The organism is Clostridium sp. (assembly GCF_050717545.1).
Taxonomy (GTDB): Bacteria; Bacillota; Clostridia; order Clostridiales; family Clostridiaceae; genus Clostridium_AD.
On record NZ_JBOITN010000037.1, the window covers coordinates 1 to 57671 of the forward strand.

The 57671-nt window shown below is 30.7% G+C and carries 56 protein-coding genes, 1 pseudogene and 4 riboswitches (1 of these 61 running past the window's edge); of the genes and pseudogenes, 12 read left to right on the forward strand and 45 right to left on the reverse strand.

Features of this window, described 5'->3' with window-relative positions; translation table 11 throughout:
- Positions 1 to 84 (forward strand): IS3 family transposase (locus tag ACREVX_RS12740; RefSeq protein WP_431544674.1); only part of this gene is annotated, 84 nt, incomplete at its 5' end.
- Between the two features lie 108 nt (positions 85 to 192).
- Here the strand turns inward: ACREVX_RS12740 and ACREVX_RS12745 are convergent.
- From ACREVX_RS12745 to ACREVX_RS12830, 18 genes and pseudogenes are all read right to left on the reverse strand, one after another.
- Complete coding sequence (locus tag ACREVX_RS12745) at positions 193 to 1101, reverse strand: metal ABC transporter solute-binding protein, Zn/Mn family (protein ID WP_431544570.1); 909 nt, start codon at positions 1099 to 1101, stop codon at positions 193 to 195.
- Positions 1102 to 1349: 248 nt separating this feature from the next.
- Positions 1350 to 3032, reverse strand: coding sequence for a ribonuclease J (locus ACREVX_RS12750; RefSeq protein WP_431544571.1), 1683 nt, complete (start codon positions 3030 to 3032; stop codon positions 1350 to 1352).
- A 1054-nt stretch (positions 3033 to 4086) separates the two neighbouring features.
- The gene (locus ACREVX_RS12755) at positions 4087 to 4515 is read right to left on the reverse strand and encodes an arsenate reductase/protein-tyrosine-phosphatase family protein (protein WP_431544572.1); all 429 of its coding nucleotides are present in this window, start codon (positions 4513 to 4515) and stop codon (positions 4087 to 4089) included.
- A 94-nt stretch (positions 4516 to 4609) separates the two neighbouring features.
- Positions 4610 to 5266 (reverse strand): phosphate signaling complex protein PhoU, encoded by a 657-nt coding sequence (phoU, locus tag ACREVX_RS12760; RefSeq protein WP_431544573.1) that lies wholly within the window; start codon positions 5264 to 5266, stop codon positions 4610 to 4612.
- Positions 5267 to 5372: 106 nt separating this feature from the next.
- Entirely contained in the window at positions 5373 to 6122 is a 750-nt protein-coding gene (gene pstB, locus ACREVX_RS12765) for a phosphate ABC transporter ATP-binding protein PstB (RefSeq protein WP_431544574.1), read from the reverse strand.
- A gap of 52 nt (positions 6123 to 6174) precedes the next feature.
- On the reverse strand, positions 6175 to 7995 hold the full coding sequence (locus tag ACREVX_RS12770) for a methyl-accepting chemotaxis protein (RefSeq protein ID WP_431544575.1): 1821 nt from the start codon (positions 7993 to 7995) through the stop codon (positions 6175 to 6177).
- Positions 7996 to 8036: 41 nt separating this feature from the next.
- Positions 8037 to 8879 (reverse strand): phosphate ABC transporter permease PstA, encoded by an 843-nt coding sequence (gene pstA, locus ACREVX_RS12775; protein ID WP_431544576.1) that lies wholly within the window; start codon positions 8877 to 8879, stop codon positions 8037 to 8039.
- A 16-nt stretch (positions 8880 to 8895) separates the two neighbouring features.
- Entirely contained in the window at positions 8896 to 9849 is a 954-nt protein-coding gene (pstC, locus tag ACREVX_RS12780; RefSeq protein ID WP_431544577.1) for a phosphate ABC transporter permease subunit PstC, read from the reverse strand.
- A gap of 124 nt (positions 9850 to 9973) precedes the next feature.
- Complete coding sequence (gene pstS, locus ACREVX_RS12785) at positions 9974 to 11059, reverse strand: phosphate ABC transporter substrate-binding protein PstS (RefSeq protein WP_431544578.1); 1086 nt, start codon at positions 11057 to 11059, stop codon at positions 9974 to 9976.
- A 323-nt stretch (positions 11060 to 11382) separates the two neighbouring features.
- Positions 11383 to 11625 carry a hypothetical protein gene (locus ACREVX_RS12790; RefSeq protein ID WP_431544579.1) on the reverse strand — a complete coding sequence of 81 codons (243 nt, stop codon included), beginning with the start codon at positions 11623 to 11625 and terminating at the stop codon, positions 11383 to 11385.
- Positions 11626 to 11875: 250 nt separating this feature from the next.
- Positions 11876 to 13057 carry a cation:proton antiporter gene (locus ACREVX_RS12795; protein WP_431544580.1) on the reverse strand — a complete coding sequence of 394 codons (1182 nt, stop codon included), beginning with the start codon at positions 13055 to 13057 and terminating at the stop codon, positions 11876 to 11878.
- Positions 13058 to 13120: 63 nt separating this feature from the next.
- Positions 13121 to 13186, reverse strand: a riboswitch (Fluoride riboswitch).
- A gap of 59 nt (positions 13187 to 13245) precedes the next feature.
- Complete coding sequence (locus ACREVX_RS12800) at positions 13246 to 14928, reverse strand: ribonuclease J (protein WP_431544581.1); 1683 nt, start codon at positions 14926 to 14928, stop codon at positions 13246 to 13248.
- A 320-nt stretch (positions 14929 to 15248) separates the two neighbouring features.
- The gene (locus ACREVX_RS12805) at positions 15249 to 16745 is read right to left on the reverse strand and encodes a SulP family inorganic anion transporter (protein WP_431544582.1); all 1497 of its coding nucleotides are present in this window, start codon (positions 16743 to 16745) and stop codon (positions 15249 to 15251) included.
- Positions 16746 to 17102: 357 nt separating this feature from the next.
- Positions 17103 to 17450, reverse strand: a pseudogene (locus ACREVX_RS12810) (arsenic resistance protein); the annotation flags it as partial.
- Positions 17447 to 17764, reverse strand: coding sequence for an ArsR/SmtB family transcription factor (locus ACREVX_RS12815; RefSeq protein ID WP_431544583.1), 318 nt, complete (start codon positions 17762 to 17764; stop codon positions 17447 to 17449). The gene ACREVX_RS12815 and the pseudogene ACREVX_RS12810, both read right to left, overlap by 4 nt.
- 291 nt (positions 17765 to 18055) lie before the next feature.
- Positions 18056 to 18685 carry a histidine phosphatase family protein gene (locus tag ACREVX_RS12820; RefSeq protein WP_431544584.1) on the reverse strand — a complete coding sequence of 210 codons (630 nt, stop codon included), beginning with the start codon at positions 18683 to 18685 and terminating at the stop codon, positions 18056 to 18058.
- Between the two features lie 109 nt (positions 18686 to 18794).
- Entirely contained in the window at positions 18795 to 19394 is a 600-nt protein-coding gene (locus tag ACREVX_RS12825) for a TlpA family protein disulfide reductase (protein WP_431544585.1), read from the reverse strand.
- 20 nt (positions 19395 to 19414) lie between these two features.
- Entirely contained in the window at positions 19415 to 20119 is a 705-nt protein-coding gene (locus tag ACREVX_RS12830; protein WP_431544586.1) for a cytochrome c biogenesis CcdA family protein, read from the reverse strand.
- 258 nt (positions 20120 to 20377) lie between these two features.
- On the opposite strand from ACREVX_RS12830, the gene ACREVX_RS12835 reads away from it, so the two are divergent.
- A complete protein-coding gene (locus ACREVX_RS12835) occupies positions 20378 to 20734 on the forward strand; it encodes a NifB/NifX family molybdenum-iron cluster-binding protein (RefSeq protein ID WP_431544587.1) in 357 nt (118 codons plus the stop codon).
- 370 nt (positions 20735 to 21104) lie between these two features.
- Here ACREVX_RS12835 and ACREVX_RS12840 read toward each other — a convergent pair whose 3' ends face one another.
- The 7 genes from ACREVX_RS12840 to ACREVX_RS12870 all read right to left on the reverse strand — a co-directional run bounded on the left by ACREVX_RS12840 (position 21105) and on the right by ACREVX_RS12870 (position 25642).
- The gene (locus ACREVX_RS12840) at positions 21105 to 21638 is read right to left on the reverse strand and encodes a permease (RefSeq protein ID WP_431544588.1); all 534 of its coding nucleotides are present in this window, start codon (positions 21636 to 21638) and stop codon (positions 21105 to 21107) included.
- 4 nt (positions 21639 to 21642) lie between these two features.
- Positions 21643 to 22119, reverse strand: a complete 477-nt coding sequence (locus ACREVX_RS12845) for a permease (RefSeq protein WP_431544589.1) — start codon at positions 22117 to 22119, stop codon at positions 21643 to 21645.
- 39 nt (positions 22120 to 22158) lie between these two features.
- On the reverse strand, positions 22159 to 22386 hold the full coding sequence (locus tag ACREVX_RS12850; RefSeq protein WP_431544590.1) for a thioredoxin family protein: 228 nt from the start codon (positions 22384 to 22386) through the stop codon (positions 22159 to 22161).
- Positions 22387 to 22424: 38 nt separating this feature from the next.
- Entirely contained in the window at positions 22425 to 23441 is a 1017-nt protein-coding gene (locus ACREVX_RS12855; protein ID WP_431544591.1) for a permease, read from the reverse strand.
- A gap of 57 nt (positions 23442 to 23498) precedes the next feature.
- Positions 23499 to 23858 (reverse strand): ArsR/SmtB family transcription factor, encoded by a 360-nt coding sequence (locus tag ACREVX_RS12860; RefSeq protein ID WP_431544592.1) that lies wholly within the window; start codon positions 23856 to 23858, stop codon positions 23499 to 23501.
- 256 nt (positions 23859 to 24114) lie between these two features.
- Positions 24115 to 24843: an energy-coupling factor ABC transporter ATP-binding protein gene (locus tag ACREVX_RS12865; RefSeq protein ID WP_431544593.1), complete on the reverse strand. Its 729-nt coding sequence runs from the start codon at positions 24841 to 24843 to the stop codon at positions 24115 to 24117.
- Between the two features lie 4 nt (positions 24844 to 24847).
- Positions 24848 to 25642 carry an energy-coupling factor transporter transmembrane component T family protein gene (locus ACREVX_RS12870; protein ID WP_431544594.1) on the reverse strand — a complete coding sequence of 265 codons (795 nt, stop codon included), beginning with the start codon at positions 25640 to 25642 and terminating at the stop codon, positions 24848 to 24850.
- Between the two features lie 206 nt (positions 25643 to 25848).
- Here ACREVX_RS12870 and ACREVX_RS12875 point away from each other — a divergent pair, with 206 nt between their 5' ends.
- Positions 25849 to 26568 carry an EcsC family protein gene (locus tag ACREVX_RS12875; RefSeq protein WP_431544595.1) on the forward strand — a complete coding sequence of 240 codons (720 nt, stop codon included), beginning with the start codon at positions 25849 to 25851 and terminating at the stop codon, positions 26566 to 26568.
- A gap of 53 nt (positions 26569 to 26621) precedes the next feature.
- On the opposite strand, the gene rbr is transcribed toward ACREVX_RS12875, so the two are convergent.
- The 5 genes from rbr to ACREVX_RS12900 all read right to left on the reverse strand — a co-directional run bounded on the left by rbr (position 26622) and on the right by ACREVX_RS12900 (position 30677).
- Positions 26622 to 27209, reverse strand: a complete 588-nt coding sequence (gene rbr / locus ACREVX_RS12880; protein ID WP_431544596.1) for a rubrerythrin — start codon at positions 27207 to 27209, stop codon at positions 26622 to 26624.
- Positions 27210 to 27334: 125 nt separating this feature from the next.
- Positions 27335 to 28135 (reverse strand): MetQ/NlpA family ABC transporter substrate-binding protein, encoded by an 801-nt coding sequence (locus ACREVX_RS12885; RefSeq protein ID WP_431544597.1) that lies wholly within the window; start codon positions 28133 to 28135, stop codon positions 27335 to 27337.
- Positions 28136 to 28273: 138 nt separating this feature from the next.
- Positions 28274 to 28942, reverse strand: coding sequence for a methionine ABC transporter permease (locus ACREVX_RS12890; RefSeq protein WP_431544675.1), 669 nt, complete (start codon positions 28940 to 28942; stop codon positions 28274 to 28276).
- Entirely contained in the window at positions 28929 to 29939 is a 1011-nt protein-coding gene (locus tag ACREVX_RS12895) for a methionine ABC transporter ATP-binding protein (protein ID WP_431544598.1), read from the reverse strand. Before ACREVX_RS12895 ends, ACREVX_RS12890 begins: the two co-directional genes overlap by 14 nt.
- Before the next feature lie 119 nt (positions 29940 to 30058).
- A riboswitch (SAM riboswitch) is annotated at positions 30059 to 30163 on the reverse strand.
- 86 nt (positions 30164 to 30249) lie between these two features.
- Positions 30250 to 30370: riboswitch (SAM riboswitch) on the reverse strand.
- Between the two features lie 34 nt (positions 30371 to 30404).
- The gene (locus ACREVX_RS12900; protein WP_431544599.1) at positions 30405 to 30677 is read right to left on the reverse strand and encodes a diguanylate cyclase domain-containing protein; all 273 of its coding nucleotides are present in this window, start codon (positions 30675 to 30677) and stop codon (positions 30405 to 30407) included.
- 450 nt (positions 30678 to 31127) lie between these two features.
- Between ACREVX_RS12900 and ACREVX_RS12905 the strand changes: the two genes are divergently transcribed.
- Positions 31128 to 33566 carry a transglycosylase domain-containing protein gene (locus ACREVX_RS12905; protein WP_431544600.1) on the forward strand — a complete coding sequence of 813 codons (2439 nt, stop codon included), beginning with the start codon at positions 31128 to 31130 and terminating at the stop codon, positions 33564 to 33566.
- 249 nt (positions 33567 to 33815) lie between these two features.
- The gene (locus ACREVX_RS12910; protein ID WP_431544601.1) at positions 33816 to 34607 is read left to right on the forward strand and encodes a sugar phosphate isomerase/epimerase family protein; all 792 of its coding nucleotides are present in this window, start codon (positions 33816 to 33818) and stop codon (positions 34605 to 34607) included.
- A gap of 572 nt (positions 34608 to 35179) precedes the next feature.
- Here the strand turns inward: ACREVX_RS12910 and ACREVX_RS12915 are convergent.
- The gene (locus ACREVX_RS12915) at positions 35180 to 35785 is read right to left on the reverse strand and encodes a cupin domain-containing protein (protein WP_431544602.1); all 606 of its coding nucleotides are present in this window, start codon (positions 35783 to 35785) and stop codon (positions 35180 to 35182) included.
- 232 nt (positions 35786 to 36017) lie between these two features.
- On the opposite strand from ACREVX_RS12915, the gene ACREVX_RS12920 reads away from it, so the two are divergent.
- Positions 36018 to 36686 carry a DUF421 domain-containing protein gene (locus ACREVX_RS12920; RefSeq protein ID WP_431544603.1) on the forward strand — a complete coding sequence of 223 codons (669 nt, stop codon included), beginning with the start codon at positions 36018 to 36020 and terminating at the stop codon, positions 36684 to 36686.
- A 207-nt stretch (positions 36687 to 36893) separates the two neighbouring features.
- Here the strand turns inward: ACREVX_RS12920 and ACREVX_RS12925 are convergent, their stop codons facing one another.
- From ACREVX_RS12925 to ACREVX_RS12935, 3 genes are all read right to left on the reverse strand, one after another.
- Positions 36894 to 37082: a ferredoxin gene (locus ACREVX_RS12925; protein WP_431544604.1), complete on the reverse strand. Its 189-nt coding sequence runs from the start codon at positions 37080 to 37082 to the stop codon at positions 36894 to 36896.
- A 69-nt stretch (positions 37083 to 37151) separates the two neighbouring features.
- Positions 37152 to 37313, reverse strand: coding sequence for a rubredoxin (gene rd / locus ACREVX_RS12930; protein ID WP_431544605.1), 162 nt, complete (start codon positions 37311 to 37313; stop codon positions 37152 to 37154).
- 359 nt (positions 37314 to 37672) lie between these two features.
- On the reverse strand, positions 37673 to 38905 hold the full coding sequence (locus ACREVX_RS12935; RefSeq protein ID WP_431544606.1) for an FprA family A-type flavoprotein: 1233 nt from the start codon (positions 38903 to 38905) through the stop codon (positions 37673 to 37675).
- A 221-nt stretch (positions 38906 to 39126) separates the two neighbouring features.
- Here ACREVX_RS12935 and ACREVX_RS12940 point away from each other — a divergent pair, with 221 nt between their 5' ends.
- From ACREVX_RS12940 to ACREVX_RS12950, 3 genes are all read left to right on the forward strand, one after another.
- Positions 39127 to 39837, forward strand: coding sequence for a Crp/Fnr family transcriptional regulator (locus tag ACREVX_RS12940; RefSeq protein WP_431544607.1), 711 nt, complete (start codon positions 39127 to 39129; stop codon positions 39835 to 39837).
- Between the two features lie 230 nt (positions 39838 to 40067).
- The gene (locus ACREVX_RS12945; RefSeq protein ID WP_431544608.1) at positions 40068 to 40652 is read left to right on the forward strand and encodes a hemerythrin domain-containing protein; all 585 of its coding nucleotides are present in this window, start codon (positions 40068 to 40070) and stop codon (positions 40650 to 40652) included.
- Positions 40653 to 40877: 225 nt separating this feature from the next.
- A complete protein-coding gene (locus ACREVX_RS12950) occupies positions 40878 to 41837 on the forward strand; it encodes a methyl-accepting chemotaxis protein (protein WP_431544609.1) in 960 nt (319 codons plus the stop codon).
- A 224-nt stretch (positions 41838 to 42061) separates the two neighbouring features.
- Here the strand turns inward: ACREVX_RS12950 and glmS are convergent, their stop codons facing one another.
- The 5 genes from glmS to cdaA all read right to left on the reverse strand — a co-directional run bounded on the left by glmS (position 42062) and on the right by cdaA (position 49778).
- Positions 42062 to 43888: a glutamine--fructose-6-phosphate transaminase (isomerizing) gene (glmS, locus tag ACREVX_RS12955; RefSeq protein WP_431544610.1), complete on the reverse strand. Its 1827-nt coding sequence runs from the start codon at positions 43886 to 43888 to the stop codon at positions 42062 to 42064.
- 543 nt (positions 43889 to 44431) lie between these two features.
- Positions 44432 to 45781: a phosphoglucosamine mutase gene (gene glmM / locus ACREVX_RS12960; protein ID WP_431544611.1), complete on the reverse strand. Its 1350-nt coding sequence runs from the start codon at positions 45779 to 45781 to the stop codon at positions 44432 to 44434.
- A gap of 289 nt (positions 45782 to 46070) precedes the next feature.
- Complete coding sequence (locus ACREVX_RS12965) at positions 46071 to 47687, reverse strand: NAD(P)/FAD-dependent oxidoreductase (RefSeq protein ID WP_431544612.1); 1617 nt, start codon at positions 47685 to 47687, stop codon at positions 46071 to 46073.
- Positions 47668 to 48960, reverse strand: coding sequence for a CdaR family protein (locus ACREVX_RS12970; protein WP_431544613.1), 1293 nt, complete (start codon positions 48958 to 48960; stop codon positions 47668 to 47670). The genes ACREVX_RS12965 and ACREVX_RS12970 overlap by 20 nt, the downstream gene beginning before the upstream one ends.
- Positions 48930 to 49778 (reverse strand): diadenylate cyclase CdaA, encoded by an 849-nt coding sequence (gene cdaA, locus ACREVX_RS12975; RefSeq protein WP_431544614.1) that lies wholly within the window; start codon positions 49776 to 49778, stop codon positions 48930 to 48932. Before cdaA ends, ACREVX_RS12970 begins: the two co-directional genes overlap by 31 nt.
- Positions 49779 to 50013: 235 nt before the next feature.
- On the opposite strand from cdaA, the gene ACREVX_RS12980 reads away from it, so the two are divergent.
- Both ACREVX_RS12980 and ACREVX_RS12985 read left to right on the forward strand, forming a co-directional pair.
- The gene (locus ACREVX_RS12980) at positions 50014 to 51039 is read left to right on the forward strand and encodes a hypothetical protein (RefSeq protein ID WP_431544615.1); all 1026 of its coding nucleotides are present in this window, start codon (positions 50014 to 50016) and stop codon (positions 51037 to 51039) included.
- 77 nt (positions 51040 to 51116) lie between these two features.
- A riboswitch (cyclic di-AMP (ydaO/yuaA leader) is annotated at positions 51117 to 51240 on the forward strand.
- On the forward strand, positions 51239 to 51793 hold the full coding sequence (locus ACREVX_RS12985; RefSeq protein WP_431544616.1) for a cell wall hydrolase: 555 nt from the start codon (positions 51239 to 51241) through the stop codon (positions 51791 to 51793). (Overlaps the previous riboswitch by 2 nt.)
- A gap of 76 nt (positions 51794 to 51869) precedes the next feature.
- Here ACREVX_RS12985 and ACREVX_RS12990 read toward each other — a convergent pair whose 3' ends face one another.
- The 4 genes from ACREVX_RS12990 to cwlD form a co-directional block, all read right to left on the reverse strand.
- Positions 51870 to 52739 carry an NAD(P)/FAD-dependent oxidoreductase gene (locus ACREVX_RS12990; RefSeq protein WP_431544617.1) on the reverse strand — a complete coding sequence of 290 codons (870 nt, stop codon included), beginning with the start codon at positions 52737 to 52739 and terminating at the stop codon, positions 51870 to 51872.
- Between the two features lie 217 nt (positions 52740 to 52956).
- Entirely contained in the window at positions 52957 to 53274 is a 318-nt protein-coding gene (gene trxA, locus ACREVX_RS12995; protein ID WP_431544618.1) for a thioredoxin, read from the reverse strand.
- Positions 53275 to 53515: 241 nt separating this feature from the next.
- Positions 53516 to 54775, reverse strand: coding sequence for a tetratricopeptide repeat protein (locus ACREVX_RS13000; RefSeq protein WP_431544619.1), 1260 nt, complete (start codon positions 54773 to 54775; stop codon positions 53516 to 53518).
- Between the two features lie 531 nt (positions 54776 to 55306).
- Positions 55307 to 56020: an N-acetylmuramoyl-L-alanine amidase CwlD gene (gene cwlD, locus ACREVX_RS13005; RefSeq protein ID WP_431544620.1), complete on the reverse strand. Its 714-nt coding sequence runs from the start codon at positions 56018 to 56020 to the stop codon at positions 55307 to 55309.
- A 138-nt stretch (positions 56021 to 56158) separates the two neighbouring features.
- Here cwlD and ACREVX_RS13010 point away from each other — a divergent pair, with 138 nt between their 5' ends.
- Positions 56159 to 56803, forward strand: coding sequence for a superoxide dismutase (locus tag ACREVX_RS13010; RefSeq protein ID WP_431544621.1), 645 nt, complete (start codon positions 56159 to 56161; stop codon positions 56801 to 56803).
- A gap of 115 nt (positions 56804 to 56918) precedes the next feature.
- Here ACREVX_RS13010 and rpsI read toward each other — a convergent pair whose 3' ends face one another.
- Both rpsI and rplM read right to left on the reverse strand, forming a co-directional pair.
- Positions 56919 to 57311 (reverse strand): 30S ribosomal protein S9, encoded by a 393-nt coding sequence (gene rpsI / locus ACREVX_RS13015; RefSeq protein WP_216306393.1) that lies wholly within the window; start codon positions 57309 to 57311, stop codon positions 56919 to 56921.
- 24 nt (positions 57312 to 57335) lie between these two features.
- A protein-coding gene (gene rplM, locus ACREVX_RS13020) for a 50S ribosomal protein L13 (RefSeq protein ID WP_431544622.1) crosses the window boundary here: on the reverse strand, positions 57336 to 57671 show its 3' portion. It continues 99 nt past the right edge of the window; 336 of the gene's 435 nt are visible here — the last part of the coding sequence; its start codon lies off the right edge, out of view — the gene reads right to left on this strand; it ends in the stop codon at positions 57336 to 57338.

The following is a 57671-nucleotide window of genomic DNA, read 5'->3' on the forward strand; positions in this document are numbered from 1 at the left end:
ACATATTATAATAATTATAGGTATCAATGGAACTTAAAAAAAATGACTCCTGTGAAATACAGAAATCATCTTTTAGCTTCCTAACACTCTTTTTTATATTGTCCTTGACATAGGTACCAGTTTATTTATGCTACTTTTTTTTATTACTATTAACTTATACCTGTTATTTCAACTTTTACAATCTTATTAATATCATTTTAAGCTATTATAAATACTAGCTAGATTTTCTGACATACTTTCTATATACGTCTTATTATCTTCATTAATTTCTATTGTATATAACTTTTGCACTTTAGCACCTGCATTAGTTGCAAGACTCTTTGATACTCTTGGGCTTGCAAGTTCCTCCATAAAAATAACTTTTATTTTATTTTTTTTACATAACTCTACCATCTTAGCAAAATCTTGCGGAGCAGGCTCTCCCCCTGAAAATACACCCTCTACACTCTTTTGGTTTAATCCAAAATCTCTGCACAAATACCCAAAGGCAGCATGGCCTGTAACAAAATTCTTATTTGTTACACCCGCAAATTTTCCTTTGTATTCATCATAAAGCTTATCCAGCTTACCCGAGAATTCCTGAAAGTTTTTCTCATAAAACGCTTGGTTTGGCTTATCAACCTTTATTAATCCATCTTTTATATTTTTAGTTTGAATTTTTGCTTCTTTTAAACTAAGCCATATATGTGGATCATATTGACCATGCTTGCCTAATGCTTCCCCTTCATTTTTTATGGGAGTTATGCCAGTTGATGAATCTACTACAACTAAATTCTTATCGTCTATAGCCGTTAACGTTTTATCTACCCAGGATTCCATTCCGAATCCACTATAGACAAACAAATTAGCTTTAGTTATATTTCCCATATCTTTAATCTTAGGTTCAAAATCATGTGGTTCAACGCCCCCTGGTACTACTGTTGTTACTTCAATTTTATCTTTGCCAACAGCCTGGGCAAATTCCTTTAATGGATTAAATGAAACTATAACTTGTAATTTTTCGTTTTCATCCTTTTGTTTTGCGTCAGTTGTAGAGTTTGAGCACCCAACTAATGTACCTATAACACATGTTAATAAAATAATACTAATAATTTTTTTCAATATTTTACACTCCTTTAGACTATTAACTGAATATCTAACTTATATTTTTAATATGATTACCGTTGTTGCAAATCACTTGCATTTACGTTTATACTATACCATATATTTGAAGTTTGTCAAGACTTAAGTACCTCAAACTATTTTAATCATTGTCATCACAAAACTCTAATCGCACAAAAAAAGTATGTATTATAATAATACATACTTTTTCACCCATAAAAGATTATGAAAATATAAAAATTAAGTTTCTAGATTTCCATTATTATTGGTATAATTATAGGTCTTCTCTTAGTTTTTATATATAAAAACTGACCTAAAGCATTTCTAATGCTAGATTTTATTACTGCCCATTCTTTGATCTTATTATCTAAGCACTGTTCAAGCTCTTTTCTAACAATGTCCCTTGCCTCATTAATAAGTTCATTGGATTCCTTCATATATACAAAACCTCTAGTGATTATATCTGGTCCTGCAACTATAGTATAAGTTTCTCTTTGAATAGTAACTACCACAGTAAGAATACCCTCTTCAGCCAAATGTTTTCTATCTCTAAGTACGATATTTCCAACATCTCCTACTCCAAGACCATCTACCATTATAGCTCCTGTTTGTACTTTTCCAGCAAACTTACATTCACTTGGAGATACTTCTAATATTTGACCAGTTTCTCCAATAAAAATTCTTTCAGGATCCATCCCTAATTTCTCTGCAAGTAATGCATGTTGTTTAAGGTGTCTATATTCACCATGTACTGGCATAAAGTATTTAGGCTTAACTAATGTATGCATTAATTTTAACTCTTCTTGGCATGCATGCCCAGAAACGTGAATTTCTTCTGTAGTATTATATATTACATTAGCTCCCTTTTTAAACAGTTCATTTATTACATTATATATAAATTTTTCATTTCCTGGAATAGGAGATGCAGATAATATAATTAAATCACCTTTTTGTATTTGAATACTTCTATGTGTTGATGATGCCATTCTTGTTAATGCAGCTAGTGGTTCACCTTGGCTACCAGTAGTTACTATTGTTACCTTATCATCTGGGTAATTACGAAGTTCTGCAACTGTAATTAGATGCTCTGGTTCTATATGCAAATAACCTAGTTTTATTGCCACATCAGATATTCTTTCCATACTTCTTCCACTGAATGCTATCTTTCTTCCATTAGCAATAGCAGAATTTGCAATTTGTTGTATTCTATGAATATTTGATGCAAATGAAGCTACTATTATTCTACCTTTAGCCTTAAAAAATATTTTATTTAAGGTTTCTCCGATTACTTTCTCAGATATAGTAAATCCAGGACGTTCTACATTAGTACTATCCGCCATTAGAAGTAATACTCCTTGACCACCTAATTTTGCAAATCGCTCTAAATCTATAACTTCACCATCAATTGGGGTATAATCTACTTTAAAATCTCCTGTGTGTATGATTCTTCCAATAGGAGTATGAACACAAAGTGAGCATGCATCCGCAATACTATGACTAACTCTTATAAATTCTACGCTAATTTTGTCTAATTTTACAATGTCACCAGCTGAAACTACATTTAAAGTGCAATCTGCTAGTATTCCATGTTCTTCAAGCTTGTTTTCTACAAGTCCAAGTGTTAAACGAGTTCCGTATACAGGAATATTAATTTCCTTTAAAACATAAGGTAATGCTCCTATATGATCTTCATGACCATGTGTTAGAAAAATTCCTTTTATTCTATCTTTGTTTTCTAAAAGATAAGTTATATCTGGAATTACTAAATCCACTCCATACATATCTACATCCGGGAATGAAATTCCACAATCTATAATAATAGTTTCATCTTTATATTCTATTGCAGTAATATTCTTTCCAATTTCTCCAAGTCCACCTATTGGTATAACTCTAATTTTATTTTTTCCTTTATTTCTATAATTATTATTCAATTTCTACCTGATTCCTAAATAATAGGCAATTTTTATATCCTATATTTTCGTTGTGTCGACTAAACATAATGGCAACTTAACAAAATTTAAGCATTTAGTTTAGTATTATTATATTAAATCATCTCCTACTGAGCTGAAACAGCTTTGAAAAAGATGCGAACAACTCCGTAGGAGATGCGAACAGCTCCAAAGGAGATGCGAACAGCTCCAAAGGAGATGAATTGACGACTTCATAAAGAGACTTACTCCTTTGTAGTTCTCTAGAGTAGATAACAATTTTCAATTGTTATCTACTCACTTATAGAAGTGGGAGACTTTCCTTCTAAAATGTCGTTAAATGTAATATAACTTACTTATGCCAAATATTTTCTTTCTGCTTGTTAACCATAAATCAGGTTTTTCACCTACCTTTTCTTTTATATTTTTGTAACATTAATCTACATAATTAGCTTAAGATATCTTTTTAGAGACAATAGTTTGTCTTTCCTATATCTAAATATAGCTAACTTACCTATATCAATCATCTACTTTGTAGCTTATCATCTACTTTGTAACTGATCATAATTCATGTTTTTTATCTTCTCAAGATTGTGAATGTCTTTATTTTTTTAGTAATTCTTTCTCCCTTCTTCAAGTATTTTCTAATTACTTATATTTAAAGTGCTGCTATTTAAATAAACATCACTTTGTTTTTTACTATATATATTATATGTTATATATTTTTATGTTTTAAGAAAATTTAAATTAATAAAATGTTTGTAGTTTCCTAATAAATACAATAAGTAAGATTGCTTTTTCTCTAATCAAATATAATTATACCATATATATTTGAATATAATCAAACATTATGTAAAAAGGTTCAAAAGTAATCGCTTAACCTCGCAATATAACCCATTATAGTTATGTGACCTTATTTAATAATACTAAACTTATTATTATCATGTCTATTATGGTATATTTTATTCATTCTATATTAAATCATCCAAGAATGAATTCGTTATCACTTATAGTTTATCATTAATGGTGTAAAAAAAGAAGGGCCAGAATGGTATTACTACCACCCCAGTTCCCCGCTCAAATCAATCTCATTGTTTTCTATTCTTTTCTTTAAATCCTTAATCTTTTCTTCTATAATCTTTGCAACTTTTATAAATTCCGCGTCAGATTTTCCAGTAGGGTCGTCAAGTCCCCAATCTTCTTCATGCCTATGTGCCACAATGGGGCAAACTACATTACATCCCATTTTCACAACAATATCAGTTTCTGGTATATCATCTATTAACTTTGATGATTGAGTTTCATTCATATCTAAGTTGTATAAATCTTTTATTATTCTCACAGCATCTTGGTTAATTTGAGGTTTAGTCTGCGTCCCTGCTGAATAAGAATCGAACTGGGCTGCTCCTATCATCTTTCCTAACGCTTCTGCCATCTGTGACCTGCAAGAATTGTGAACACATATAAATGCCACCTTTGGTTTCATATCACCATTCTCCTCTACACTTTATATTATTATTAATCATCTCCTTCGGAGCTGTCATCTCCTTCGGAGCTGTCATCTCATGGCGAGCTGATAACTAATCATTTAAATCTATTTGTTCTCCAGTAACTTTATAAACAGTGGATTCACAAATATTTGTTGTATGATCAGCAATCCTTTCCAGGAATTTACATACAAACAAAAGCTGACTAGCTTGCAGTGCTGTTTTAGCATCAAGCTTAATTACGGCAAGCAGCTCATCAAAGACTTCCTTATATATAACATCAATTTCATCATCCATTTTACAGGTACTATATGCTTTTTCAACACTTCCCTCAACATAGGCATCAATAGATAGCATAATCATTTTCTTTGCAATGTCTGCCATTATAGGGATATGTGTTAGCTGAGTAATATATGTTTCATTTTTAAGTCTTAAAGCTATTTTAGCTATATCAACTGCATGGTCCGCTATTCTCTCTATATCTGTTACTATCTTAGTTGTAGTAAATATTGTTCTTAAATCATTCGCTAGTGGCTGCTGAGTTGCAATTAATTTAATACACTGGTCTTCTATATCTCTTTGAAGATCATCCACCAAATCATCATTCTTAATTACTTTTTCTGCCATTTCGCAATCTTGATTAATTAATGCCTCTATACACTCGAATATTTGCTTTTCTGCAATACTTCCCATAGTTAATAGATCATGATGAACTTGTTGTAGCCCTATATCGAAAGACGCTCTTGTCATATTCCACTCTCCTTTAGAAATCTAGTCTAGCATACGTTAAACTAGATATATCTCTAATATTATATTTATTAAATTATCTCATTGGTCAATGAATGTCCTAAATATTTTAACCGAATCTTCCTGTTATATAATCCTCTGTTCTTTTGTCCCTAGGTTTGTAGAATATCTCTTCGGTCTTGCCACACTCAACAACTTCACCATTAAGGAAAAATGCAGTTTGATCGGATATTCTGCCTGCCTGCTGCATATTATGAGTAACTATTATAACAGTATACTTAGTTTTTAATACATCCAGTAATTCTTCAATGCTAGCTGTTGATATTGGATCTAATGCTGAAGTAGGTTCATCCATAAGAATAACTTCTGGTTCTACAGCGAGCACTCTAGCTATACATATTCTTTGTTGTTGCCCACCAGATAGACCCATTGCACTTGTTTTAAGTCTATCCTTAACTTCGCTCCATACTGCAGCCCCTTTAAGACTTTTCTCAACAATTTCATCTAACTTAGTTTTATTTTTAATTCCATGTATTCTTGGCCCATAGGCTATATTGTCATAAATAGACATAGGAAATGGATTAGGTTTTTGAAAAACCATTCCTACCTTTTTCCTGAGTTCTATTATATTACACTCGTCGTAAATATTATTACCCTCATATATAACTTGACCTTCAGTTTTTACATTATCTATTAAGTCATTCATCCTGTTAAGAGTTCTTAAAAATGTTGACTTACCACAGCCAGAAGGCCCTATAAGCGCTGTAACTTCATTTTTGTTTATATCAAGGTTAATATTTTTTAATGCTTGAGTGCTACCATAAAACAAATTAAGATTTTTAATTTGTATAATACTCATGTAATTCCCTCCTATATCATTTCTTAGAGTTTATTGTTTTTCTAAAAAATCTCTAAATTTTGAATTGTTGTAGTAATTTTCGTAAATCTTCACCTTGGTTTGCTTGACTCTCATGCCCTACCACAATGTAATCCATAGCTTTTGAAGTTTCTGATACACTTGCCGCTATCTGATTAGAACTACCAGTAACTTCTAAAAGCAATTCTAAAACTGATTTAATTGATGTGTCTGTTTTTCCAATAATAGTTTTCATATCTGTTGTGCTTTCTACTAAATAATTAGAAAAGTTATCCATATATTCTGAGTCCTTTTGATAATGACTGCCCATATCAAGCATTAAATCATAATCTTTAGTAATTTCATTATCAATAAACTCTAATATTTCATTAGAACTTTGACCAATATAAGCAAATGCTTCCTCAACTAAAACAACCGTATTTTTAATATCGCTTGTTGCATTTGTTGATGATGTTGCAAGCTTTCCAATTTCCTTCGCAACTACCGCAAACCCTTTTCCTTGTTCTCCTGCTCTAGCTGCTTCTATTGAAGCATTTAATGATAACAGTTTAGTTTGTTTTGATATGTTATCAATTAGATCTGACATAACTTTAATTTTTTTAACCACTTTACCATTTTCTATTGCCTTTAAAATATTTGCTTGCTTTTCAATGTAAATAGAGTTTACCATTTTTTTCGCCTCAAGTGTTTTACTCTTAACATTTATAGCTCTTTCTTTTATTTCCTTAGAAATACTACTTGTAGCAACTGCCTTATCATATACTAGCATAATTGATGAAAGTATGTCTTGTGATAAATCACTTATGTCAGTTACAGCTATGTTTATGTCATTTATCCCGGAATTAATTTTATAGGTTGATCCATTTACTGTTTGAATATCAGCCGATATCTCCTGGGTGCTATTATAAATATCACGGCTATATGTATTGTTTTTATTAACTTGATCGGTTATACTTACCACTAGCTTTTTCGTATTTTCACAGGCTTTATTTAGCGATTTGGATAAAATTCCAACTTCATCATTTGAGTTTATATCTATAAACTTTGTTAAGTTGCCCTCACTTAAATTCTCAGCAAAATCTACGCTTTTATTTAAACCATTAGCTATTAAAGAACTAATTAAAATGCCTAGTAAAATAGCAATAACAAATCCGCTTACTGTTATTATTAATATAGTTATAACCGACTTAATAAATAAATTTTCATTATCCAAGTTAGTTAACTTAGCACTTTCTTCATTAGCTATTATTAAATTTTGAAGGCTATTATCTAAATTACTTGATACTGCACTAAATGCTTGAAATGAGTCATCTACCTCATCAAATTTGTTCTGACTAATCAAATCAAGCAGTCCAACAATTAATTTAGTGCAAGTGTCGTTTATAGAATTTAACTCTGTATTATTTTTTACTTCTTTATTTGTAATGTTTACCTCATTGTACTTTAATAAAAGTTTATTGTTTTTTTCTAAGACTTCATTAACTTTCTCGATTTTAACCTGAGACACTGTGGCATTTTTCTTTAATAAGATTACTTCCAAATCTCCTTGAATATTAATAACATTCTTTTGGATTTGACCAAGTGTTTGTATGGACACTAAATTATGATTATATATTTGCTGGCTTCCCTTATTAATAGCCTTCATGCTGTTATAACTAGATATACCCACCATACTTATATATAGTGATATTGCCACAAAACATATAAGTAACTTACTTCTAACCTTTAGGTTAAGAAATCTTTTCGTAACAGATAACTTCCTTAAATTGTTTAGTCGCTTTCTACTAAAAATCTTCTTTAGATCGCGGAATCTTCTTTTGTTAAATAACTTCTTTAAGTTAAAGAATCTTTTCATAACAAATAACTCCTCAAAATTTTATTTGTTCCATAATTATATTAATATCTTTTTCTAGTTATAATTCTTGCTGTAACATTTAAGAATAAAACCATAATTATTAGAACAAGTGCCGCGCCCCAAGCTTTTTCTATCCAGTCAGCGTATGGAGATTTAGCATACTGAAAAATTTGTGCTGGAAGAGATGCTATAGGCTCACTTAAACTGCTTGACCAATATAGGTTACCAAAAGCAGTTAATAGGAGTGGCGCCGTTTCTCCAGCTGCTCTTGCAACTGCAAGCATTACTCCGGTTACTATACCTTTCATAGCTGTTGGAATAACTATTTTAATAATAGTTTTCCATTTACCTACACCAAGCGCATATGAACCTTCTCTATATTCGTTTGGAACTAGTTTTAAAACACCTTCAGTAGAACGCACTACAATAGGAATCAAAAGAATTGACAGTGCCATACCACCTGACATAGCAGAGAACCCCCCAAAAGGCTCAACAAATGCAATATATGCAAATATACCTACAACCACGGATGGTATACCTAAAAGTATATCAACTATAAATCTAACAAGTTCAGAAAATCTACCTTTAGGTTCATATTCGTTTAGGTATATAGCTGTCATAATACCTATTGGTAATCCAACTACTGACGCAACCCCTACTAGAATTAGAGTTCCAAGTATAGCATTTCCTATTCCCCCACCTACATCTCCAGCAGGAGTCGGAAGCGATGTTAAAAATTCCCAGTTTATAACTCTGTACCCTTTATAAATTATATAACTAAGTATACTCACTAATGGAATTAATGCTAATATCGTTAATAAAACAATTACAATATGCATAAAATCATTAAATATTTTTCTTGATTTTATATTTGTACTTGGCATAATATCACTCCCTTCTCTAAACTTTATCCATTTTACGAACAAAGAACCTTGCTATTGCATTAAGTATAAATGTTACTAAGAATAGAAGTAATCCTATTTCTATCAATGATGAGTAATAAACCGCACCAGTGGCTTCATTAAATTCATTGGCAATTACTGCCGCCATGGAATGTCCAGGTGCAAATAATGAAAGGTTAATCTCTGCTCTGTTACCTATAACCATGGTAACAGCCATAGTCTCTCCAAGAGCCCTACCGAGTCCCATTATTACTGCCCCAAGTATTCCCTGTTTAGCATAAGGTAATACTACGCGCCATATCATTTCCCATTTAGTTGATCCAAGAGCCAGAGATCCAGCTTTTAAGTCCTCTGGAACAGTTTCGATAATATCAACAACTAGTGCTGCAATTATTGGAATAATCATAATCGCTAAAATTAAACCCGCCGTTAACATTCCAAGACCTATAGGTGCTCCTGAGAAAAGCGGAAACCATCCCAAAACATCACTTACAGGTTTTTGGAAATAATCTCTTATAAAAGGTATAAAAATAAATAATCCCCATAACCCATATAAAATACTTGGGATACTGGCTAAAATTTGCACCATGAAAGATATTATTGTACTAACCCACTTATTTGATATTTCCGTTAAAAATATCCCTATACCTATACTTATTGGTGTTGCTATTACGACTGCAATAATTGAAGACACAATTGTACCATATATAAAAGGAAGTGCTCCAAACAACTCTTGCACCGGATCCCATTCAGTACTTGTAATAAAAGAAAATCCGAATTTTTTAATAGACAATTTAGATTGAACTAACAATGCAATTACCATCCATACCATTAAAACTACAATAATTACTGCGAAAAATAAAGTTATATTCTTAAACATTTTGTCTAAAAAATTTTGACTCATTTTACTAGGTTTTTGATTACTATTTTTTACGATTTTATTTTCTGCCATGGGTTTACTCTCCTTCACACGATTCTAGAAAACTACATAAACCCAAAGTGGCAAACCTTTTTTAATTAGTTTTTAACCACTTTGGGTTGATGTTTATATTACTTATAATTTATACTTAGACCAATTACTTAATAGTAGCTATATTTTCTTCGTTAAGTTTGATAATAGCATCTGGTAATTTTCCGTAATATAAATCATTTGAATATTCTTGTCCATCAGTATTTGCCCATTTTATTAAATCTACAATTACTTTTTTCTTATCAGCATCAGCATATGTTGTATTAGCAAGTATCCAAGCAAATCCTACGATACCATATGATGTGTCGCCTGATTTTTCAACTAATGACACTTTTGTATCTTTTGGCATGTCTACTGCTGCAGCTTCAGCTGCAAGAGTTGCTGCTTCTAATGATGGTGCAACAAACTTTCCATCTTTATTTCTTAATTCTGCAAAAGTTATTTTATTTACAGTTGCATATGCAAGTTCTGTATATCCTATTGAACCAGGTGTTTGTTTAACTTGACCAGATACGCCTTCATTTCCTTTAGCGCCAATTCCTGCTGGAAATTTAACAGCTTTTCCTTGTCCAACTTTTTCTTTCCACTCTGGTGATACAGTAGTTAAATAGTCTGTAAATATAGATGTTGTCCCACTTGAATCAGAACGATATACAGGTGTTATAGCTAAATCTGGAAGTGTAACATCTTTATTATCAGCTTTTATTTTAGCATCATTCCATTTTTTAATGTTTCCAAGATAAATTTGAGTTAAAGTTTCTTGAGTAAGTTTTAATCCCTTATCAACACCTTCAACATTATAGATTACAGCTACTGCACCTACTGTTATAGGTATATGGATAACACCGTTTTTTACCACTTTCTCATCTTCCGCTTTCATAAATGCATCTGAAGCTGCGAAATCAACTGTTTCTGCTACAAGTTGTTTAATACCAGCACCAGATCCTATTGATTGATAGTTAACTTTTACATTTGGGTTAAGTTTATTATATTCGGAGAACATTTTTGTGAATAGTGGATTAACAAATGAAGATCCACCAGCATTTATCATATATTCCTTAGCTCCTGTTGCTGTTTCAGTAGGTGTTTCTGTTTTAGGTTCTGCAGGTTTAGCAGCGCACCCAGCTAAAGTTCCAGTTAAAGTTGCAAGTACAGTAGCTGCTACAATAAATTTTTTAATATTTTTTATCATTGTTAATATTCCCCCTATTTCCATTCTTTTTTTATGTTCTTTTTTATTTTCTTATTTACTTTCTTAACCACATTACTATATTAGTATACATTCGGTTTGTTTAGTTTATATTAATTCAATGTTAAGTGTATGTTAAGTTATATAAACTTTCATAAATAGTATCTTACAATAGTATTTAAATTATTCTAAATATTTGAATTCGCTTCTATATAAATATATAAAAAACACCTCGATTTTAAATATCTAAATATTTTAAATCAAGGTGTTAATATTTTTTTTATTGCAGATAATTTATTTAATACTTCAGCTCCTCAGCAGATGATCTAATCGTTAAAAATAATTCTCTTTTCAAATAGACCGCCTTGCTTTGTATAATGTAAAACATATTCTTTGTCGTAAACATTTTGTATATCTAATTTTACAATTCCTTTTGTTTTTAACACTAATTTTATTTTATTAAAATCGTCAAGGTCTTGGTCTTCTAGCATAGTATATATAAGTTTTCGTGAATACATAGACCAGTTCTCTAAAAGTTCATCAAGTGGTGTGTTTACATCTATATTCATTTATTGTTCCTCCTTGTATAATATAATTTATATTGTTATAACAATTATATATTTTTTCTTGTCCGCCTCTATTATATATAATTCACTATATATAATCAACTTACATTGCAAATAGATTTGATATTTTAAGAGTTATTTGTTATAATACATTTTTTTTACCTTGCTAATACTATTATAATCATTTATAAGTATTAACACTTTTTGAAAAACAAAACATTTATTTAATATTATGTATTTAAAAATCAAATAATTAATCATTTGGCAACAGTTTTTCTCCTGCTATTTTAATACCTATTGCCCCAAGTGGTGCTGTGACAATTATAGATAGTACTGCAATTGCAAGTATTACCTCTCCAGATTTCACTCCAGCCGCTAGTGGTACTGCTCCCATAGCTGCCTGAACTGTGGCTTTAGGGATATAAGAAATAACGCAAAATAACCTCTCTTTTGCATTTAAGTTAGTACCCCCTAATGATATTAGAACCCCTATGCTTCTGGCCAGAAGCCCCAACATAATAATTATTATCCCTAAAAACCCTGATTTAGCGGCAACATGTATATTAACCTGAGCTCCTACTAATACAAATAGTAGGATTTCTGCAATTACCCAGACCTTATTTAGTTTGAGCGACATTCTATTAGCTACTTTAGCATATTTCTCGAGTAATATAAACCCAATAGTCATTACCCCTAGCAAACTTGCAATAGGTATTATATCTTTTAAAATGTCCTCAATTCCTGTTAAAATTATTGCAACAGCAATTAATATTAAAGTTTTTTTAGTATCCCTCATGTGATATTTTTTAAATACCATGGTTAATACAATCCCACAAATAGCACCAATTCCAATTCCAACGAGAATAGATATAGGAATATCTAGTATTTTCATTGGAATGTTTACATTGCTGCCACCATATAACCCTAAGAAAGTTGAAAATATGGTTATTGCAAACACATCATCAATGGAAGCTCCCGCTAGAATTATCGTTGGTATTCCTTTTTTTTCTCCCATCCCTTTGGATATAAAATTAAGCATAAGCGGTACAACTACTGCTGGAGAAACTGCCGCTATTATAAAGCCCAGCATCCCAGCCTCTATCTTAGACATTCCAAGCATATAGCTTGCAACAAACATAATCGTAAATCCTTCCAATATCCCTGGTACACAACTCATTTTCATAGCTGGTACACCTACCTTATTCAATGTATCTCTTTTTATTCCAAGTCCCGCTCTTAATAAAATAATAATAAGTGCAATCTTTCTTAAATCTGGTGAAATAGTAAGTATCTCTGGACTTATTATATTTAATACATAAGGTCCGAGTATTACTCCTAAAATTAACATTCCAAGAAGTCCTGGAAGTTTTAACTTTTCAAATAATTGATTACACAATAATCCTAAAATAATTATAATTGCTAAACTAATTGCCATATTGTAACTCCTCCTGATTATTGTAATTTTTTACAAAACAAAAGACTCCTACTTAGAATAAACCACTAAGTAGGAGTCATTAATTACAAATTTGTAATAGTTAAGGTGAACTCCATCACCTATATTATATTTTAATTATACACTAATAATATCTCAAATCAATAGTGTTCCAAAATATAACTTTTAATTTAAATCTCCATTATTATTGGTATTATCATTGGCCTTCTCTTTGTTTTTATATATAAAAACTCAGATAAAGAATTTTTTATTCTGGATTTTATTACTGACCACTCTTTAATTTCACTTTCCATACATTCGTTCAACTGCTTTGTCACAATATCTCTAGCCTCATAAATAAGTGCATTGGACTCTTTCATATATACAAATCCTCTAGTTATTATATCTGGTCCTGCTAGTATACTAAAAGTTTCTCTTTTAATAGTAACGACCACAGTAACAATGCCTTCCTCAGCTAAATGTTTTCTATCTCGAAGTACTACATTCCCAACGTCTCCTACCCCAAGACCATCTACCATTATAGCCCCAGTTTTAACTTTTCCAACTAGATTACATTCCTTTTGCGTTACCTCGAGTATCTGACCAGTTTCGCCAATAAAAATATTTTGCGGATCCATTCCAAGTTTCTCTGCTAATTGTGCATGTTGCATTAAGTGTCTATATTCACCATGCACTGGCATAAAGAATTTAGGTTTTACTAGCGTATGCATTAATTTTAAATCTTCTTGACATGCATGACCTGAAACATGAATATCTTCTGTAGTATTATATATTACATTAGCTCCCCTTTTAAATAACTCATTTATAACATTATATATCGCTTTCTCATTTCCTGGAATTGGAGATGCAGATAAAATAATCAAATCGTCATTTTGTATTTGAATGTTTCTATGAGTTCCAAAAGCCATTCTTGTGAGTGCTGCAAGCTGCTCACCTTGACTGCCCGTAGTTATTATAGTTACCTTATTATCTGGGTAATTACTAAGTTCTGATACAGTGATTATATTATCCTCAGCTATATCCAAATATCCAAGTTCAATAGCAATCGCTGAGATTCTCTCCATACTTCTTCCACTAAAAGCTATTTTTCTCCCATTTAAAATTGCAGCATTCGCAATTAGTTGTACTCTATGTATATTAGATGCAAATGTAGCGACTATAATTCTATTTTTAACATTGAAAAATAGTTCATTTAAAGTTTCACCAACTACTTTTTCAGATATATTAATTCCAGTACGCTCTACATTTGTGCTATCACACATTAGTAGTAACACTCCTTGATTACCTAGTTTTGCAAATCGTTCAAGATCTATTATTTTCCCATCAACTGGAGTAAAATCTATCTTAAAATCTCCCGATTCTATAACTCTACCAATAGGCGTATGTATACAAATAGCGCAAGCATCCGCTATACTATGTCCAACTCTTATAAATTCTACGCTTAGCATATCTAACTTTATAATATCACCAGATTTAACTATATTTAAGTCGCAGCCCTCTATCATACCATGTTCCTGTAACTTATTTTCTACAATTCCAAGCGTGAACTCAGTCCCATAGACTGGAACATTAATTTGTTTTAAAACATATGGTAATGCACCAATATGATCTTCATGTCCATGAGTTAGAAATATCCCCTTTACCTTATTTTTGTTTTCTACTAGATAAGTCACATCAGGAATAACTAAATCCACTCCATACATATCTGCATCCGGGAAACTTATTCCACAATCAATGACAACAATTTCATCTTTATATTCTATAACAGTGATATTTTTCCCAATTTCTCCAAGTCCACCTAGCGGGATAATTTTAATTTTATTTCTAACCTTTTTTTTATAATTATTATTCATTTTTTACCTCCATTATATTTTTGCAACTATTCTATTTTAACCTCTTATATATATATATCTTAATTGCATTATATTTTAATTCTATTATATTTTTTCTCCCTGCTTTAGTTTTTCCACAATTACGTACAGATCAATTTTATTAACTCTCCAATTGCGACCAATTTTAAAAGCTTACATCTTTCTATCTTATACTTTCATTATATATATTAAATTGTTTATAATCAAGTTTCATTATAATTATATTAGTTAGTAAAAAACTTCTACCTAGCGCAATTCACTAAATAGAAGTCCTTAAATAGAAGTCTTTAGGTTCAATACTTTTAGTGCCCTATTTCTCTATCTAATCCACCTGGTTTATTAAACATTGCAACCTGATCTATAATGCTCATACTATCTGTGTTAGCACCTACTATAAACACTTTTATTCCCATTTTATGATATTTAAGAACAACTTTATCTATTGCATTAACCGCTGAATGGTCCCATATATGAGAATTTGAAAAATCAATATTAACAATTTTCTTGTTTTTATCATACTTAAAAGCATTTACAAAATATTTTGCCGATGCAAAAAATAATTGCCCATGGACCTTATATACACTTTCACTATTTTCCTTATCTATTGTATATTCTATTTTAATTTTAGCAATATTTGAAACAAAGAACATACAGCTTAATACTACACCAACAAAAACACCAATAGCAAGGTTGTGTGTATATATTACTGTTGCCACTGTAACTAACATTACTACAGTATCTAATTTGGGAACTCTACTAATAGTTTTTATTGAGTTCCAATCAAATGTACTTATTGAAACCATAATCATAACAGCCACTAGTGCTGCGAGTGGTATTTTAACTACAAAACCATTTAAAACAATTATTAGAAACATTAAAAATACTCCTGCTGTTAATGATGATAATCTAGTTCTTCCACCAGATTTAACATTGATAACCGATTGCCCTATCATAGCGCAAGCAGCCAATCCCCCAAATAATCCAACAACTATATTACCTATACCTTGTGCCATACATTCTCGCATTTTATTACTGCGAGTTTGCGTCATTCCATCAACAATTTCTGCTGTTAATAATGTCTCAATGAGTCCTACAAAAGCTAAAGATATGGAATATGGAAGTATAATCTTTAATGTACTAAGTGACAAAATTACATTAGGAAATAATAGACTAGGTAACTTATTCGTTATTGTACCCATATCCCCTACTGTTCTAACACCGCTTCCAGTAAAAATAGCTATAGCGCTTATGACTACAATAGCAACTAGAGATGATGGAACAGCCTTTGTAATCCGTGGTAATAAATATATTACGACAAGTCCTCCTACAACCATGGCATACATTGTCCAATTTTCTCCTTTAAAGGATGGCATTTGAGCCATAAATATTAATATTCCTAGTGCATTAACAAAACCAATCATCACAGGATGAGGAATAAATTTCATTAAACTATCTACTTTTATAATTCCCAGAATAATTTGTATTATTCCTGCAAGTATTGTTGCAAGCAGCATATACTCTATACCGTATGCTTTAAATAATCCTGCAAGTACAAGTGCCATTGCTCCAGTAGCTGCTGAAATCATTCCCATTCTGCCACCTAAAATCGCAGTAACAATTGCCATACATACAGCTCCATATATTCCCACCATAGGATCAACTCCAGCAACAATTGAAAATCCTATTGCTTCTGGAATAAGTGCCAATGCTACAACTACTCCTGACATAATGTCTTTGTTAACATTTGACATCCATTCATGTTTAAGTCTTTTTTTAATAATTAACGCCTCACTTTTCATAATTTTATTTTAAATTTAAATCTTATTTCAATCATATAAAAGCAACTAGCTGCTCTGCTAGTGTATTCGTAGATGTTAAGACGACAATTATGATTATATATGAATATTGTGTTAAATACAATATATTTGCTATTGGCAAAATAGATAATCACCAAACCAACCTATAATAGGTTAGTTTGGTGATTAATAAATTCTTATTCTAATAATTCATTTAACTTATTGCCGCGAATCTCATCTCTCCAATCATTTTTATTATCTTATTTTTAATTGTTTTTTATTTTTGTATCTATTTTATTTATAACGGCAGCTATTATAAACATATCAATATTCAATCTCGCATATGTTCTAATGTCATCTTTATTTAGCCACTCTTTTGGGAAACCAACCCGTGGTTTTGTTTGCTATCCTTACAAGCATAAGCATTATTGGTACTTCAGTTAATACTCCTACGACTGTAGCTAGTGCTGCCGGAGAATCCATACCAAATAGCGAAATGGCAACCGCAACTGCAAGTTCAAAAAAGTTTGATGCTCCAATCATCGCAGCAGGCGCTGCTATATCATGTGGTAGTCTTAGCTTTTTACATGTTAAATATGCTATAGCGAAAATTAAACATGTTTGAATAGTTAGTGGAACAGCAATAAGCAAAATATGCAATGGATTGTTTAAAATAGTTTCACCTTGGAATGAGAATAGTAGTACTAACATAGTTTACATGCATTGAGTTTTTCCTTATCACTATTATAAAAATGCAATTGTTTTAACTGCTTTGTTAAATAAGCAAATAAGTCTCCATTTTTCTCTATAAAGTTACTATCTATTTTGTAATATGTCCATTGTGCTTTTTTGTAGCTAGCGAGTATTCCGCACCTTCTAAGAGCTGTTAAATGCCTTGAAACATTTGACTGTGTCATATTTAAACAATCCTCGATTTCACACACACACATTTCTCCTTGTAAAACTAGTGCCAGTATGCGAAGTCTATTTTCCTCTGCTAATGCTTTAAATATATCAACCACTATTTTCGCCTCCTATCCATACTTTTATATATTTATACTTTCGTATTTTTATATCACTACATACTCCTATACTCATATAGTATGTTATATAAAATTTAATGTTCCTTCATCTGATGTTATTAATTGTATATGCTCATATACTTGTATATGCTCATATACTCATATTCTAAACCCCATGAAAGATATTGTTAATAGCTACTCTTAACATAGGGGCCTTCTCATAAATTTATATCCTCTGTATTTATAAAGTTATTTAATCACCATTCATTCCACATGCCTCTGAACTAGAAACTATTTTATAACATCGCCTTCCAAAAGATGGCTTGTATCATTTAAAGTCTCTATTTTAGCATTAAAATCCTCATCAAAAATAATTTTACTAACAGAGGTATTGCCTAACATGATTTTGTGATACATAGTCATTTTAAGGTCAAAAATGCCTATTAGCCCTGCTTTAATAATTCCACTATGAGCTACTATAATAATACTATGTCCAATATGCCTTTGTGCAATTTCTAATATCGCCTTATGTGCCCTAAGGCTCGCTTTTTTAAGACTTAAATCACCACCACATAATGGTCCATTTATTTCATCAGTTCTCCATTCAATTACCTTTTTCGGAAAATTAGATTCAATTTCTTTTATAGTAAGGCCTTCCCATTCGCCAAAATTTATTTCTCTTAAGTCTTCTGCAATTCCAATATCCTTATTGCTACCTTCACTAATTATTTCCGCTGTTTTATTAGCTCTCTTTAGTGGACTTGAGTAAATAAAATCAAACTTGTTGTTAAATTTTTTACTTAGATTTTCTGCTTGATAAATGCCCTCATTAGATAGTTCTATATCACTACATCCTTGAAATTTTCCTAAAGCATTCCAACCAGTTTCACCATGTCTTACGAGTGTTATTGTTGTATTCATTATTATTCACATCCTATTAATATTATAAGTTTAATTATCTTCGTCGAAGCTACAATATTAATAATAACATACTATATAGCTTATTAATTAAGCTATATAGATATTTCACTTACTTATCTAAATTTTTAATATAAGATTTCATCTTATCTATATTCATGGCACCTATAAATTTAGAAATAATATTTCCATCTTCATCTATGAAATATGAGGTTGGAATCGATGATATCTCATATTTTGCTGCTACGCTTTGATCGGAATCTAAAAGCACTTTGAAAGTATATTTATTTTCGCTAGTAAAAGACTTGACCTCACTTAAAGGTTCTCCTATATCCACAGCAACTATAACCAAATCCGTATCTTTTGTTTCTTCATATAATTTCTGAATTTCAGGCATTTCACTTTTGCAAGGTGGACACCAAGTTGCCCAAAAGTTAAGAAATACTTTTTTACCTTTTAAATCACTTAAAGTCAATTCTTTCCCATCAAGATCCTTTAATTTAAAATCAGGAGCTTTGGTTTTTATAACATTAGGTTTTATTACACTAGGCTCTTTAATCATATTATTTTCAACGTTGCTATTTTGCAATGAATTTTCAGCAGCTGCTTTATCTTTAGCATTATTATAATTTTTTATAGTATAAATGGATACCCCTACAAGCGCTACACATGCTATTGTTATACCTATAAGCATTTTTGATGATTTTTTCATAATTATTCACTCCTCGTAATTTAAAAATTTATAAAGTTCCCATACCGACTTAAGATTGCTAATTTATTAGTGAAAATAACAACGCCCATTATTATCATTAAAACTCCACTTATTGTGGAAATTATAGGCAGGTACTTGGAAAGCTTTCTAAATTGTTTAGTAAAACTTTCTATAGCTACTGCAGTTAAAATAAATGGAACAGCAAGTCCAAGGGAATACATTATAAGAAGCAAAACTCCTTTACCTATAGAATCCATGCTTGTAGCATAAATGAGTATTGATGATAATATAGGACCAATACAAGGAGTCCAACCGGTAGCAAATGCCATTCCCATTATTATTGAGCTAAATGGACCTTTAATTTTATCAAAAGACAAAAATCTTTTCTCACGATAAAATAATTTCACTTTAAACACCCCTAGGGTATGCAGCCCAAAAACAATAATAATAACTCCACCGATCTTTCTAAACAAATCCTTATATGTTATTAGTAGTTTCCCTAGAGATGTGATAGATATTCCCATTAGAATAAAAATTATAGAAAACCCTAATACAAAACCCAAAGCTCTATATAAAGTTAAAAGTTTTGTTTTGTTTTCCTTTAATTCTTCTATAGAAGCACCAGTTAAATAGCTTATATACGCGGGCATTAGCGGGAGAACACAAGGAGATAAAAATGATAGAAGCCCTGCAGAAAAAGCAAGCAATATGGGTATATTATCCAAATTAAATCACCTCCAAATTTATTATATAAACGCAATGTAACTTTTCAAAGTAGACTCTATTTTCAAAAGCTTTATATACCTACTATGGGTATACATTATCAAACAAAATTGTGTATTGCAAGAAATATTTATGAACTAAATAATATATGCACATACCGACATCTTTATCCATAAAATTTCTTAAATTTATGTTTGACATTATCTATTATCAGATGTAAAATTTCATATAGCAAATAAATAAAACGGAGGTAAAATTTTATGAAATTAGCAATACCTAATAATGGTAGCCTGGTAAATCAACATTTTGGAATGAGCAAAAGTTTTGTTATTGCAACTATAGAGGACAAAAAAATTCAAAACATTGAAGAAATATCTGCAGCAGAACTTTCACATCAACATCAAGGTTTGGCAGATTTGCTTAAAAATAGCGGTGCAACAGTAGTTATTACTGGTGGAATTGGCGGTGGAGCAATTAGCGGTCTTGAGCAAAACGGCCTCCAAGTAATAAAAGGAGCCTCTGGAGAATACAAAGATGTAATTCAGGAATATATTAATGGATCACTAGAAAACAAAGATGTAACTTGTAATCATACAGGAGAACATCATCATCAATAAAAGTTAGTGCACTCAGTATAAAGTTTCTCCTGCGTTGCACCAAATAAGAGTTTAAAACGTGAAATTCCATTAAGAAATTCTAATCTTTTGCAAATATAAAATTCCCTATCGCTCACATTCGGCGTGCGCCGGTTCGCTAGCCTTCCTTCCAGTCAGGCTCACGAGAATTTTATATTTTCAAAAGAAGAATTTTAAATGGAATTTCAATGTTTCTGCTCTTCTTATTTGGTGCCACTCGCGGAGAAATTCATACTATATCATATTTACGCTAAGATGCATCCAGTATGGAATGAATATACGGAAATAATAAAAAAAAGAACCTGTTTCAAAATAGAGATTTCTATTTTGAGACAGGTTCTTTTAAACAATTCTATAGTTTTTCAGCATTTTTATAAATAATATCAACTTCATCTTTGGAAACAAGTGCTGATAATAAATATGCAATTATTATTATTCCTGGAATATCAATTAGAAGTCTTGTAATTGCAAACTTACTTCCAAGAGCTGATATTTCAAACAATAACATTGGAATCTTAGTAGTAGACCAAGCTCCTATAAAGATAAGTATGTTGGTAAATTTTACTCCCTTTTTCATGAAAACCGCAGCTACTGGGAATGCTCCATAAAGTGGACCCGCTGCTGCTGACCCTATAATAATTGAAAGTATTATCCCTTTAAGACCCGATCCTTCCCCCATATATTTTATCATCATTTCTCTTGGAACCCATATATCAAGCAGTCCAAGTAGCACGAAAACTGGTGGTATAACTAAGGCCATTTCCTTAAAACTATATGCAGCAATACTAAAAGATTTCATTCCTAAATCATAATTAAATATCGTTATAATACCTACTGCTATTATCATTGCAATAAAGTATTTATATCTATTAAATGATTTTTTCATACACTTAAACCACCTTTCCAATGATATATGCTACTAGAAATGAAAATATAAAAGCAAATACATTTCTAAATAATGTTAATCTTTTTCCAAAATATTTAACTTCCACAGGTATAGTAACAACTCCTACCATCATTAATGCTGAAATAAAAGCACCTATTTGCATATACCCTGCTCCATTTTGTAGTAACATTGCAGCAGTGGGGAATGCAATAAATCCAGGAATTAAAGTTATAGCTCCAACGATTGCCGCAATTACAACCCCTAGCCATCCTGAATTATTTCCAATAACCTTAGATATTAGTTGTGCATTGAAAACTGCTAGTAAAATCCCAACAAACATAATAACAGTAAGGAATTCAGGCAAAATATTTTCAAACGCCTTCCAAGCTTTTTTAAGTGCCATTTTTGTTTTTTTCTTATTTTTATAATAGGAAAAAAGCAACAATAAAATTGTTAACCCATACAAAATAAAATTGCTCATTCAATGCCCCCCCCAAAATCTAATTATAATTTATCCTTTTTATAAATACTTCTTAATTTCCTGTGTCGTTGGAACTCTTCCCATAATCTTAACTTTTTCATCCACTACTAGAGCTGGTGTTTTCATAACTCCATAGGCCATAATTTGTTTGAAATCAGTAACTTTTTCTATAGTTGCCTCAATTCCTAATTCCTCTACTGCCTTTCTTGTGTTTTCCTCTAGTTTTTTGCAACTTGAACATCCTGAACCTAAAACTTTAATTATCATAATATAACCTCCAAATTTTTTTTTATTACTAAACATTCTTAAACTAACAAATATGAAAATGCATTAAATAGATATCCTATTATAACTATGCCTATTGCAACAATAGCCACAAATATAGTTAATAATTTAGGTTTAACGACTTTACTAAGCATAACTATTGATGGAAGTGAAAGTGCTGTTACTGCCATCATAAATGATAACACTGTACCAATTCCTACACCTTTACCAAATAATGCTTCTGCTATTGGTAATGTTCCAAATATATCGGCATACATTGGTATACCTACCACTGTTGCAAGTAATACTGCAAACGGATTATTATTTCCAACTACATTTTCTATTATAGATTGAGGTATCCAATTGTGAATTGCAGCGCCAATCCCAACCCCTATCAAAACATATAACCATACCTTATGAAATACATCTTTAACCTGCTCTTTTGAATATGATATTCTCTCATTTCTTGTAAGTTCAACTATTGGTGCGTCAACATTTTCTATTTCTTTAACAAAACCTTCTACATACTTTTCAAGCCCCAATTTATCTATAATAGTTCCACCAATAACTGCTAAAATTAGTCCTACAATTACATATGCTATGGCGATTTTAGCACCAAAGAAAGACATTAAAATTAATAATGATGCCAAATCTACAAGCGGCGAGGATATAAGAAAGGAAAAAGTTATTCCAAGGGGTAACCCCGCTGAGTTAAATCCTATAAATATTGGAATACTAGAACAACTACAAAATGGTGTTATTGTTCCAAGTAATGCCCCTAGTATATTTCCCTTAATCCCCTTAATGTTTCCAAGAAGTTTTTTTGTTCTTTCTGGTGGAAAGTAACTTTGAATATAAGATATAAAAAAAATAAGCACTGATAATAATATAAAAATCTTTATTGTGTCATAGATAAAAAAATGTAGGCTTCCACCTAGTCTCTCCTTAATTGATAAGCCAAATATCTTTTCTACAAATCCCTGAATGATATTTGAGAGCCAAGTCATTTTTAATATTTCATCATTTATCCAAGTAAATATCTGCGAAATTACATTCATAATTGCCACCTCCTTTTAATATAATTCTTAATTATTTCTACTGAATTTTCTACTAAATTAACCATTAGTTTTACATTTATTTTTAAACAGTTCTACATAATCATCATTTCTTTTAATCTTTTCCAAATCCCTTTGTATAACTTCGTAATTATCTGGGTTTAAGATTATTTTCTCTAGTATTTCTTTAAGAAGATTATTCTCCTTGTCAATGTAATAGTATATAAATTGTTCTCGCCTTTCATCTTTTACAAATCCCATATCTCGAAGTTTTCCTAAGTGCTTTGATATTTTTGGCTGACCCTCTTCTAATATCCCTTGTATTTGACATACACAAAGCTCTTTATGATATAGTAATACTAAAATTCTAAGCCTTGTTTCATCAGATAACACTTTAAATAAATTCATTAGTTTTTCCATTTCCTCCACATCCTTATCCTTTAATCATTACCTTCGGTGCTGCAATATTACACAAAAAATATTACATATACTCGTATGGGTATATAAGTATAGTATGCCTAATCTAATTATTTGTCAACCATTTTTATTAAATAGTTGAATATTAAAAATTTACAAAAGTCTAATTAGTTTATTTATAACAATATAAAAAGGCCCTAAAATAGGGCCTTAAATCATCATCTACGGTGCTGTAACATTAACGACTTCTGAAATGTCGTTAAATTATATTGTTATCAAATAAAAACTTTTTATCTTCCATTATTTCCTTGTAATCCCCATCTCTTAAAATTGTATGATCATTTGAAAATACAACAACTCTTTTAAATACATCCTCTACGTACTCAAAATCATGAGTTGAACACAAAATTGTTTTTCCAGCTTCATTTAGTTCAATCATTAATTTCTTTAAAAATCTTTTAGACTCAGGATCAAGCCCATTCATAGGCTCATCAAAAACAAGTACTTCTGGATTCATAACAAGTACGGATGCTATAGCTATTTTTCTTTTTTCGCCTCCACTTAGATGGTATGGCTGCCTATCTTTTAAGTGTTCAACCTTTAATAATTTTAATATATCCAAAACCCTAATACTTACATCATCTTCTGACATATTCATTTGTCTTATACCAAAGGCTATCTCATCATACACATTTGAACAAAATAGTTGTACTTCAGAATTTTGAAATATAAATCCAATCTTTTTATGAAAACCCTTTGAAAATTTATCATTTTGAAGTTTTTTTGAGGTTATATTTTGTCCTTCAAAGTCGTAACTTCCACTACTCGGATTAACTAACCCATTAATTAATTTCATAAGTGTAGATTTACCGCTTCCATTTGGTCCTATAAAAGCTACGGATTCACCTGACTTTATTTGCACGCTTACATCTTTAAGTGCCAAAACACCACATTCATATGAGTAATAAATATTTTTAATCTGAATCACAAAATCACGCCCTAACAAAATATAAATATGAAGCTATAAAACCTATATCAATTATAATACATACCATATCATTTAACCTAAAACTTAACGTGCCATGCAATTTATACTCTCCTGTAAATCCTCTACATTCCATTGCTGCATACATTTCATCAGCCATTTCCTTTGACTTTATAAACATTGTGCCTATTATTCCTGATACCGAAGTGCTCTTATTTTTATTTTTCCCTACAGACCTTAACTTAAGAGCATACAACATATTTAATGAAAATTCTCCGAATATAATAATATACTTTATAGTAATATCTAAAACCAAGATAAAAATATCTGGTATAAAAAACAGTTTTAATGTCTTAGTTGTTTCATTCCATTGAGAAATGGATGACGTAATATTAACTATTGTTATTGTTGTTAATGTCTTAATTACAATTAATATACTATTATTTTCATTACCCATAAATATAGACGGCAAAAGCACAATAAGAGTAAAAATTGATACAATTACTGCCATTCTTATTATGTGTTTTATTTCTTCTACATTAAGTATACTAATAATAAGTAATAAACACACGTCTATTATTAGTAAAAAACCAAAACTTCTTGATAAGGATACCAATATTATAAGCAAAAATGCAGTTATAATCTTAGTTATCGCATTTATTTTAAATCTATTAGATTTATGTTTTGAACCATACTTAAATTTTGAAAGCATCTTCAGAATTGATAGTATACTCTTGTTAATAAATCCATTCTTCGCAGCACTCGGAACATAATCATCTTTTTTTAATAACCATTCTGGCATTTAGAACTCCCTCTTTTCCCTGACCTTTTTACAATTACCCTTGTTATTATTATAATTCAATTCAAACTAGTATACTAGCAATTTTTATTGGTATAATTATTATTAAGACATAAAAATAATTAACAATTAAATTATCGCCTACGGAGCTGCAATATTAACCACGTTAAATTATTATAATGTAAAATATATATTTAAAAGGAGCAAAAATGGATAACTATGAAGAAAATGCACTAAATGAATTTCTTTTATGGAAGACGAAAATGAAAAAAGAACCTTCTTTGTCCAGTGACATGGCTAAAGGAATACAAGATAAAATGAACAACTTAATTCCGGCTAAAATTCAAAATATTATTAATGGTTCAATTGAAAATATGGCAAAACTAGTCCTAGCAGGCTCCGAGTACACATCAAGACAACCAGTATTTAATGCAACTCTTGAGGAGAGAGAACTTTTAGTAAAAAAATCTCTTGATTTCTATAGAAATGCTGCTACAGCCTCAGGGGCTGGAACAGGTGCTGGCGGAGTTATAGTTGGACTTGCAGATTTTCCAATCCTACTCAGTTTAAAAGTTAAATTTTTATTTGAACTGGCTAGTATTTATGGTTATGATGTACGCGATTATAAAGAAAGATTATATATTCTATATGTTTTCCAGTTAGCCTTCTCAAGTGATAAACGAAGAACTCAGATATATGAACAAATATCGAACTGGGATGATTACATTAAAGATTTACCTATGGATGTAGACTCGTTTGATTGGAAAACTTTTCAACAAGAGTATAGAGATTATATAGATCTTGCAAAAATGTTGCAACTTGTTCCTGGCATTGGCGCAGTTGTAGGAGCGTATGCTAACTATAAATTAATGAACAAACTAAACACCACAGCAATAAATGCTTATAGACTAAGAATCTTTAAAAAGTAAAATAGAGCCCAAAATTAACTTAATTAATTTTGGGCTCTATTTTATCTAAAATTCTAGTTATACTTTTCAGCTAACACTTCATAATATCCTTGAGGGTGTTTACACACTGGACATATCTTAGGAGCATCTGTTCCCTCATAGATATAACCACAGTTGCTACATATCCAGTTAACCGGCGAATCTCTATGATATATAGTATTATTCTCTAAACTAGTTAATAATAGTTTGAATCTTTCAGCATGGTGTTTTTCTATCTCTGCAACTTTTCTAAATGCTAGAGCAATCTCCGGAAACCCTTCCTTTTCTGCAACATTTCCAAATGAGGGATAAACTTCTGTCCATTCCTCTGTTTCTCCATTTACTCCTGATAATAAATTCGCTTTGGTATCTCCTAGTCCTACAGGATATCCTGCATTAATTTCAACTGAATCACCATTTAACTGCTCATTTAAAAATTTGAAAAACACTTTAGCATGTGCTAACTCATTTCCTGCCGTCTCTGTAAATATATTTGATATTTGTATGTATCCTTCTTTTTTTGCAACCGATGCATAATAAGTATATCTATTTCTAGCTTGCGCCTCACCTGCAAATCCTCTCATAAGATTTTGCGCAGTCTCTGTGCCCTTTAACATTTTCATGAAATACCTCCTTGTTTTTCTCCTAGGAGAAAATAATTACATTTATTATTGTTCCCTAATTACTAAAAAAAACACATAACATTGAGCTACTCTGCTCTAAGTTATGTGTTTTAACGTTTTAAATTTTAAAATGCTGGAATTACAGCACCTTTATATTTATCTTCAATAAATTTTTTAACCTCTGGAGAAGTTAATGCTTTTGAAAGTGCTTTTATATAAGGTTTTTCTTTATCTTCTGTTCTAACTGCAAGTACATTTGCATAAGGTGAGTCTTTTGCTTCAACTGCTAATGCATCTGTTAGCTTTAATTTTGCTTCTAGTGCAAAATTAGAATTTATAACTGCTGCATCCACATCCCCTAAAACTCTTGGAAGTTGAGGTGCCTCTAATTCAGTTATTTTAAAATTCTTTAGGTTTTCTGTAATATCATCCTTAGAAATAAGGTCACCATCTTTTAATTTTAATAATCCTGCATTTTCAAGTACTCTAAGGGCTCTTGCTCCATTTGTAGGATCATTTGGAATAGCTATTTTAGCTCCGTCTTTTAGCTCACTAAGGGTTTTGTATTTAGAAGAGTACAAACCCATAGGTTCAATATGAACTTTTACAGTATAAGTAAGATCTAGTCCTTTTTCTTTACTGAAGGTTTCTAAATATGGTACGTGTTGAAAAAAATTAGCATCTAATTCTCCTTCAGCGAGTGCTGTATTTGGCATTACAAAATCAGCAAATTCTACTATTTCAAGAGTATACCCCTCTTTTTTAAGCAATGGTTTCACAACATCTAATATTTCTTCGTGAGGCACTGGTGATGCACCTACTTTAATAACCTTTTTGTCAGTTACAACTGTCTCTTTTTTTGCTCCGCATCCAACCAATGTCAAAATCACAACTACTGATAATACTAAACTTAATATTTTTTTCATTTTTAAATCCCCCTTTTATATTTTTGATAGTATTAAACTACTAGGCCTTTGTTATTCTTTTTTGTTTTTTTATAATGAAATTTTGTCTTCACGGTTAATCCTCACCCATCACCATCCTTAACAACTTTATATTAAAATCTATTTAATCATTTTACGGTATAATAAATTTCCTAAAACTTGAATAATTTGGACAACTATAATTAATATAATTACAGTGTATATCAGTATATCTTGCTCAAATCTATAATAACCATGTGTTATGGCAACATTCCCAAGTCCACCTGCACCAACTGCTCCAGCCATAGCAGAATATCCTATAATGTTTATTATTAATAAGGTAACTCCAAGAACTATAGATGGCATTGCCTCTTTTACCATTACCTTAAATATAATCTGATAGTTTTTTGCACCAAAAGATTTAGCAGCTTCAATAATACCGTAATCCACCTCTAGGAGTGCAGATTCTATTATTCTAGCAGCAAAAGGAGCCGCTCCAATAGTTAACGGAACTATTGCTGCATTAGTTCCTATACTTGTTCCAACAATAAACTTAGTTAAAGGTAATATTGATATTAATAATATAATAAATGGAAAAGAACGAAGTACGTTTATTATAAGATCTAAACTTTTGTAAATCATAGTTTTTGGTCTTAGACCTCCAGGAGCCGTAATAATTAATCCTACCGCTGAAATAAACCCTAAAATCACTGCCAAAATGGTGGATACTGACACCATATATATTGTTTCTAAAAGTGCAGGTAGTAAAGTATTTAAAAATGTATCTAGTAAACTATTAATATATAGCATTTTCACTCTCACCTCCATCTTCATTACTACACTCTAAATTGTCATCAATCTCCCAGGCTATTGCTCTATCATCTAAATATTTTGTTATTTTAGACTTATTATCTGCACTCGTATTTATTATAAGACTACCCATTACGTCATCCCTAAACTTTTCAAGCCTACCCCATACTATTGAAAAATTAATATCGAGTTCTCTTGCAATAGACGTTATAAGACAACTCTGGGTAATTTCCTTTGTAAAAATTATTTTAATGTTAAATCCCGTACTAGGTAATAATTCATCCTCGCCAATAAGCTTTTTCATTTCTTTTGTTGGCCTAATAAATAACTCATCGGTAACTCCGTGGCTTTTAATCTCACCTTTTTCTAAAAGAATAAACTTGTTACAAATCTCTTTAATAACTTCCATCTGATGTGTAACTACAATAATTGTTATATCAAATTTATTATTGATATCTCTTAAAAGCTGCAGTATAGATTTTGTAGTTTTAGGATCCAATGCAGATGTAGCTTCATCACAAAGTAATATTTTAGGATTAAGTGCTAATGCCCTTGCTATTCCAACCCTTTGCTTTTGACCTCCGCTAAGTTGTTTTACATTGCTACTTACTTTATCCTTAAGACCTACGAGTTCTATTAAGCTATCTACTCTTTCTTTAATGAATTTTTTATCCTTCCCCCATACCTCAAGTGGGAAAGATATATTTTGAAAAACATTCTTACTATTAATGAGGTTAAAACTTTGAAATATAATACCTACGTCTTTTCTAAACTCACGAAGTTCATCTAAATTTAACTCCTTAACGCTTTTTCCCATTATATTAATGCTGCCTGCGTCGTATGTTTCAAGGCCATTAAAACATCTAAGTAAGGTAGATTTGCCAGCTCCACTGTGACCAATAACACCATAAATATCACCTTTTTCTACCGTAAAGGAAACATCATTTAATACTTTAACTTTCGAAAAACTTTTACTCACGCCACTAACTTTGATCATGATATCCCTTCTCTCTTTTAATTCTTATAATTAGTGCAGCCCCTTAATTTAAAAACAATTAATTATAGGCTAAAAAAAATAGATCCCAAGAATAAACTTAAGCTCTACAGCCAAACTTATTCTTATCTTACAACAAATTGCTGCAGGATTTAACACCATATATCATAAATGATACTGGTTGTCGGATTTCATCGGGCCATTCCCTCCACCTCTCTTGATAAGAGATTATTAAATTTAATTTATATAAAAAAACAAAAACCTCTTTCATCAAAATAAAATGACGAAAGAGGTATAAAATTCAAAAGCACCTCTCTCATCTTCCGCTAAGCTCTAAGAACCTAACGCAGGAATTAGCACCTGTCCAGACAATTTATTGTCTGATGGTTGCCGAGGTATCATCGGGCCGGTCCCTCTACCTCTCTTGATGAGAATTAATTGATTTATTAAATTAAATTTATAATATCACTATATTAATATAATGTAAAGAATAAAATTAAATATTTTAAGCATACAACTCTGCTGCACAGATTTATTCATTCTATATAGAATCATGTGCAGGTATATTAATACATATCCACTATAATAAACTCTATTTCGTCCATTTTCTTTCGCCTTATAAAGATCGATATCTACAGCTACCTTTAACTCTTTCAAATTAAGCGTCGACTCTGGGTACATTGCAACCCCAATAGATACTGTAATATTTATAAATTTATTTTCATACATTTTCACTTTCATCTACATTATCTTACTAAATTTTTTTAATATTTCATACATTCTTAAACATTTATGTTACAATATATTATGGTAATCTAGTATGTAGAGTTATGCAATAATTTATTGATAATCAAACATATAATATCAACTTTATAGTTATGTATAAAATCATTTACATATTAATGCTTAATTGACAAAACTGTAAAACACTTATATTATAAACACATAAACTAACACTTTTTTTAATACTATTAAAGAGACCAATATAGGCACTTAAGTATATACTATTCACTCTATCTACCTAACAATAAAAAAAGAATGTGTCTTTCGCAAACAGAATTACACCTACGTCGCAATATATAAATTAATAGATGTAACCAATTCCATTTTGTCTATATATAAGGCCTAATGGTACAGGCCAACCTTTGGTCAATTTCTTTTTTTATAAAATAATGAAAGGAGGAGATATTAATGGAAGACAATAAAACTAAAGATGTGAAAAAAACAATAAAATTTAAAAAGAAACTGTGGAAAAAAATAGTTACAGGCTTATTGATATTTTCTGCAATAATGATTGTAACAGCTACGGTAACACTAGGATATATTTCTTTTAAATATGGAGATAGAATAAAAGCAACTATTAAAGATGGTAATACTATAGCTCAGACTATAAACAAAACTGCTTTCAACACCAGAAAGCCAACGCAATTTTATGATACTGACGGTAAATTATTAAAAGAATTTAAAACAACTACATACTATTATACAAAAGAAGAAGATTTAAATCCTTATGTAAGTAATGCTATTACTTCAATAGAAGATGAAAGATTTTACGAACATAACGGCATAGATTACAAAGGTATAGGGAGGTCTATTTGGGTATATATAAAATCCGGGGGATCTACTCTTCAAGGTGGCTCCACAATAACTCAACAACTTGCAAGAAATGTATTTCTTACATTTGACGTAACCTTATGGAGAAAATTAGAAGAAGCAGTTATAGCACAAAAATTAGAAGACCGATATTCAAAAGCAGAGATATTAGAGTTTTATGTAAATAATGTAAACTATGGAGGTGGATGTTACTCCTTTGAAAGTGCCGCGCAATACTACTTTCAAAAGACTAATACAGATTTAAGCTTATCCCAAATAGCCACACTTGCAGCAATCCCTAACAACCCATCTTATTATAATCCCGTTACGAATTTAGACAACACAATTAACCGTAGGAACTTAGTCCTTGGTAAAATGCTAAGCCTAGGAAAAATTACGCAAGATGATTATGATATTGCAAAAGCTGAAGTTATCAAATTGAATATAAAACATAGTGCTGCCTCAGAAGCTATGGATTATAGCGTGCAGTATGCTGTTTATAACGCAACCCTAAAATTAATGGAGCAAGATGGTTTCGTTACTCAATATAATTTTAAAGATGATACTACTAGGACAGCTTATTTTAATAAATATAATACTGAATATGCTACAAAAGAAAAACAGCTGCTTGCTGGAAGATATAGAATAGATACATCTATCGATAGTGCAAAGCAAGAAAAATTACAAGTTGTTGTAGATAATCGTTTAGAAAAATACACTGCTACAAATAGCCAAACAGGTTTATATTTAAAACAAAGTGCCAGTGTCACAATTGACAATAGCACAGGTGAAGTAGTAGCGATAGTTGGAGGAAGAAGCCAAAATGGTAACACCTATAACAGAGCCTTCCTAGGAGCAAGGCAGCCAGGTTCTGCTATAAAACCATTAATAGCATATACCCCTGCATTTGAAAAAGGATACATTCCACGAAGCGAATATGTAGACGAAGCTATTGAGAAAGATAGTACCGGTAAATCCCCTCAAAATGATGACTTTAAATATCGCGGGGAAGTATCTTTAAGGTATGCTCTTGAAATATCTATAAATACAGTTGCTTATAGATTAGTAGACGAAACAGGTGTTCAAAAGTCATTAGATTATATTAGAAATATGAAATTTAGGTATATAACTCCTGATGATAAAACACCTATTGTTGCCATAGGCGGTTTTACAAGAGGTGCTACTCCAGTGGAAATGGCTTCAGGTTATTCTACTCTTTCAAGAAATGGTATGTTTATAAGCCCGACCAATATACGTAAAATAACCAATACAGTAATAGACGAAGTGTTATTTGAAAATAAACATGGACAAACAAAAGTGTATGATAGCGGTGCCGCTTATCTTACGACAGATGCTTTAAAAGGCGTTTTAACTAAAAGTCATTCAACAGGAAGGGGTTTATCCCTTAATGACTATCCGTACGCTGCAGGAAAAACAGGAACTACTGATCACTCAAAAGATTGTTGGTTTGTTGGATATACCCCTTATTATACAACATCCGTATGGATAGGTAATGATACACCCGTATCTCAGAATATGTCTGGTGCTAGTGGCCCAGGTCCTATATGGAAAGAATATATGGAGTACTTGCACCAAAACCTTGAGAAAAAAGATTTTACACGTCCAAATACTGTAGTTACTAAAAACGGCGTGTTAATGGATACTCTATATGTTAAACTAAATGCAAATGGTAAACTCGCAAAAACACAAGCTCAGCTAAAAAAAGAAAAGAAAGATAAAATAGCAAGTGAGGCTGCCGCCAAAAAGGTTATTGCTGATGCTGCAAAACAAAAGGCTGTTGATGCTGCTGAAAAGCAAAAGACTATCGATGATGCCGCAAAGCAAAAGGCTATCGATGATGCTGCAAAGCAAAAAGCTATTGATGATGCTGCAAAGCAAAAAGCTATTGATGATGCCGCAAAGCAAAAAGCTATTGATGATGCTGCAAAGCAAAAAGCTATTGATGATGCTGCAAAGCAAAAGGCTATTGATGATGCTGCAAAACAAAAGGCTATCGATGCTACTGCGGCTCAATAGGTAATTATTTATACAAGATTGAAATATAACATGTTAAGAAATTTTAAAAAAATATAAATATATATTACAGCAAAGATGGCATATGTTCCTTCTTCGTTTATATTAAGTAAAAGGTTCAAGTAATACATTTAGTATACTACTTGAACCTTTTTAATTATTTTGAATTATATTATAATTCTATCACCACAGAAAACACTGTGAATTCTTTTAAATTATAAATAATTTAAAGAGAAATATGGAGGTGTAAATATGCTACATACAGGGCTAGTTTCTATTACATTTAGGAAATACACACCTAAAGAAATAATTAATTTGGTTTGTAACGCTAAATTGGAAAGCATAGAGTGGGGCGGAGATATTCATGTCCCTCATGGAGATAATAATATTGCAAAAGAGGTCTGTAAAAGAACCCTTGGCTCCGGACTCTTGACTTGCGCTTATGGATCTTATTATAGGGTTGGCTCTGAGGATTCAAATTTAGATAACTTTAAAAGAGTGCTTGAAACTGCGATTAATCTAAAAGCACCTACCATAAGGGTATGGGCTGGGGAAAAGCCTTCTCATGAAGTTACTAATGATTACTTTCAAAAAATTGTAGAACACTCAAGACTTATGGCAGAGCTTGCCCACGCTGCAAATATTTCAGTATCATTTGAATTTCATAAACATACTCTTACTGATACAAATAAATCATCATATAAATTACTAAATTCTATAAATCATAACAACATAAAAACCTTTTGGCAACCCAGTCAATCTATGAGTCCTATTGAGAGGATGGATGGACTAAAGCAGATTGAAAAGTGGCTTACAAACATACACGTCTTTAACTGGGATCTAGATGACAATGGCCATGAACTTAGAAAAACATTAGCTGAGGGATCTGATGAGTGGGGCAACTATATTAAGTATGTGTCTAAAAGAAAATGGGATTCATTTGCAATGTTGGAGTTTATAAAAGGAGACTGCGTGAAGCAATTTATGAACGATGCGGAGGTTTTAAAAGAATTAGTAAATAAAAATTATCCACATATAGAATAAAATTAATCACTGAGATAACACTCTTTTAACATAAACTTAATATAAAAAAAATACCAAATGATAAGATAGTGTGGTAAAATTTGGTAAGGGTATATATTAATACGTATAAATTGAGAAAATCTTAATACTGAAGGTATAAATATTATTTTTGATACAGATATAGAAGAAGAGTGAGGTGGTTAAGATATTAATATATTCTAAAAAAATTAATAAGATAACTCTCTCTAATATTAAAAATTCAGCCAAAATGGGGCCATCTAAAACGAGATGGAGAAAAAAATTCAAAGAAAATCGTGAACTAAAAAGATTGAATTATGAGAAATCAACAAGTATATATACAAGATCAGCACTACGATATCTATTATTTGATAAATTCTAATTACTGTAAACGTTTTTTATAACATTATAATAAGTATTATCTGAAATGTCGTTAAAAAAGTAAAAAATATTAGTATCCTGGAACATTTTAAATGTATTATGAATATTATATTGTATAACATTTCGATAATTAATATCATTAAATAGATATTATCCTCCTAGTGATAAAGCCTAGCAATTACGCTAGGCTTTTCTTATTCCCTATTCAATTCCGAGTTCTCTTCAGCAGCTACTGCAATTGCCTTTGTTTCGTGAACCGTACCACGTGGATGCTCAGGTGGCGCATAGATAGCATACAATTTAAGTGGTTTGTTACCGGTATTGATTATATTGTGCCATTTTCCAGCAGGTATCATGATCGCAAAATCATCATAGACTTTAGCTTGAAAATCCAACTTATCTTTTCTATCTCCCATTTTAACAAGTCCTTGACCTTCTTCTATACGTATGAATTGATCACCTGTGGGATGAACTTCTAAACCTATATCATCCCCTACCTCGATGCTCATCAAGGTAACTTGTAAATGTTTTCCTGTCCATAAAGCAGTACGATAAGTATTATTTTGCTTAGTAGCCTTATCAATATTAACTACAAATGGTTTTGGACCATAATCTTTTATTGACTGTGGAATATTTAACTTTAAATCATACTCTATATCATCAGTTGAGGTATCCATTGGTGTGGTACTGTAGTAAGGACAGGGATACCTTTTATAAAAATTATTCATATTGTATGGGTTATACATTGGCGTGTTAACATAATAAACATATGGATTATAAACCTTATATATATTTCTCATCCCTTTCATAGTCTTATAAAATATTATATGATTTATGTTTAGAAGTTGTGTCGATTCAAAGGAATGATATGTGCCTGTTTGATATTCTATTAATTGTATGTTCTTATATAAATAAAATCTATAATTTTATTAACAATAGGGAATAATAAAATTTTAAAGGAGATGATGACCTATTTATTTAGTTAAAGATCTTTTAATAGTAGCTGGCAGAATATTAACCATTTTACCCTTAATGTTATTTGTAGCCTTATACATGGGAAAACGCTCTATTGGGGAACTACCTGTTTTTGATTTTTTAGTAATATTAACTTTAGGATCAGTGGTAGGTGCTGATATAGCTGACCCTAGTGTTCCTCATATTCCTACTGCAGTGGCTATAGTATTAATTGGACTTTTGCAAATAATAGTATCACGGGCTGTTATTAAGCATAGAAAAATAGGGCATCTTCTAACTTTCGATCCCACTATAGTGATTCAAGATGGACAGTTAATTGTTAAAAATCTAGAAAAACTGAGATATTCAATAGATAACGTTCTTTCAATGTTAAGAGAAAAAGATGTTTTTAACATTGGCGATGTTCATATAGGAATTATTGAATCTAATGGTAATTTATCAATACTAAAAAATGATAACAAATCAGTTGTTACTCTGGAGGATATGAATTTAATAAAAAAGACTCCTTCTCTATCCTACCCTGTAATTGTAGATGGACAAATACATAATGATGTTTTAATAAAACTAGATTTACCATTAGTTTGGCTACAACAGCAATTATTAAATCTTAATATTGAGAGCATTGATGAGGTATTCTTTGCATCTATTAATACAAATAAGGAGCTTCATGTTTCACTTAGGAGTTTTATGGAGAATAAGGATGGTATATTCCCTATTTATAATTAATTCAAATAGAAAGAACACACAAAAGGATTATTTTGTGTGTTCTTTATTCTATAAAATTTAGATAATCCTACTAATATTTCAGCTCCACAGGAGATGATTTAACTGATTTCTATACTTCCTTTGAATACATTGGGGATGGATTTGGAGCAAGTATAACATAACATGACATATCTTTATCACTAGTATAACCTATCTTGCTCTTAATGGTTACTCCACAATTATAGCTCCCACTGGACATTGTTCTTCTGCTTCCTTTGCACTACTTACAAGATTTTCTGCAACCTCATCTTTTGATGCTACTGCTTTTCCGTCATCTTCCATTTCAAAAATTTCTGGACATACCCCCGGGCATATTCCACATCCAATACATATATCCTTATCTACATGAGCTTTCATTAATATCACTCCTCATCTTATATAGTCTAAAAAAATATCTAAACAATAACTTTAAAAACAGATAAAACTTTATTCAACTTTTTCAAAGTCAGATTTAGTAACTCCACATAATGGACATACCCAATCTTCTGGAATATCCTCAAATTTGGTTCCTGGTTTTATCCCGCCATCTGGGTCTCCTATTTCTGGATCATACTCATACCCACACACTATACAAACATATTTATCCATAAAACATCTCCCATTCATTTATTTAACATTTAACTTTTTATATTATAATATAATTATACTTTTTCCCAACTGTATTGTCCGTAACTTATGTTACTTGGGTGATTTTTATTATATTATTATAAACTCAATAAAATTATAAAAAATTATTTAATCATTTTTCATCTTATTCTATATATTAGTTTGCACATTTTCCTCCTAAATATACAAAATAAAGATTCAAAATCCAATTACGAGTATAATCACGATTAATATTAAATTTGATCGTTCTTTGGGTTGAAAATATTAAATCATCTCCTGAGTAGCTAATGCATTATTAAGTTATTCAATTATTTTTACATAATTAATTCCTCCTTATATTTTTAAATTGTACTAAGTAATAAATCCGCTGTATAAACAACTGCACTCTCAATGTTCTTTATATTGTTAACGCTTGGCGAAAACCTAATTCTTATTGGGAATTCTATATCGATCATACCAGTAGATTTAATTACATCCGAGGTACTTAAAACTTTAATATTAGTTTTATTCAAATAATCCTGAACTACTTCTATGGCTTCTCCACTCCAGCCATAAGAACCAAAAGCTACCCCGATTTTATCTTCTAGATTTAAAGTACTAAGATTTTTTAATACATCTTCCATATTTCCAATGATATCTGCATATTTTGTAGAGCTACCAAAGAAAATAACATCTGATTCATTTATAGCCTTAATTACTTCTTCGCTTGGCAACTTATTTACATCAATAATTTTAGAATTTATATTTTGTTTTTCAAATTTATCATTAATGATAGTTGCAATTTTTTTTGTCCTACCAGTCATAGTAGAATAAAGAATTAATGCCTTTTTATCTATCTCTATATTCTTACTCATATTATCATAAATATCAATAAAGCTTTGAACCTTATCTCTAAGGATATATCCATGTGATGGTGCTATCACTTTTATATCTAAATCTTTTATTTTTTCAATCATATTTTGAACATATCTTCTATGAGGATGCATTATCAATTTATAATATCCAATGTAATCAACATTTATGTCCTCTTTTGCCATATCATTAAAATACTCATAATTAGCTACGTGGGTACTAAATATATCGCAAGGGAATAAAATTTTATCTTCGATGCAATAAGTTATCATTGTCTCCGCTGTATGAAGATAAGGTGTTTCTATAAATTTTAGTGTTTTCCCTCCTATATCGAGAATATCTCCATCCCCTACTACTAAGAACTCTCTGTTATGAAGTTTATACATTTCCTTAAGTTGATCTACAGCTAGTCTTGTGCACACAATTACAGCATTTTTAGCAATAGCAGCCAAACTTCCAAGTGCACCAGAATGATCAGGCTCAGTATGATTAATTACAATATACTTTATCTTATCAAGTTCAATTATACCCTTTAAATTTTCTACAAATTCACGTCCAAAGCTCATATCAACAGTATCTATTACTGTTGGTTTCTCAGTCATTAATAAATAACTATTATAAGTGGTTCCTTTAGTTAATGTTAATCTATGAAAAGGCACCTCTCTATCATCAACCTTACCGATCCAATATATATCTTCGCCTAGCATAACTTTTTTACTCATAATGTATTCCTCCTAAATTAATTTATTTGGTATTTTTATTTGATATATATTCAAAATAATTCTCACATACTCTTGCTTTCCTATGACCCTATTGTATAATTGTTTTAATTTTTAAAATATGATTTAAATCACAAAATTAAAATATTTAAAAATTATATATATTATTATTTGACCACAATAAACTTAAAATGGTATCATAATAAACAGTAGGTGATAAATATATGGAAGAGTGTAATTGTGGAAATTGTAAACATAGCCTTTGTGCTAAGAAAGTACCGATATTTTCATTTCTATCTGATGATGAACTTGCAAAAATTGTTGATATGACGGGACATAAAGTCTATAAAAAGGGAGATATGCTCTGTAGCCAAGGTGAAAAATCAGATAGCTTATTTATTATTAATGAAGGTCAAGTAAAAATATCTAAGTTAACAAAAGAAGGTAAGGAACAAATAGTTCATATCTTCACTAGTGGCGATTTCTTTGGAGAATTAAGTCTCTTTAGTAATGATGAGATATACAATTTTGATGCTTATGCTATATCAAATGTTAAGATATGTACATTAACCAAACAAGATATGGATAGAATTATCATGAATAACCCCGAAATATCCTTAAAGCTATTACAAGTTATTTCAAAACGTCTAACTCAGACTGAAAATCTCGCTCAAAATCTAGCTACTAATGATGCAGAAATAAGAATTGCATTTATGCTTTTAGAATTTGGAGAAAAGTACGGTGTCTCTGTAAGTCAAGGTCTAAAAATAAACTTACCTATTAATAGAGAAGAGATGGCGAATTATGTTGGAGTCACAAGAGAAACCATAAGTAGAAAACTCAGCATATTTGAAGACCTGGGAATTATTAGTCTTAAGGGCAACAAAGTACTGATTATAAAACAAATAGATACGTTAAAATCATATGTAGAATAATAATCTCAAATCAACCTAAAAGCTATTATATAAGCTTGTGGTTGATTTTTTTTATAAATTAGGGAAGAATAAATAAATCGCCAATTTCGAAGAAACTAGTCTTATTTTAGAAACTTATAACGTAAGTTACCGTATTATTTACTAAGATTTAGTATTCTATTATTAAAGAAATTAATAATATTGATTATACGTTACAACGTATATTAGATTAAAAATTAGGAGGCTTACTTATGGATGCAATAGATTTAATGATGGATGAGCATAAATATATATCACGAGGATTAAACGTATTTAGGAAATTAAGCATAGAAATATTGAATACTAATACTGTTGATTTTGTATCTTTTGAAAAAATGATTTTATTCGTTAGAAATTACGCCGATAAACATCATCACAACAAGGAAGAGGTTGTTCTATTTAAAAAGATGGAAACTCAATTAGGTGAAAAGATGGTAAAAGGGCCATTATCCGGAATGTATATAGAACATGATTTAGGAAGGCAACACATTAAACTTTTAGAAGAAGCTCTATTGAAAGTTAAAAATGGCGACTTAGATTCACAAGTTGATGTAATCGCAAATTCTATATGTTATAGTGATTTATTAACAAGACATATCGATAAAGAAAATAAATTAATATATACCTTTGCTAGAAGAGTATTAAGTAAGGTCGATATGGTCGATATAAATGTGAGTTGTGAAAAACTTGAATCCATAGCCACTGAAAATCACGTGCAAAATGAATATATAGATGTTTTAGAAATGCTTGAGAAAAAATATGATATAGTTTCTCCAAAAGATAAAAACGCTATTTAAAATATAATTACTCTAGCAGTTGAATCTTAAGCTGATAGAGTAATTATTTTTTGTTTTCTCTAAACCCTACTCTTTTTCAGTATTTAAACGATAATAGAATAGTATAACACTAGTGACGGGACATTCGCATGAAAATAGTTGTTGTACAACCACAAATTAAGATAAATTATAAATGTTGAAAATTTCAGAATTTTATATAAAGGTTTAAAATTAGGGGGAGAATAAATGGGTTTATTTAAAAATAAAAAGTCTATGAATGTAAAAAATAATATATCTTTCAATGAACAAGACACATCACAGATGGAAGTCCAATTTCATAATGAAACTACTGGTTTTATTCAAGATATGAGCAAGTTATTATCGGATACTGTAAAACAGCACCATATTGTAGATAGTGATCATAATATTTTAGGTGAACTTACTGATAAAGTAAAAATTCATATGAATGAATTTTCTAAGTCCACAAAAAGTACTAACGACTTAACAGACAATTTATACTCAGAAGGAAATACTCTTATAGAAATTACACAAGATACAGTTAAGAAATCTTATGAAGGCAAGGACGCAATTTACGAAATAGTGGAAATTATAAAGTCTTTAGAAAATGAAAGTAAAACTAATACAGAAAGTATAAATGAATTGGCAAGAAAGTTTAGCAAAGTAAATGAAGTTGTCCAACTAATAACAAATATAGCAAGCCAAACAAATCTCCTAGCATTAAACGCAGCCATTGAAGCCGCTAGGGCAGGAGAAGAAGGAAAAGGTTTTGCAGTAGTTGCAAGTGAGATAAAAAAGCTAGCAGAAATGACTAAACAAAGTACTAAGGACATCGCAACTTTAATAGGAGGCATAGAAAACGAAACAAAAGTGGTGCTGGATAATTCCAGTAAATCCAATGAAGTTATAGCTAAGGGCGTCAGTGCTTCTAGTAATGCTGTAGAGAAAATAGAGGGCAGTCTATCTTCTGTATCCAAAGTTGAACAGGAAGTAAATGGAGTAATGAAGCTTCTAAATGATCAAAAACACCACATTGAGAACATGAATAAAGAAATAGTAGATGTTGATGAAATATTAAAAATCACCTCCGATAGTATAATAAACCACATAAAAGAGGCTAGTATTGTAGAGAAAAAATTGGATGAAATAAAAACACACATAGCAACATATAGTAAAGAATTAATTTAGCAACATACGTTACCAGCAATAACGAAAAAATATTAAAGCTTAAAAACTAAGTATTTTTTTGAATATGGGGTGGGCTAAAGGGATAAAAAAAATGAAGGAGTGCGGCGTGGTACTCCGCACTCCTTCATTTTTTGGGACAGACTTTATTGTTTTTGTGACAGACTTTAATATTCTTGGACAAGGTTTATTGTTTGTGTACAATAGTAATATATTCTTTTTTTATTTTACTCCACAGTTACTGATTTTGCCAAATTTCTTGGCTTATCAACATCGCAACCCTTTTGAACTGCCATGTAGTAAGCAAACAATTGTAGTGGAATTACTGCAATTACTGGTGCTAATATATCCATTACTTTTGGTATATAAGTCACAGAATGAACTGACTTTTCTATTTCAGTGTGCCCAGTAAGTGCGAAAGCATATACTTTTGCTCCTCTAGTTGATAGTTCTTTTATATTACTTACCATCTTACCAAATAGTTCTTCTTGAGTAGCCATTGCTATAACTACAGTTCCTTCTTCCATAAGTGCTATTGCCCCATGTTTAAGCTCTCCTGCGGCATAAGCGTCCGAATGGATATAAGATACTTCTTTTAGCTTTAATGATCCCTCAAGTGCAACTGCATAATCAAGTCCACGTCCTATAAAGAACATATCCTTATGCATGTAAGTTTTTGCTGTAAATCTTTGTAGTGTTTCCTTTTGTTTAAGCATTTCTTCTGCTTTTTCTGGAAGATCAAGCATGGCCACTTTAATTTCTTCGATTTCAGTCGTAGTCATAGTTTCTTTATTTTGAGCAAAGAATAGAGCTATTATATACATTGCTATAAGCTGAGTTACATAAGCTTTAGTAGATGCAACTGCTATTTCTGGTCCTGCCCAAGTGTATAGTACGTCATCTGCCTCTCTTGAAGCCGCGCTACCTACAACATTAGTTACTGCTATTACTCTTGCGCCCTTCGACTTTGCAAGCCTTAGAGCTGACATAGTGTCTGCAGTTTCTCCTGATTGACTAATAACTATCATTAATGTGTTTTTATCAATTATTGGGTCTCTATATTTAAACTCAGAAGCAATATCTAATTCTACTGGTATTCTTGCAAGTTTTTCTATAACATATTTACCTACAGCTCCTGCATGGTATGCAGTTCCACAAGCTACTATATATATTTTATTTAAATTTTTAATTTGCTCTTTAGTTATACTTATATCATCAAGTGTTATTGGCTCTCCTATTACTATTCTAGAAGTCATTGTATCTCTGATTGCCTTTGGTTGCTCATGGATTTCTTTTATCATAAAGTGTTCAAATCCACCCTTTTCAGCAGCTTGTGCATCCCAAGTTACATGGAAAATCTCTTTCTTTATAGCTTCTCCTTCTAAATCAATAAGTTTTATACCTTCACTTGAAATCACAACAAATTCATTATCTTCCAATAAATATACTTCTCTTGTATGATTTAGTACTGCTGGTATATCTGATGCTATATAAAATTCATCTTTGCCAAGTCCTACTATTAATGGACTATCTTTTCTTACTGCTACTAACTTATCCGGCTCGTCACTACATACTACTGCAATTGCATAACTACCTTCCATTTTAGTAGTAGCCTTCATTACCGCATCAACTATATTTCCATTGTAGTAGTAATCTACAAGGTGTGGTATTACTTCTGTATCAGTTTCTGATGTAAATTTATATCCTTTTGCAATTAACCATTCTCTTATATGAATATAATTCTCTATAATACCATTATGGACTACGCTAATAGTTCCTTTTTCATTAGTATGTGGGTGAGAATTTTCATCTGATGGCTTGCCGTGAGTGGCCCATCTTGTATGTCCTATACCAACATGTCCTTTAAGTGTCTCTTTTGCTAATTGAGCTTCTAAATTTGCAAGTCTTCCTTTGCATTTAATAACATTTAAAACTCCATTATCTATAACTGCAACTCCTGCTGAATCATATCCTCTATATTCTAACTTTCTAAGACCTTCTACCAAAATTGGCGTGGCCTCTTTATTTCCATAATATCCAACTATTCCGCACATATTCATCTTCCTCTCAAATTTAATATTTTGCGCTACAAATTAGGTATACTCTTCATTCGTTTTTTTATAATTAAATTCTCTCCTATAATATTTCCATAGGAATCTTTACAAAATATAATTATAATAATGAATGTAAATATACTAATCCACCTAGCACGTAATGGTGCAATAATATTTTTAAAGGTTTTAACACCAGATTGATATTGTTACGAAAATCACTTTTCGCTTTTATCAACCATTAACGGTAGTGCGCTACCGCGGGGCATCCGCCGAAGATTCGATACTCCCCATCCTCGTCAACTCACAATGTAACTATCAAGTTATGTTATGAGTCCTGGCGCTTTCAAATCATTTACTTCCTATCCTCCTTTACTCTTATATTTAACAATCTATTCTATTTTACAAATAGAAAAACTGAAAACTTATGAACCTTTACCATAAGCTTTCAGTCTATTATATTCGTTTTATTGTGTATTCGTCAACGATTTTAACAATAAGTTTATAAAATTACAATTATTTTATATATCCTTTATCATACATTCTCTATGCGTTTGCCTTTTCCTCAATAAGTTTTGCAAGAGCATGTGCCATTTCATCTAATTGACTTTGCACTTTACCTTCAAGCATTACTCTTACTAATGGTTCTGTTCCTGATGGTCTTATAAGTACTCTACCACAACCATTTAATTTTTCTTCTATCTTTCTAATTTCTTCCACTATTTCACTATCAGTTTCATGTATGTCCTTTTTACCGTTAGGTACTACCGCATTAACTAATACTTGTGGAAGTTCTGTCATCATTGCCGCAAGCTGTGATAGCGGTTTACCTGTTTCTTTAATTACAGTTGCTAGTTGAAGTCCTGATACAAGCCCATCACCTGTAGTATTAAAGTCTAGGAAAATTACATGTCCTGATTGCTCTCCACCAAGGCTATACCCCTCTTGCTGCATTTTCTCAAGCACATATCTGTCTCCAACTTTAGTTTTCACTGTAACTATTTCTTCTTGCTTCATTGCAATATCAAGTCCTAAATTACTCATAACCGTTACTACTACTGTATCATTAGTTAATTTACCAATGCTTTTTAGATGTTTTGCACAAATAGCAATCATAAAGTCTCCGTTTATTAGATTCCCTTTTTCATCTACAGCTAAACATCTGTCTGCATCACCATCAAAAGCTAATCCCAAATCACAATGATTTTCTTTAACAAATGCCATTAAGTGCTCAGGATGAGTAGATCCACAGTCTTTATTAATGTTAATTCCATCTGGATCATTATTAATTACTAAAACTTCTGCTCCAAGTGATCTTATAGCTTTGACTGATGTAATGTATGAAGCTCCATTTGCACAATCTAATGCTATTTTTAGTCCTTTTAAGTCTCCTGAAATAGTAGATTTAGCAAATTCCATATAATCATCTATTGCATTATCATTGACAAGTTTCTTGCCCAAATCACCTGCTATAGGTGATGGTACCCCTTCAAACCCACTTTCTATAACTGACTGCAAAGTATCTTCTAAAATATCTGACAACTTGAAACCATTTCTATCAAAAAATTTTATTCCGTTATATTCTACTGGGTTGTGAGACGCCGAAATAACAATTCCTGCATCTGCTCCATATTTTCTAGTTAAATATGCTACCGCAGGCGTTGGCACTACACCAAGACATATAGCCTGGGCCCCTACAGATAAAATACCTGCAACCATTGCTGATTCTAACATATCTCCTGAAACTCTTGTATCCATTCCTACTATGATTTTAGGTTTATGAGCTCCGTCTGTTAACACAAACGCTCCGGCTCTTCCCAATTTATATGCTATCTCACCTGTTAATTCTGTATTTGCTATCCCACGTACTCCATCTGTCCCGAACATTCTACTCATATTTTTCTACCTCTTTCTAAATATTATATAGTTTTATTACAGGGCGCCTAAAAAAATATTTACACATTTCGATTATATTTTATTTACGGAGCCTACATTGGCCTTTTTTTATATATAAAAATCACACATGTAAAAAAGCTTTTCATATAAAGACATAAAAACCAATTCTATTACAGCTTGTATTATACTACAGTAATAATCATTTGTAAAAACATTCTATTATTTTACATTTTCTTAACTTGAAAAAGAAAAGCTACTATAATTTTTAGTAGCCTTCCTAAATAATAAGTTATTTTATAGGTTTCCAATTTTTCATTATAATTTCTGCAATTTTTAATCCATCAACAGCCGCAGAAATAATTCCACCTGCATATCCCGCTCCTTCTCCTGCTGGAAATAGCCCTTCTAATGATATGCTTTGAAGATTTTCATTTCTATCTATTCTCACAGGAGCAGATGTCCTTGTTTCAATTCCAGTCATAACTGCATCTTCCCTTGCATACCCATTTATTTTATGATTAAATCTAGGCAAAGCCTCTTTTATAGCATCCGTTATAAAGTTAGGTAAACACTGAGTAAGGTCTGCAAATTTATATCCAGGTGTATAGCTTGGTTTTATGCCTCCTAATTCACTGCTAACGGTCCCCTTAAGGAAGTCTCCCACTAATTGTACCGGTGCATTATAGTTTGCTCCACCTATTTGATAAGCTAGCGCCTCATAATGCCTTTGGAATTCAATACCTGAGAGTGGATCATCTGTTGCAAAGTCTTTAGGCCCAACTGATACCACTATAGCTGAGTTAGCATTAGCTTTATCCCGTTTATATTCACTCATACCATTTATTGCAACACATCCCTCTTCGGACGCTGCCCCTACAACCTGTCCACCTGGGCACATACAAAAACTATATACCCCTCTACCGGATTTTTCACTATTATATGTAAGTTTGTAATCTGCCCCTTTTAACATTGGATGGTTAGCATATTTTCCGTACTGATTTTCATTTATCATATCTTGAGGATGCTCTATTCGAACTCCCATAGCAAAAGGTTTACTAGACATAAATACATCTTTTTTATTTAACATTTCGTAGGTATCACGAGAACTATGTCCTGTTGCTAATATTAAATTTTCACAAGGAAGCTCTTCTCCATTTACCATTACGCTTTTAATTTTTTTATCTTTAATTATGATGTCTTCAAGTTTACTATTAAATCTTACTTCTCCACCTAATTTAATAATAGATTGTCTAATATTTTTCACAACTTCTTTTAACACATCTGTTCCTATGTGAGGTTTACCAGCATATACTATTTCAGCAGGCGCACCAGCTTTTACAAATTCACCTAGTATAAAATCACATCTAGTGGTGTCCTTTATTCTTGTAGTTAGTTTTCCATCTGAAAAGGTTCCTGCTCCCCCTTCACCAAATTGTACATTAGATTCTGTATTAAGCACAGCTCTAGTCCAAAATTTATTTATGCTTTTTGTTCTATTTTCAACTTGTTCACCTCTTTCAATAATAAGAGGATTATAACCCTTTTGCGCCATAAGAAGGCCCGCAAACATACCTGCTGGCCCCATTCCTACGATTATTGGTCTGCTAATCATCGTGCGCGTTCCAAATTCGAACTCAGCATCATATTTAACTTGCTCAAGTTTAACATCTTTATGATTTGCTGTTTTAATTACCTTAACTTCATTGTCCATTTTAATATTAACTGCATAATTAAACTTAATGTTATTTTTTTTCCTAGCATCAATTGATTCTTTAACAATTGTGCACTGATTTATTTCACTAGAATCAACTCTCATCATTTTTGCTACTTTTATTTTAACTACATTTATATTGTCTTCGCTGCAATCATCTATATCTAAAACTATATTATTTACTCTTATTGCCATTAGTTTTTGGTACCTCCGTTGTTTTCTTCGTAATAGTTACTAATACTTTAGACGAATTTTGTGATACTAAAGTTAGGCCATCAGGCATCGACACCTTAACCTCTACGTCGTGTTCACCTTCCACCAAATTAGATAAATCTAACTCAGCTACAATTTTAGTTAAATCCAAAGAATCTATAATCGCTTGCGTGCCTGATACCACTAGTAAGTCTTTATCCGTGCTAAGTTTTGCTTCATATAACTTGTTTAAATTAATATATGTAACGCCTTGACTTATACTCTTTTGGACTGGAGCATCTGCAGTCACCTCAGCTACTGGCTTTTCTGCCACTACCTTGTCCAAATTAACTTCAACATTAACATTATCAGTTCCACTAACTAAAGTTAGTCCATCAGGTATTATTACCTTTGTACTTATGGTAGTGCTCTTATCTATTTTACTTAAATCAATATCCTGCGTATCAAGATTAGCTACTTTATCAAGTGCCTCTACGCTCCCTGTTACACTAAACTGCTTTGGTGAGGCCTTTGTACTCCCTAAAGTAAAACTAGAATTTAAAGTACCTACGGTCTTTACCGTTACCCCTACATACTTTGTCTTTCTCACAGAGACTTTAACATTTATTTGAGCCGGATTTACAATAACATTTTTCACTTCTTCCCCCGATTCATCCATCGGTTTAAGTTTATATGTTTTTGCAACATCATCTTTTACACCTTTTATATCCTGTTCTACTACTACTGATTTTACTTTATGTACAAATTTTTCCCCGCCTACTACAGAAGCTGAAGTCTGTGATAATATTGGTTGTGACGCATAATATCCATCACTGGGCTGGCCACTTACATTCACAGTTATTGGCAATTTATTTTCAACAAGAACATCTAAATTGACCTTTACAAAAAGAATGTCACCATTAACCACATTTATGTTATCAGGACTTTTACTTATTACAATAGGTATATTTTGTTCTCCACTTTTAAGTGCATATTTACTTAAATCTGCCGTTATAGTAAAATCATCTGCTTTCGTAGATAAAAGTGTGCTAGTATTAGCCGCTTTAATGCTTAATTCTATTGTTAAATTCTGATCTGGGACTAAAACAAGATTGGAACTAGTTAATTCATCAGTATTTAAAAGCTGTACAGGTATACTTTTAATCTTGTAAGTAGTCAATGGATTTTCAGTGCTTGTTATAAAAAGCCATAATACAAAGGCAGCTATTATGCACAAAGTTTTAATTATATATTGTTCTTTTTTGGCTTTATCCATGACTTTACTCTCTCCTTTAAAGTTACTTTTTTGCTTTGTCTACGCTTTATTATTTGAACAAGTATTTTTTTAAGCTTATCTTTGTCATAATTTCTTACAAGTCTTCCATTCATTGCAAGAGATATGTTCCCTGTTTCTTCCGATACTATTATTGTTAGAGCATCTGAGTTTTCTGTTATTCCTATTGCTGCCCTATGTCGTGTTCCAAGCTTTTTACTTATAACATCATTATTTGTTAAAGGCAGAAAACAGCCTGCCGCAATTATCCTATCATTTCTAATTATGGTAGCTCCATCATGAAGTGGAGTGTTAACTACAAATATATTTTCAAGTAATGCAGAAGATATTATAGAATCAATTTTAGTTCCAGTTTTAATTATTTCTCCAATACCTGTTCTTTGCTCTATTACTATCAGTGCCCCTGTTCTACTTTTCGCTAAAATTTCAACAGCATTAACAATTTCGGTTATAACCTTCTCCATTATCTCTTCGTCTTCAAATATGTGTTTATCTGTAAAAGCAGTCCTACCTATGTGCTCTAATGCTCTCCTTATTTCCGGTTGAAAGATAATAACAATAGTCAAAACACCGATTGTTATTGTTTTATTTAAAATCCAATTTAGGACCGTCAAATTTAGCAATTCACTTATTGGAATAAGTACAAAAATAAAAACTATTCCTTTTAGTAACTGTATAGCCCTTGTTTCTTTCATTAGCATATAACTTTTATAGAATATAAACGCCACCACTAATATATCTAATACAGAAAATACACTTATATTCTTGATTGTGCTTATCATTAATCTAAATAATTCCATAAAACCTACACCCCTCTATTAATACTCCTACTTACAATTATACACCATGCTTTGCTTTTTTAGTATATAATATAAGTTAAATTTATTATAATAATTAATCTTATATTCGAAATTTTTCCTATTAGATATTTAATATTTTGGTTTTAAAATGTATAATTCTATAAATTAACTAGAATAATATATGTATTATGTTAATATATGAATATAATACAAATAATACGAAGGAGTGAGTTTTTTGAGTGAAAATAAAGATACTATAGACACTAGTAAGAAAAGAAAAATATTTAAGATATTACTTTTTCCATCTATTATAATACTTGCCATAGGCATTTTCTTAGTTAGCTATTACACCTCCATAAATAAGGTATATGATTCATACAAAGTCACATTAGTTACGAATATTAACAGCATCAATGATATTAATAAAAATATAGCACAATTTAATAGTAACCAAATAATAGACGTGGATTATGCCAAACAGCAATTACCTATTATTATTAAAAATTTATCTGTACTCAAAGATAGACTAGCAAATTCTACTCCTACATCAAAATATAAAGAAGATCATGAAAATTTAAGTTTAGGCCTAGATAAAAATTTATTGATCTACAGGCAAACACTTGCGATTTTAAATAATCCCTCTGGAGGTGATGTAGAAACGTCTCTGGATAACCTTAAAACTTTTAGAAATGACTGCGTGAACTTTTACTCATTAATAGATATTAATGATATTAAAATATCACTACCAGAAACCTCTTTAGTCTTCATTGATAATGTGCTAGATTACAGTTACAGTGCAGTAATGACAAAAAAAGAAACAGATATTAAATCACAGCAAAATGATGCATTTATAAGTGAAATTGACGGCTTATCAACAAGTTTTTTAGATTCTAGAACTAATTTTTACTCATATGTTACAAAAGTGAGAGAAAAAGATATGTCTTATGATGATGTTTTGTCACTTATAGATGATGATTTTATAAAATTAGAACAAATTCAAACTAATTTTAAAAGTTTATCTGTGCCCCCAACATCTATTACTACATATGAATCCTTCAAACTTTTATTAGATAACTATGAAAATTATCTAACGGATTTTAAAGTCGCCGTTACAAGCGAAAAAATTCAAGCATTAGGTGCAGTGGCAGATCCATCTTCATTAGATACTTTATATGTTTCTTCTAATTTACTATTTACTAAAGTACAAACTTCAAATGATGATTTCAATAAAATATATACTAAGTTAAAAACTACAGAATAAACCTTTATATATTATTATAGACATACTACTAAATATTTGATATGAAAATTAGTGTATTATTTTCATAATCTAGGTAACAATACTATTAGCCTAAGTAAAAAAACGCGGAGGAACCATGCATTTGGGGTGAATCACTAGTTGTGTAGGTTAAACCTTTCCCGAACCCGTCAGCTAACTCCGTAGGCAAAGGAGAGATAATATGAAAAAATTTGCTTTTTTATCTTGTATGCTAACGTTATTATTAGCATTAACTAGTTTAAGAGTAAATGGTCAACAGCTATATGTAAATGGATCAGAATGTAAGGATTTATATAATGAACAGATAAAAGCAGTAGCAGTGTTTAATCAATCAAATAACTCAATAGGTGTAACTGACAGTGATATATACTTAATGTCCCAAGTTGTATATGCTGAGAGTTGTGGTGAATCGGATAGTGGAAAACTTGCGGTAGCATCCGTTATACTAAATCGTGCTAGCGATTCTCATTTTCCAAAATCTATTTCCGGTGTTATTAACCAAAAAAACGCATTTTCTTGCGTTAAAAATGGGGTAGTAATGCATAATGGTAAATCTGGTGTTATTCCTGATACAGCTTGTTACAATGCTGTTTTAAACGCATTGAAAGGTAAAGATCCTACATACAATGCTGTTTTTTATTACAATCCTGGAATAGCTACTTGTAAGTGGATGATAGGTATAAAAAAGGATAATATCAAAACTATAGGAAATCATGTTTTCTTTGTAGTTAAATAATAACTATATCTTACACTACAAAAACTAACTACTAATTTTATTTATGGTTCAAAAACAAATAGCGGGTAAACACCCGCTATTTGTTTTGCTGTAATTTATCTATATATGAAACTGCACCTAATGCTGCTACTAATCCTTCACCTGCAGACTTAATATATTGATATGGTTTTCCTGTACAATCACCTGCAGCATAACATCCTTTTATACTTGTTTTCATACTTCTATCAACTTTTATATGTCCGTCTTCTATTTCAAGACCAGGTACCAGTTGACTAGGCGAGACACTATCTCTTAACATGAAAACGCCATCTGTAACTATTTCACCATTTTCTAAAATAATTTTAGTTACCACGTCTTCTCCAACTATTTCTAAAGGTTTCTTTTTTATTATCTCAACATTTGGATTTAAATTATATTCACCCTTGTACATAGGGATATAATATGTTTTTGCGCTAAGCTCACTTACATAATTCGTTTCTTCTTCCCCTTCTTTATTATAACCAACTATAACAACAGTTTTCCCTTTATATAACGGAGCATCACAAGTTGCACAGTACCCTACTCCTTTTCCCAAAAACTCTTCTTCTCCTTTTAACGGTTTCGTATATTCTATCCCTGTAGCTAATATAATTGTTTTAGCTTCATACATTTTTTCATTTACCATTAAAGCAAAATATTCTCCCATTGCGTAAACATTGTTTATCTTTTCATTTACAATATTTATTCCCATAGCTTCAATATGAGCAGCAAATTTCTCCTTAAGTTCAATTCCCGGAATGTTATAAAACCCTAAAAAATTATTAACCTTTGCTGCTCTTGCAATTTTAGGACTTAAATCCTTACTTCCAAAAATTATTATATTTTTATTTCTAATTTTAGCGTTAATAGCAGCTTCAAGCCCCGCTGGACCAGTTCCAATAATAGCTATATCATATCTTTCATCCATAATTTTTCTCCTCATCTTCCTATACAAATTAGTAACATAGCACCTTAATTACAGTTGTCATAAATAAAACTTCAATAAAATCATCTCCTGCGGAGCTGAAATGTAATTAAAAATGGAGATATTTACTTAAATTATAAAAATTTAAAATATCTATCTCCATCATTTTTATTGATCATTTATATTAAAATCCAACTTATTTTATTACCATAATATAATTTTATATATGTTTTTCTATTATTTTCTTTAAGTCTGCTTTAGGTCTAAATCCCACCATAGTCTCTTTAACTATATCTTTATTAAACACCATCACGGTTGGAATACTTGAAATTTTATACTTTGATGATATTACTGGACTCTCATCCACATTTATTTTTACAAATTTAATTTTCTTTCCCATTTCACTTTCTAATTCTTCCATTACTGGAGTTAACATTTTACAAGGTCCACACCAAGGTGCCCAAAAATCAACTACAACTATGTTATCTGAATCTATTATTTCCTCATTAAAATTTTTGTCATTAACTACTTTAACCATATTATTACCTCCAATTATTATACCCCTCTAGGGTACCTTTATAATTAACATTGTATACCATATTACTAGACTAGTCAATGATATTCCAATTTCTTTTCTTATACATATATTCCTTGTCATACTTCATAAAAAGCAAAAGAAATTTTTTACACATCATATGATTAGTATACCCAAATAAAAACTTTATAATTTCTATTATTATATTGAAATAATTTTTGTTTTAATTTTTATAATATGTAATTTATTTTTCTAATACATCTTTCACTATAGAGTTATTATATAAAGAATTAGGATATTGTTTTACTAATTGTTGCGCATAACCTTTTGATTTTTTTATATTTACTTCTTTGGTTATAGTAATTAAATTATATAAAACTTCCTGCGCATAACTTCCGCTAGGAAATTGTTTTAAACTAAGTTCATAATATTTAACGGAATTTTCAAAATCAGAAACGGACTTATAGCTTACCGCTAACATATATATTATATGCTCTTGTAAATAGTTACCTTCTGAATATGGTAAAGCATATAAAAAATATTTTTTAGCCTCTGTAAAATTTTTATCATTTATATAACTCATCCCTTTATCATAAAAGAATGTTATCCCATTGCTCTTAATAATATCTTCTCCTTTTACAATAAGCAAATTATCATTCATGCCTAATTCTACATCTTTCCACTCATTAACATATCCAACTATTTGCTCCATATTATTATCTTTTATGCTTTTATCTAACTTCTGCTTAGGAAATTTAATATTTTCTTGTTTAACTAAATTTTTAGCTTCTTTTATGTCTTCTACATCTTTTATTTCTTGTAAATCCTTATTATTGATTAAAGCTGCTTTACTTTGTGTCTTTTTTAAGATATTAATTGAAAACTTCGAAAAATCGTTCACCTTATAGATATTATTTTTAGCAATTAAAACTATAATTAGAATTAGAATTATACTGGTGGTTACTATGAAATTTTTTTTATAGTTTATTTCTCTTTTTATGTTACCAAATTCTATAATTATATCTTTATTAGCAATCGCTCTTGTATTTTTTTTATCCACACGTATTACTTCATCAATGTATTGCAACGCTTTATCATATTCACCTTGCTTTATATAACAATTACTAATATAATTATTCACATTTATAAAATTAAAGTGACTTTTAGAGCATTGCTGTAAAAGTTTTAATGCACCAGATATATCAAATTTCCTTATTGCCTCCAATGCATTTACATACAACTTCAATTTTTCCTTATCCCGCACGCTATCATTTAGATACTTTATTGATACTTTATCATTATTTCTTTTATAATTTATGTTCCAGGCTTGTTTTGCTTTTTCTAAATCGCCTTTTATATAATATAAAATACCTTTCAAATTTAGGGCTGCAGCATTTGTATTATTTAAAGAAATGCTTTTTTCACAAAGAACTAATGCCTTATCTATATAACCATCATTATATTTGTTCATCGCTTTAACATATTCTTTTCCTGATTTATCCATGAACTCACCTTTTATTCTATTTATTTATAATTACTCTAATTATATCATATGATTAATTTTTTTAAGAGAATTATCTATAATAATAGTAATAAAAATATATATTAATTCATATTTTGTGATAAAATTTTAAATGTTTCATATTATTATATTAATTACTATTTTACAATAAAGTTCTAAAGAGTAAAAAGTACATATTATATATTTATATTCTACAAATATAACATACGGATATTATCATTAGTATATTATTTATAAATGCTGAGGGGGACCTTATGGTAAATAAACAATTCTCTATTCTTATATATTTTTTAAGTACTATTTTAGTATTAATTCTTTCAATATTTCTTTATAGGCTAGTTACTAATATTAACTTCAATATTTATACCCATTAATTAGAATCTATAATCAAATTTTTTATACCAAAATTATAATCTAATATACAACAAACTTAAATTATAAACTAAAAAGACATACTTTAATATGATATGTCTTTTTATATTAACAATTAGTGTACATCAAAATATATTATATTTATTCCTGTGAAACACTTTTAAAATATTCACCTACAGATTTAGTTATGGATCCTGCTATCTTTTCTTGATATTCATCCGACTTTAATTTTTGCTCTTCTTCATCATTTGATAAAAATCCACATTCCACTATAACACTTGGCATAGTATCATTATCCCTTAATAACCTGTACGCAGTTTTAGCGGGTTTCTGTACTCTCTTATTAGTAGGATCCAAATCTATTCTAAAGTTATTCTGAATTAGAGTTGCTAAAGATACGCTTTCTTTATAATTTGAATACCACACTTGGGCACCATAATATTTACTCTCCGGAAAATAATTTAGATGTATACTAATAAGCATTTCGCAATTGCTAGATTTCTTTAAATCACATCTCTTCTTTAAATCTTCAATGTACCTCTGCCTTATAGTACCACTAGATGAATAAAGACCCGTATCTTCTTCTCTAGTCATAATTACCTCATAACCTGCATTTTGTAAACTTGCTTTAAGCTTTTTTACTATATTTAAATTAATGTTCTTCTCAACAGTACCATTCTTAGAACTTGTGCCACCATCAATACCTCCATGGCCTGCATCAATGAGTATCCTTTTATTACTTTGACTAACATTCATAGTTTCATGTGCAAAGCTTAAATTTACACCTATAAAGCTTCCTATTCCTAAAAAAATTACCACAACAACAGCTATTAACCTCTTATTAACATATTTCAATGCACCCACCCTTTTATTTATTGGTATATGTTAATTTTATTCAACATGTATATAATTTATTATTATTTATTATAATACACAGGATTAGTTATATTACATATCCTGTAATGTAATATAATTTTTTATAGAGGTGATTTAATGTATAATTTAAAGCCTGAAACATTCGATTTTAACACAGTAAAAGGTATCTCTAAGAAGCAGCTAGATGAACATTACAAATTATATACAGGTTATGTAACCAAGTTAAATGAAATTTGGAACACTCCTTACGTGCCTACTAATTACATTAATAGTAATCCCACTTATTCAAAAATGCGTAGCATAAAGCTAGGTGAAACATATTCACTTGATGGAGTAAAACTTCACAACCTTTATTTTGAAAATATGACAGGAGGTAATAATATCCCATATGGACCCGCATTTAACTCCATAGTAAATGAGTTTGGATCCTACGATGCATTTATCTCCTACCTTACAAACGTAGGGCTATCCATGAGAGGCTGGGCAATTCTTACTATCGATTCTATCGACCATAAATTACATCTCACTGGGAGCGACTCACACGATAATGGTGCCATATGGCAATCCTTCCCTCTATTAATTATGGATGTTTATGAGCATGCATACTTTATGGATTTTGGAACAGATAGAAAAAAATATATTTCTACATTTATTGAAAATATAAATTGGGGCGTTTTAAATCAAAGATTCGAAAAATATATTTTGCAAGCACAATATATGGATATGAATAAAGCCAGGTATTGCCCATATAATTTATACTAATTTTAAATCTGTGAATGTTTGCTAGTTACGAGCTAATTTATCGTTATTTATAAACCACTAAAAAAAATAAAAACCCCCAAACATAATCGTTTGAGAGTTTTTAAATTCAAGAAAATTATCTCTTTGAGAATTGAGATGCTTTTCTTGCTTTTTTAAGACCATATTTCTTTCTTTCTTTCATTCTTGGATCTCTTGTTAAAAAACCTGCACTTTTAAGCTCTGGTCTTAAAGTTTCGTCAGCTTTTAATAAAGATCTAGAAATACCGTGTCTTATTGCTCCAGCTTGACCTGTATATCCACCACCATGTACGTTAACTAAAACATCAAATTTATCTTTAGTTCCAGTTAATACTAAAGGTTGGTTAACTATAAGCATTAAAGTTTCTAATCCAAAATAGTTTTCTATGTTTCTTTTGTTTATAACAATCTTACCTTCGCCAGGTACAAGTCTTACTCTCGCAACTGATTTCTTTCTTCTTCCTGTTCCTATATATTGAACCTTTGCCATATTATATCCTCCTTTCGAATCTAATTAGTATTTAAGTACTAGTACTTCTGGGTTTTGAGCTTCGTTCTTATGTTCTGGTCCTCTGTAAACAGTTAATTTTTTAAGTGTTTGACGACCTAATGGTCCCGTTGGAAGCATTCTTCTTACTGCTTCTTCAAAAATAAACTCTGGTCTTTTAGCTAATGCTACTCTATATGGAACTTCTTTTAATCCACCTGGATAATGAGAATGATGTCTTAACATTTTTTGGTCTAATTTCTTACCAGTTAAAACTATCTTATCAGCATTTATTACAATTACAAAGTCACCTGTATCAACATGTGGTGTAAATGTTGGTTTATGTTTTCCTCTTAATATTGC

Bases quoted from the DNA above. Each gene is read 5' to 3' on its own strand.
- ACREVX_RS12755 (WP_431544572.1), bottom strand. From the start codon at position 4,515: ATGAAACCAAAGGTGGCATTTATATGTGTTCACAATTCTTGCAGGTCA.
- phoU (WP_431544573.1), bottom strand. From the start codon at position 5,266: ATGACAAGAGCGTCTTTCGATATAGGGCTACAACAAGTTCATCATGAT.
- pstB (WP_431544574.1), bottom strand. From the start codon at position 6,122: ATGAGTATTATACAAATTAAAAATCTTAATTTGTTTTATGGTAGCACT.
- ACREVX_RS12770 (WP_431544575.1), bottom strand. From the start codon at position 7,995: ATGAAAAGATTCTTTAACTTAAAGAAGTTATTTAACAAAAGAAGATTC.
- pstA (WP_431544576.1), bottom strand. From the start codon at position 8,879: ATGCCAAGTACAAATATAAAATCAAGAAAAATATTTAATGATTTTATG.
- pstC (WP_431544577.1), bottom strand. From the start codon at position 9,849: ATGGCAGAAAATAAAATCGTAAAAAATAGTAATCAAAAACCTAGTAAA.
- pstS (WP_431544578.1), bottom strand. From the start codon at position 11,059: ATGATAAAAAATATTAAAAAATTTATTGTAGCAGCTACTGTACTTGCA.
- ACREVX_RS12790 (WP_431544579.1), bottom strand. From the start codon at position 11,625: ATGAATATAGATGTAAACACACCACTTGATGAACTTTTAGAGAACTGG.
- ACREVX_RS12795 (WP_431544580.1), bottom strand. From the start codon at position 13,057: ATGGCAATTAGTTTAGCAATTATAATTATTTTAGGATTATTGTGTAAT.
- ACREVX_RS12800 (WP_431544581.1), bottom strand. From the start codon at position 14,928: ATGAATAATAATTATAAAAAAAAGGTTAGAAATAAAATTAAAATTATC.
- ACREVX_RS12805 (WP_431544582.1), bottom strand. From the start codon at position 16,745: ATGAAAAGTGAGGCGTTAATTATTAAAAAAAGACTTAAACATGAATGG.
- ACREVX_RS12820 (WP_431544584.1), bottom strand. From the start codon at position 18,685: ATGAATACAACAATAACACTCGTAAGACATGGTGAAACTGGTTGGAAT.
- ACREVX_RS12825 (WP_431544585.1), bottom strand. From the start codon at position 19,394: ATGAAAAAATCATCAAAAATGCTTATAGGTATAACAATAGCATGTGTA.
- ACREVX_RS12835 (WP_431544587.1), top strand. From the start codon at position 20,378: ATGAAATTAGCAATACCTAATAATGGTAGCCTGGTAAATCAACATTTT.
- ACREVX_RS12840 (WP_431544588.1), bottom strand. From the start codon at position 21,638: ATGAAAAAATCATTTAATAGATATAAATACTTTATTGCAATGATAATA.
- ACREVX_RS12845 (WP_431544589.1), bottom strand. From the start codon at position 22,119: ATGAGCAATTTTATTTTGTATGGGTTAACAATTTTATTGTTGCTTTTT.
- ACREVX_RS12850 (WP_431544590.1), bottom strand. From the start codon at position 22,386: ATGATAATTAAAGTTTTAGGTTCAGGATGTTCAAGTTGCAAAAAACTA.
- ACREVX_RS12855 (WP_431544591.1), bottom strand. From the start codon at position 23,441: ATGAATGTAATTTCGCAGATATTTACTTGGATAAATGATGAAATATTA.
- ACREVX_RS12860 (WP_431544592.1), bottom strand. From the start codon at position 23,858: ATGGAAAAACTAATGAATTTATTTAAAGTGTTATCTGATGAAACAAGG.
- ACREVX_RS12870 (WP_431544594.1), bottom strand. From the start codon at position 25,642: ATGCCAGAATGGTTATTAAAAAAAGATGATTATGTTCCGAGTGCTGCG.
- ACREVX_RS12875 (WP_431544595.1), top strand. From the start codon at position 25,849: ATGGATAACTATGAAGAAAATGCACTAAATGAATTTCTTTTATGGAAG.
- rbr (WP_431544596.1), bottom strand. From the start codon at position 27,209: ATGAAAATGTTAAAGGGCACAGAGACTGCGCAAAATCTTATGAGAGGA.
- ACREVX_RS12885 (WP_431544597.1), bottom strand. From the start codon at position 28,135: ATGAAAAAAATATTAAGTTTAGTATTATCAGTAGTTGTGATTTTGACA.
- ACREVX_RS12890 (WP_431544675.1), bottom strand. From the start codon at position 28,942: ATGCTATATATTAATAGTTTACTAGATACATTTTTAAATACTTTACTA.
- ACREVX_RS12895 (WP_431544598.1), bottom strand. From the start codon at position 29,939: ATGATCAAAGTTAGTGGCGTGAGTAAAAGTTTTTCGAAAGTTAAAGTA.
- ACREVX_RS12900 (WP_431544599.1), bottom strand. From the start codon at position 30,677: ATGAAAGTGAAAATGTATGAAAATAAATTTATAAATATTACAGTATCT.
- ACREVX_RS12905 (WP_431544600.1), top strand. From the start codon at position 31,128: ATGGAAGACAATAAAACTAAAGATGTGAAAAAAACAATAAAATTTAAA.
- ACREVX_RS12910 (WP_431544601.1), top strand. From the start codon at position 33,816: ATGCTACATACAGGGCTAGTTTCTATTACATTTAGGAAATACACACCT.
- ACREVX_RS12915 (WP_431544602.1), bottom strand. From the start codon at position 35,785: ATGAGAAATATATATAAGGTTTATAATCCATATGTTTATTATGTTAAC.
- ACREVX_RS12920 (WP_431544603.1), top strand. From the start codon at position 36,018: ATGTTATTTGTAGCCTTATACATGGGAAAACGCTCTATTGGGGAACTA.
- ACREVX_RS12925 (WP_431544604.1), bottom strand. From the start codon at position 37,082: ATGAAAGCTCATGTAGATAAGGATATATGTATTGGATGTGGAATATGC.
- rd (WP_431544605.1), bottom strand. From the start codon at position 37,313: ATGGATAAATATGTTTGTATAGTGTGTGGGTATGAGTATGATCCAGAA.
- ACREVX_RS12935 (WP_431544606.1), bottom strand. From the start codon at position 38,905: ATGAGTAAAAAAGTTATGCTAGGCGAAGATATATATTGGATCGGTAAG.
- ACREVX_RS12940 (WP_431544607.1), top strand. From the start codon at position 39,127: ATGGAAGAGTGTAATTGTGGAAATTGTAAACATAGCCTTTGTGCTAAG.
- ACREVX_RS12945 (WP_431544608.1), top strand. From the start codon at position 40,068: ATGGATGCAATAGATTTAATGATGGATGAGCATAAATATATATCACGA.
- ACREVX_RS12950 (WP_431544609.1), top strand. From the start codon at position 40,878: ATGGGTTTATTTAAAAATAAAAAGTCTATGAATGTAAAAAATAATATA.
- glmS (WP_431544610.1), bottom strand. From the start codon at position 43,888: ATGTGCGGAATAGTTGGATATTATGGAAATAAAGAGGCCACGCCAATT.
- glmM (WP_431544611.1), bottom strand. From the start codon at position 45,781: ATGAGTAGAATGTTCGGGACAGATGGAGTACGTGGGATAGCAAATACA.
- ACREVX_RS12965 (WP_431544612.1), bottom strand. From the start codon at position 47,687: ATGGCAATAAGAGTAAATAATATAGTTTTAGATATAGATGATTGCAGC.
- ACREVX_RS12970 (WP_431544613.1), bottom strand. From the start codon at position 48,960: ATGGATAAAGCCAAAAAAGAACAATATATAATTAAAACTTTGTGCATA.
- cdaA (WP_431544614.1), bottom strand. From the start codon at position 49,778: ATGGAATTATTTAGATTAATGATAAGCACAATCAAGAATATAAGTGTA.
- ACREVX_RS12985 (WP_431544616.1), top strand. From the start codon at position 51,239: ATGAAAAAATTTGCTTTTTTATCTTGTATGCTAACGTTATTATTAGCA.
- ACREVX_RS12990 (WP_431544617.1), bottom strand. From the start codon at position 52,739: ATGGATGAAAGATATGATATAGCTATTATTGGAACTGGTCCAGCGGGG.
- trxA (WP_431544618.1), bottom strand. From the start codon at position 53,274: ATGGTTAAAGTAGTTAATGACAAAAATTTTAATGAGGAAATAATAGAT.
- ACREVX_RS13000 (WP_431544619.1), bottom strand. From the start codon at position 54,775: ATGGATAAATCAGGAAAAGAATATGTTAAAGCGATGAACAAATATAAT.
- ACREVX_RS13010 (WP_431544621.1), top strand. From the start codon at position 56,159: ATGTATAATTTAAAGCCTGAAACATTCGATTTTAACACAGTAAAAGGT.
- rpsI (WP_216306393.1), bottom strand. From the start codon at position 57,311: ATGGCAAAGGTTCAATATATAGGAACAGGAAGAAGAAAGAAATCAGTT.